The organism is Streptomyces sp. NA04227 (genome assembly GCF_013364195.1).
Lineage (GTDB): Bacteria > Actinomycetota > Actinomycetes > Streptomycetales > Streptomycetaceae > Streptomyces.
In genome coordinates, this window is the sequence record NZ_CP054918.1 from 7,125,966 (window position 1) to 7,183,636 (window position 57,671).

Genomic DNA, 57,671 nt, shown 5'->3' on the forward strand with positions numbered 1-57,671 from the left:
AGGGAGTTGAGACGGTCGCGCCGAGGCACACGGCCCGCGACCCGGTGCAGCAGACCGCCCTCGGAGTCGGCCGCCTGCACCACGTTCACCGGTTCCGCCCAGCCGTCGAGAGCGCGGTCGACGTCGCCGACGGTCCGTGCGGCGAGCAGCGCGGGCAGACAGCCGAAGCCGAGGTCACCGGTGATCCGGGGCGGGCACCGCAGGCTCACGGCCTCGGTGAGTACGTACCCGTCCTCCCCGGCCCCGTCTTCCCCCGCTCCGTCTTCCCCTGCTCCGTCTGCTGCTTCGGGTCCGTCTCCTGCTCCGGCGCCGGGTCGGCTTTCGGCTCCGGGCCCGTCCGCCGGCCACGTCACGGCATCGATCACCACCGGCCCGCGGTCGGTCTCGATCACCTCGATGTCGACCGGCTCGGCACCGGCGACGTACACGGTCTCCCGGTGCGCCCGGGCGGGACGCCAGCCGTCCGGTCCAAGGGCCTCGGTCCGGTGGCCGCGGCGGCGCAGGTGTTCGCGGTACAGGTCCTGGTAGTCGGCCATGGCGTTGGTGACGGACCAGGCGACCGAGCCCGTGTGCCCGAAGTGGGCGAGGCCCGGCACTCCGGGTACGGCGAAGCCGACCACGTCGTACTCGGGGCAGGCCAGGTGGATCTGCTGGTAGACGCCGGGGTCCTCGATGAAGCGGTGCGGGTCGCCCGCGAGGAGGGGGCGGCCGGAGACCGTCCGGCCGGGGGCGAGCAGCCAGCCGTTGCTGCCGGAGGTGGCGGGGCCCTCGGAGGTGAAGAGTTCCGGGTAGCGGGAGCCGAGGCGGTGGGCGACCTCGGCCCGCCACAGCTTGGAGGGGAAGCCGGAGAACAGGATGTGGGTGGAGAGCCAGACGCCGAGGGGGACCCAGCTTCCCCACGGCTCGGGACGGATCCCCGCGCGGGCGAACTCCGGTGCGCCGCCCGCTCCTTGGGCGAGCCCGGCGTTCACCCCTTCGACATAGGAATCCAGCCAGTCCGCGGTCTTAGGGTCCTGCGCCCGCAGTCGGTCGAGGCAGCGCCGCGCGGTGTCCTCCAGGCGCGCTCTGCGGGCGAACACGTCCCAGTCCTGGGCCTGTTCGCCGAGGAAGGCCGCGCTGGTGCCCTGGACGCGATGGCGCTCGACCTCGATCTGCCAGCCGCGGTCCTCGGCCGCGTTGTACCCCTGGGCGAAGGCGAGCTCCCGCGCGCTGTCCGCCTTCAGGTGCGGTATGCCCCACTCGTCCCGCACGATCGCGCTGCCCATGTGTCCCCCCGAAGTGGCCGCCGTATGGCTGGTATCGATCCGTAAGTTAGGTTAACCTAACCTAAGAAAGTTGGAGCGGGGAGGAGACAGGCATGGGGCACGGTTGGGAGGGCGCGGTCCTCAAGTTGATGCGGGGCAAGGACTTCGCCTTCACGGTGACGGGCAGCGAGCAGATCACCGAGAACTATCTGCGGCTGCACTTCATCGACGGCGGCATGCTGCGCGCCACCGGGGTGCACCCCACGATGTGGGTGCGCCTGTGGTTCCGTCACGAGGGGAAGCCGCATCAGCGGGCCTACACCCTGGTCGATCCGGACGCCGCCGCGGGCACGTTCAGCCTGGAGTTCGCCCTGCACGACGGTCCGGCGGCGAACTGGGCCCGGGCCGCGAAGGAGGGCGACCGTATCGAGGCGACGGTGCAGGGGACCGGGTTCACGGCGCCCGAACCGAGGCCCGAGCGGATGTTCGTGATCGGCGATCCGGCCTCACTGCCCGCCATCAACTCCCTGCTCGCCTCGCTGGACGGCACTCCGGCCACCATCTGGTTCGAGACGCCGGAGGACTCCGACCGCGAACTGCCGTTCCGCGTCGACCCCGTTCAGCACGAGCTGCATCACGTGGAACGCAAGGACGACGGCGCCCACCTGGTCAGCACCGTCAAGGCGGCCCTGCCCTCGCTCCTGGCGGACCCCGCGAACGCGTATGTCTGGATCGCCTGCGACGCGACCACCACGCGCACCCTCACCGGCTACGTCCGCAAGGAACTCGGCGTCCCCAAGCAGCGAGTGAACGCACTCGGCTACTGGCGCGCCGCCGCCTGAGACCCGAACCGATGCGGCGCCCCGTCCGTAAAGGGCGGGCGCCGCATCGTGTTTGTTTTGGCGGACTCGATGTTTTCCGGGCCGGTGTCACGGTTGCCAGTCATGCAAAGGAGTTTTTTGGACTTTCTCCGAGCTGGCGGAGGGCAGGTGCGAGGGTGAGAAACCTTCCGGCCGTCCTTTTCTTCCTTCGCCCTCGCGAGGAAGCGGAACTAGAGATTCAATCGTGAATGCTTGAGGGATCGCCGGTGCCGTACGTACGCTCCCGTGTGGACGATTCAGCAAGCTGGAACTGGCACAAATTTCGCTCAGCGGAGGCTCTGGAGGGGACGCGCGGGCATGGGGTCTTTCTTTATTTCGCCTCCGGTGAGACTTCCCGGAAGGTGTCACGATGGAATTCGCCATACTAGGATCTCTGCGTGTTACTGAGCAAGGGGCGTCGTATGCGCCAACGGCCCCGAAACAGCGGCAGCTACTCGCGCTGCTGATCATGAGGGTCAATCAAGTGGTGTCCTGCGATCAGTGCATCGACGAACTCTGGGGCGGCGTTCCGCCGAACAGTGCCCTTCCGACGCTGCACTCGTACGTCCTGCAGTTACGTCGTCGCCTCAGACACGCGCCGAGCGCGTCCGCTCCCCAGGATGCCCGCCGCATTCTGGAGACCAGGGGTGGCGGGTACTCGCTGGTCGCGGGGGACGAGCAGTTGGACCTCAAGAGTTTCCTCCGGCTCGCGCGTGAGGGGCGGGCGGCGCTGCATCACAACGACGCGCTGGCCTCGGACAAGCTCTCCGAGGCGCTGGACCTCTGGCACGGCCCGGGCCTGTCCGACGTACCGCACGGCCCCCTGCTGCGAAACCACGTACTCGCCCTCGAAGAGGAACGGGTCACCTTGCAGCAACAGCGCATCGGCGCCGACCTGCGCCTTGGCCGGCATCACCAACTTCTAGGTGAACTACGCGGGTTGAGCGCCGAGCACGTGACCCAGGAAGGGCTGCACGCACAGTTCGTGCTGGCCCTCTACCGGTCGGGCCGCCGTACCCAGGCGCTGGCCGTGCTGCACGGACTGCGACAGGTCATGCGCAATGACTTCGGTCTGGATCTCTCGCCGCGGATGCACCGCCTGCACCAGGCGGTGCTCGCCTGCGACCCGTCCATCAGCGTCCTCGCGCAGACGGACGCCGTCCTTGTCAGTGAGGTGGGCCGGACCGACCTGGGACCCAGGACCGCGGACGCGGCCGCCGTGTAGCTCGTTCACTCTCCCGTGCGCTCTCACCTCCTCGGCGCGCGGAGAACCCGACAACGGTGGCTGATTTCCCACCAGAATGACTGGCCGGTCAATAGCGGTTGCAGTGTTTGAACACCAATGGTTACGGCGCGTGCGTGCGCGATTGATACCCCCGGTGCTGCCCCGGCAGTGCCGGGGGTTGTTTTTTGTGAGACGGCCTGGTGTTCCGATAGAGGATCTCTGATGAGCCTTTGACTCACCGAATCGGCGCGGAACAGGATGACGTCACCTCAGGGCAGAACCTGCTGCGCTGTCTGGTCCTTGAATGCCCGTTCGGCGATACCGGGCATTCGTTATCGGGGAGCCGCACGATTCAGCACTCGATTCAGCACTCGCTTCAGCAGTTGATTCAGTACTCGCTTCAGCGCTCAATTCGGCGCGCGATTCGGCACTTGAGCTCGTCCATGAGCATCGGAGAGGTCGACCAATGACGGCAGCCTTACCGCACAGAGCCCCGCTCACCGCGCATCAGGACACGTTCGTACTCGACAACATGCCGACGTTGTCGGAGCAGCCCGAATTCCGCTACACCCTGCCCGAACTCCAGTACCCGGAGCGGGTCAACTGCGTCACGTCCTTCGTCGACCGCTGGGCGGCCGAGGGCGACGCCGCCGCGCGCACCGCCGTCCTGTCCTCGGACGGCACCACCTGGTCCTACCGGGACCTGGGTGAGGCGGTCTCCCGTATCGCCCATGTGCTCACCGACGACTTGGGTCTGGTCCCCGGCAACCGGGTCATGCTGCGCGGCACCAACAGCCCGGTACTCGCGGCGGCTTGGCTGGCCGTGATCAGGGCCGGCGGTGTGGTCATCACCTCGCTGCCGCTGCTGCGGGCGAAGGAGATCACGTACGTCCTCGACAAGGCGAACGTCGACCTGATCCTGTGCGAGGAGGCACTCGCCGAGGAGCTGAACCTGGCGCTGAAGGACCGTCCGGTGGCGGAACAACCGCGGCTGATGTTCTACGGGGGTGCGCCGGGCGCCGGTCTCCAGGCGGCGATGGCCCGCAAGCCGACGTCCTTCGCACCCGTCGACACGGTCCGCACCGACCCGTGTCTGATCGCCTTCACCTCCGGGACCACGAGCGTGCCCAAGGCCACCGTGCACACCCACCGGGACGTGCTGGCGATCTGCAACACCTTCCCGCGCCGGATGCTCGACGTCCGCGAGAGCGACCGGTTCATCGGCTCGCCGCTGCTCGGATTCACCTACGGTCTCGGCGGGCTGCTCCTGTTCCCGCTGTACTACGGGGCTTCGACGGTGCTGCTGCACCACGGATCGCCGAAGATCATGGCGGGCGCCATCGCGGAACACGGTGCCACCATCTGCTTCAGCGGCCCCACCGCGTACCGCATGATCGCGGCCGACGTTCCCGACGCGGACCTGTCCTCGCTGCGTGCCTGTGTCTCCGCGGGGGAGGCGCTGCCGGTGGCCACCCGTGCGATGTGGCGCGAGAAGACGGGCATCGACCTGATCGACGGCATCGGCGCCACCGAGCTGCTGCACATCTTCCTCACCATGCCGGGCTCGGAGGCCCGGGAGCGCCCCGGTGCTCTGGGCCGCCCGTTGCCCGGATACCAGGCCGTGGTCCTCGGCGAGGACGGCGAGCCCGTACCGCCCGGACACGTGGGACGCCTCGCGGTGAAGGGCCCGACCGGTTGCCGCTACCTCGCCGACGAGCGGCAGCGGGACTGGGTCAAGGACGGCTGGAACCTCACCGGCGACTCGGGCTGGACCGACGAGGACGGTTACTTCCACTACCACGCGCGCTCCGACGACATGATCGTCTCCGCGGGCTACAACATCTCGCCGGTCGAGGTCGAGGACGCGCTGCTCGCCCACCACGGTGTGCGGGACTGCGCGGCGATCGGGGTGCCCGACGAGGAACGCGGCGCGATCGTCAAGGCGTTCGTGGTCCTGGCCGAGGGCTTCACCCCCGGCGACGAAACGGCCCGCGAGTTGCAGCGGTTCGTGAAGGACCACATCGCGCCCTACAAGTACCCGCGGGCCATCGAGTTCCGCACCGAACTGCCGCGCGGGGACACCGGAAAGCTCCGCCGTTTCGTACTGCGTGAATCCGAGGAAGAGCAGAGGAGTGTGATGCCCCATGTCACCAAATGAGCCTTCACCGAATGAGTATTCACCAGATGAGGCGTCTTCGGGCCCACCGTCGTCGACCGATGGTCCGGCGAGTCGACCGCCGCTCGGTGAACCGCCGTCGGGGCCCTACTCCGTGGATCGGCTGATTCGGTTCCAGCACTGCGACCCGGCGGGAATCGTCTTCTACCCGCAGTACCTGTTCATGCTCAACGAGGTGCTCGAGGACTGGTTCGAGGAGCACCTCGGAATCGACTACGCGGGAATGTTCACCACGCGCCGGATCGGTATTCCCACCATCCGGCTGGAGTGCGACTTCGTGGGTCCGAGCCGGGTCGGTGACCGGGTGCGTTTCTCCCTGGATCTGCGTCGCATCGGAAAGTCCTCGTTCGAACTCCACTACCTGTGCGCGGGGGTGGAGAAGAGCGATGTGCGCGTGCGCATGCGCGCGGTGCTCGTCTTCATGTCCCTGACCTCGCACACCTCCGTGCCGGTCCCCGAGGACATCCGCGCCGCGATGGAGCGGTGCCTGAACCCCGCCACCGACCCGTCCGCCGACGGTGCCCGATGACCAAGGAGAACGCGACTGTGACCACCCGACTCCTCGGCAACGAACAGCTCGGTGCCGGCAACGCCTTCCCCTTGGCCTGCGCCGACGAGGAGCTCGCGCGGAGCGTGGTGCTCGAACTCGACCGGTCCTACACCGACCACGAGGGCAGGCTCCACGACTCCCTGACGCTGCCCCAGCTCGACCGGATCACCGATGCCCTCGCCGCCGGGTACTGGCGGGACGGAATCCGGCCCAAGGACCCCGTCGCCGTCTTCCTCGAGGAGAGCGTGCGCTACCTCGTCCACTACGTGGCGCTGAACAAGATCGGTGCGATACCCGTCCTGCTCAACAGCCTGATGCCGTCCGACCTCGGGCAGAAGTTCATCACCCGCGTCGGCGCCGTCGCGGTGGTCTCGGACCGTACCCGTATCCCCACCGGCTTCGAGGGGCCGCGGTTCTACGAGAACGACCCGTTCGGCGAAGGGGAGTTCCGGCGCTTCGTGCACACGGAGAACGACCCCGTCCTCATCGCGCACACCTCCGGCACCACGGGTGTCCCGAAGGCCGTCCAGTTCAACCACGGGGGCTTCTTCTTCGGCATCCGTCAGCAGATCGGGGCGGACCTCGGCGAGCGCATCCTCTCCGTACTGCCGCAGAGCCACGGCTCGGCCATCTCCGTACTGATGTCGGCAGTGGTGCGCGGCAGCAAGGTGCTGCTCGCCACCCAGCGCGGCGCGAGTGCGCTCGCCGACTCCATCGAGCGGTTCCGCCCCAACCTGGTCGCCGCGTTCCCCAAGACCTTCGTCGACCTGTGCCGACTCGACCTGGACGCCAGGGACTTCGACTCGGTGGCCCGCTGGATGTGCACCGGGGACGCCAACCACGAGCAGCACATCCGCAAACTGGTCCGCCAGGGTACGCACATCGACCGCGAGGGCAGGAAGCAGAGCGGCTCGCTGTTCATCGACAACTTCGGCTCCTCCGAGTTCGGCTTCGCGATGTTCCGTACGATCCACACCCCGACCAGCAACCGCTACGGACGCTGTATCGGCCGCCCCTTCGGCTGGATCGACGTCGAGCTCTTCGACGACAACGACGAGCCCGTCGGCCCCCGTACCGTCGGCCGCCTCGCCCTCAAGTCCCCGACCGTGACCTCCGGTTACTGGAACAACACCCTGCTCAGCGAGAAGAACAGGGTGCGCGGCTACTGGCTGACCGGTGACGTCGCCTACCGGGACGAGGACGGCCTCTACTACCACATGGACCGCACCGTCGACTACATCACCACCGGGGACGGCGCCGTCTACAGCGCCCAGTGCGAGGAACTGATCCTCGCTCGCTTCCCCGAGGTCTTCGACTGCTCCCTGGTGGCCGTCGCCCAGGCGTCCGAGGGCACCGAGGCACCGCTGGTGCTCACCGCGGACCTCGCCGAGCAGGCCGTGGACACCGAGGACCTGCTGCAGCGGATCAACGAGGCTCTCGGTGAGAAGGGCCTGCCGAAGATCCGGACCATCCGGACCGAAGGTTTGGGCGAGCACGTCGGCCTCACCGGCAAGTCCCTCAAACGCACCATGCGCGACGCCCTGGCCGACCAGGTCTGAGCCCGGCAACTTTGGACAGTGGGGGGAAAGTTGAAGTCGCTGACGAGCACTGGGCACGTCGGGCTCGATCCGCGTGGTGCGACGTCGCGGTGGCGTACCGCCGCGGGCGTCGAGGTGAGGCGCGAGACACGGCAGTGGGAGACCGACGCCGCCACCGCCCGACGGGAACTGGAACTGGCCCTCGACGAGCGGCGCGGCATGCTGCGGATGCGGGGTGCCGGACGGGCCGTGGGCTATGTCGACCCGCCGCTGGAAGTGAGCGTCCGCGGTCGGCTGCTGACCGTGCGTGCCCTCAACGCACGCGGCCGGGTGCTGCTGCCCGCGTTGCGCCCGGCGCTGGAGAAGTCCCTGCTGCGGGTGGTCTGTTCGGTCGAGGAGGTGCGGGGGCAGGCGCCGCCGCCCGGGGAGGACTTCGCCGAGGAGGACCGCACTCGGCACGCGGGCGTCTTCACGGCACTGCGCGGGCTCGTCGCGGCGCTCGCCACCCGCGAGGACACGCTCCTTGGCCTGTACGGCGCCTTCGGCTACGACCTCATCTTCCAGATGGAGCAGATCGAAACGCACCAGCGCCGAGGCCCGGACGACCGCGATCTGGTGCTCCATCTGCCCGACGAGATCCTGGAGTTCGACCTCGTCGGCGGCCGAGCGCTGCGCCACCGCTACGAGTTCCGAACCCAGGACGAGGACACCGAGGGGCTGCCGCGCGAGGGCGAGGCGCTGCCCTTCGTCCCAGGCACCCCCGACTCCGCACGCGACCACGCGCCGGGGGAGTATGCCGAGGTGGTGCGGCGGGCCATGCCGCACTTCACCGCCGGTGACCTCTTCGAGGTGGTGCCGGGCCAGTCCTTCAGACGGGCCTGCGCCGAAGCGCCGTCCACGGTCTTTCGCCGCCTGTGGGAGACCAACCCCGCTCCGTACAGCCTGCTGATGAACCTCGGCGAGGGCGAGTATCTGGTCGGAGCCTCGCCGGAGATGTTCGTACGGGTACGCGGCGACGGTGCGCCCGGCGCCGAACGCCTGATGGTGCAGACCTCCCCGATCAGCGGCACCATCGCCCGGGGCCGGGACGCGCTGGAGGACGCCGCCCACATCCGCCGGCTCCTGGACTCCGTCAAGGAGGAGTCCGAACTCACCATGTGCACCGACGTCGACCGCAACGACAAGGCGCGGGTGTGCGTTCCGGGCAGCGTGCGGATCACCGGGCGACGGCAGATCGAGCTGTACTCCGCACTGATCCACACGGTGGACCGGGTGGAGGGCGAGATCGCACCGGGCCGGGACGCGCTGGACGGTTTCCTGGCCCATCTGTGGGCCGTCACCGTCACGGGTGCGCCCAAGATCGCCGCGGTGGAGTTCCTGGAGCGCGCGGAGCGCTCGCCGCGACGCTGGTACGGCGGCGCCGTCGGCAGCATCGGCTTCGACGGCGGTCTCGACACGGTGCTGACCCTGCGCACCATCCAGCTGCGCGACGGAGTGGCCACGGTACGTGCGGGCGCGACACTGCTGCACGACTCGGTCCCCGAGGCCGAGGAGGCCGAGACCGAACTCAAGGCCAAGGCCCTGCTACGGGTCCTCGACCCGCAGCGACCTCCGCTCCCCGAGCTCTCGGCTCCGGTCGAGCGAAGGGACCCCGACGAGCAAGGGGTGCCCCATGGGGCACCGCTCGCTCCCCGGCGTGTGGGCGAAGGACTGCGCATCCTGCTCGTCGACCACCGCGACTCCTTCGTCAACTGCCTCGCGGACTATCTGCGGCAGACCGGTGCCTCGGTGGGCACCTACCGCAGCGGGCGGCATCTGCCGGTCATCGAGCGGGAACGTCCCGATCTGCTCGTCCTGTCACCGGGGCCCGGCCGCCCCGCCGACTTCGCGCTGCACGAGACGCTGGACCTCGCCGAGAAGTGCGAACTGCCCGTCTTCGGCGTGTGTTTGGGGCTGCAGGGTCTGGTGGAGTACTTCGGTGGTGACCTCGGCGTCATGAAGGAGCCGATGCACGGCAAGCCCTCCCGGGTGCACGTCACCGACGAAAGCTCCGCGCTGCTCACCGGGCTGCCGAGAACCTTCGAGGTCGGCCGCTACCACTCGCTGTACGCCAGACCCGAGGCGCTGCCCGAGCAGCTGCGGGTCACCCTGATCACCGACGACGGCATCCCGATGGCCGTGGAGCACACCGAACGCCCGCTGGCCGCCGTGCAGTTCCACCCCGAGTCCCTGCTGACCCTGGCCGGGGCGGTCGGGCAGACCGTGATCGACAACGCGGTCTCCGCCCTCGCCCGCCGTCCCGGGACGACCCGTGGAGAGCCGTCGTGCCCGGTTCGGACTCGCTGAGCGCACCGGGCACCGCCGCCCGTTCCGGGCCCGCGCCGTCCGGGGGATCCGGGGCCACCGGATCCCCCGGGGCCGCGCCGCGCGGGCAGCGGCGGCGCGCGGTCCTGGCGCTGATGTGTATCTGCGCGATCGTCATCCAGTCGCTCGTCGCCGCGATCAACCTCGCGATCGCGGCGATCTCGGCGAGCGGCCTGAAGCCGAGCTCCACCGAGATGCTGTGGATCGTCGACGCGTATGTCATCGTCTTCGCCAGCCTGCTCATCCCGGCCGGGGCACTCGGTGACCGCTGCGGTCGCAAGGGCGTACTGCTCACCGGCGTCGGCGTGTTCGGCGTCGGCGCACTGATCAGCGCCCTGGCCACCGACGTGCCCGTACTCATCGCGGGCCGCGGCCTGGCCGGTGCGGGCGCGGCGCTGGCGATGCCCGCCTCGCTCTCGCTGCTCGTGCACGCCACACCGGCCGAGCGACGGCCCTCGGCGATCGCCAGTTGGAGCGCCTCGGTCGCCCTGGGTGGCATCGTCGGCAACGCGGGCGGCGCCGTCGTCCTCCAGACGCTGCCCTGGCAGGGCCTGTTCTGGTGCTACGTGCCCGCGAGTGCGCTGCTGCTCGTCGTGGTCGCCCTCCTCGCACCCCGGCCACCACGCGGTACGGCCGCACTGGACCTCGTCGGCACGCTGCTGCTCGTATCCGGCCTGGTGCTGCTGCTGTTCGGCATCATCGAGGGCCCCGAGCGCGGCTGGGACTCACCCGTGGTCCTGGTCGCCCTCGCCGCGACGGCCGCCCTGCTCACCGTGTTCATCCGCTACGAACTGCGCGCCGCGCACCCGCTCCTGGACCCCAGGCTGCTCAAACTGCCCGCGGTGCGGGCCGGTTCCCTCGGTGTCGCGGCCGCCTTCTTCGGCATGTTCGCGCTGTTCTTCGTCAACGCGCAGTTCCTCCAGTACGTGAAGGGCTACTCGCCACTGCGCGCCGGTTTCGCGATCGTCCCCATGGCCGTGGGGATGGGCATCGTCACCCAGGCCAGTGTGGGCTGGGCGCGGCGCTTCGGATCGCGGGCCGTCGTCGGCACCGGGCTGCTGCTCCTGGTGGCCGGTCTGCTGCTGCTCTCGACCGCGACCGGAGAAACCTCCTATCCCGTGTACACCACCTACCTCATGCTGCTGGGGCTGGGCTCGGGCCTCACCATGCCTCCCCTCTCCGCGGGTCTGCTCGCCGCGCTGCCCGGACCCCGCGCCGGGATGGGCTCGGGACTCAACGCCGCCGCCCGCGAGTTGGGCGCCGCGCTGGGCATCGCCTGTGTCGGCACCGTGCTCAGCGCACAGTTCACCGACCGGCTGCCGGGGGCCCTCGCCGGTCACGACCACTCCGCCTCCCAGGCTCTGCGGGCGGCGGCAGCGGGCGGCGACCGGCTGCACACCGCGGCGCTGGACAGCTTCACCCGCGCCGTGGCGGTCGGCTACCAGGTCACCGCGGCAGTGCTCTTCGTCCTCTCCCTGCTGGTGCTCTTCTGGCATCCGGCGGGGGCGTCAACCGGCGTACGTGGTGAGGCGGTTGGGCCGGAAGGCCACGGTGGGCGGGACAGTCCGGGTGGCTGACGTCGTCGTACGGCCTCGGTGCGTGCACCGTATGTCTGCGGGCACATGCCGAAAGGCCAGGCACTGAACAGGTGCCTGGCCTTCGGTCGTTCACAGTGTCTGGTTACGAACTCCGGTTCCGCCTAAGGGTGTTCAGCCGCTGAAGCAGAAGGCGCGTCCGCTGAAGTCCCAGCATTGGATCTGCTTGCTGGTGGTGGCCGTGTTGCCTGCCTTGTCGGTCACGGACAGTTCAGCGGTGTAGTTCTTCTGGCCTGCCGGGTAGGAGTGCGTGGCCTTCACTCCGGTGCCGGTCTTTCCGTCGCCGAACTTCCAGGCGTACGAGGCGATGTCGTTGTCCGTGTCGCGGGACTGCGAGGCGTCGAAGTCACAGGCCTCGTACCAGCAGGAGACGGAGAACGCGGGGGCGGGCGGCTGGCCGGTGGGGGTGCCCGCCTGGACGGTGTGGGTGACGGTGCCCTTCTTACCGGCGTCGTCGGTCACGGTGAGAGTGACCTCGTAGGAACCGGCCTTCTGGTACGTGTGCGTGGGGGTGGCGCCTGTGCCTTCGGTGCTGTCGCCGAAGTTCCAAGCGTAGGAGGCGATCTGTCCGTCGCCGTCCTTGGAGGCAGAGGCGTCGAAGCTGCAACTCGGCTCGGTGGTCGAGCAGTTCGGAGTGAAGGCAGCGGTGGGTGTGCCGGGGTCGGCGGGCGTGCCGAGCTTGGTCACGTCCAGGAACTTGTTCGGCGAACCCGAACCGGGGTTGGTGACGACTCCGGACCGGGCGGCGGCGACTACCGCGTCCGTGGCCTCCGTTGCCGAGGCTCCGGGGTGGGATTCCAGGTACAGGGCCAGGGCCCCGGCGCCGTGCGGCGACGCCATGGAGGTGCCGCTCATGTTCGCGTTGCCCGTGTCGGACTGGTGGCTCGCGGAGGTGATGTTGCCGCCGGGGCCGAACAGGTCGATGCAGCGGCCGTAGTTGGAGAAGCTGGAGCGGCCGCCGTTCTGGTCGGTCGAGCCCAGGGTCAGGGCCTCCGGTGTGTCACCGGGGGAGGTGCCGCACGCGTCGGTGCCGCTGTTCCCCGCCGCGACGGCCGCCGGGATGCCCGCTTCGACGGCGCGCTTGGTGGCGTCCCGCAGACCTTGTGGGTCGGCGCCCGCGCCGCCGGAGGTCAGGCTCATGTTGATGACGGCGGGCTTCTTCGCGTTCTTCACCACCCAGTCCAGGCCCGCGATGGTGTCGCTGTCGGGGCCGTTGCCCGAGCAGTCAAGGACCCGCACGGCGACCAGGTTCGCCTTCTTGGCGACGCCGTACTCCTTGCCCCCGACAGTGCCCGCCACATGGGTGCCGTGCCCACTGCAGTCGGCGGCGTCGCTGTCGTCGTCGATGAAGTCGTAGCCGGAGGAGGCCCGGCCCTCGAAGGTCCGGTGCGAGAAGCGGGTGCCGGTGTCGATGACATAGGCCGTGACTCCGCTGCCGGTGCCTGGGTAGGTGTACGTCTTGTCCTGGGCACCGTCCACCGCGTCCAGACCCCAGGACGGCGGACTGGGCTGGGTCCCGCCCTCGGCGGCGTGCACCATGAGCGACTGCTGCACGTACTCCACCGCAGGGTCGGCGGCGAGCCGGGCCGCCTGCCGCTCGGACATCTTCGCGGCGAATCCGCGCAGCACGGCGCTGTAGACATGCTCGCCCGTGCCGCCGTATCGGTCGAGCAACTCACGTGCCTGGCCCGCGACTTGGTCTTCGGCGGCGAGAGCGGGGGAGGTGCTTCCCTTGAGGGAGACGATGTACTCGCCCTCGATGGCACCGGGGGCACCCGCGTTGATCACGGCGCCCTCGCTCGCCTCGGCCGGACCGCCGCTCGCCGTCACCAACGCCGCGGTGGCGGCGAGGGCGGTGAGAGAGGCGGACAGCAGGCGACGGGTGTGGTGACGGTTGTTCATCGGCGGCCTTCCGTCGGATGGCGACGCCACGGTGGCATCGCCGCGGTGGTGGCGTTCTCGGGGTCGGTTCGTCCAGGTGGGCGAACCAGGGGAAAAGGGAGGGAAGTTGAGGGCGGCTCGGACACCGTGGGAGAGGGTGCGGGCGGGAGGGAGCCGGGTCGCCCGCCCGCACCTGTCCGGGTTCAGCCGCTGAAGCAGAAGGCGCGTCCGCTGAAGTCCCAGCACTGGATCTGCTTGCTGGTGGTGGCGGTGTTGCCGCCCTTGTCGGTTACCGACAATTCGGCCGTGTAGTTCTTCTGGCCTGCCGGGTAGGAGTGGGCGCTCTTCACACCCGTGCCGGTCTTTCCGTCGCCGAACTTCCAGGCGTACGAGGCGATGTCGTTGTCCGTGTCGCGGGACTGCGAGGCGTCGAAGTCACAGGCCTCGTACCAGCACGAGACCGAGAACGCGGGCGTCGGCGGCTCGCCCGACGGCTCCTCGACACCGGCGTGGACGGTGTGGGTGACCGTGCCCTTCTTCCCGGCGTCATCGGTGACAGTCAGGGTCACCTCGTAGGAACCGGCCTTCTGGTACGTGTGCGAGGGAGTGGCGCCCTTGCCTTCGGTGCTGTCGCCGAAGTTCCAGGCGTAGGAGGCGATCTGGCCGTCGCCGTCCTTGGAGGCGGTGGCGTCGAAGCTGCAACTCGGCTCGGTGGTCGAGCAGTTCGGGGTGAAGGCGGCGGTCGGGGCACCGCTGTCGGGCAGTTGGGTCTTGACCCAGTCACCCATCTCGTTGGTCAGCCGTCCCCAGGCGCCGTAGCTGTTGCAGCCGGTGCGCACCCAGGAGGCCACCCCGATGACCACGCCGTCCACCACGAGCGGGCCGCCCGAGTCGCCCTGACAGATGCCGTCGTGGCCGTCGGCGTACCCGGCGCAGACCATGTAGGCACCGTTGAAGCTGCCGAAGGAACCGCAGGTGTTCTGCCCGTCGACCACGGGCAACGAGGCCTTCTTCACATGGGCGTTGGTGTTCTCGCCGTCGCTCACCCGGCCGTAGCCGATCGCGGTTCCGGTCTTGCCGGGCTGGGACAGCTCGCTGTCGGCCGAGGTGGCGAACTTCGCGTACTGGCCGTCCTTGACCGGGATGTCCTGCTTGGTCTGGACGACGGCCACGTCGTAACCGGTCTGCCAGCCGTTCGGGGACTGGTACTTGGGGTGCTGGGTGTACGACTCGACCTCGATCTTCGTGCCGCCCTCGGGCTTGGTCAGGTCGTCGGCGCCGTAGTAGAAGGACTTGGTGCCATCGCCGTCCTTGCAGTGCGCGGCGATCAGGATGGTGCGCGGCCCGATCACCGAACCGGTGCACGTCTGCCCGAGCGGGCGCGGCCCGCCCTCACGCAGCGCGGCGACGATGTACGGGTACTCGGCGACCGTGGTCTGCTCGCCGCCGATGATCTGCGCGTGCGGCCCCTCCGGCACCTGGAGCGTGTCCGTCGGATTGACCGCGTCGGTTTCGGGGCCGGGCGTAGCCGTCTGGGCCCCGGCCGTCGCCAGTGGCGCGCTCAGCAGCACCGTCGACGCCAGGACGGCGATCCCGCCGAGCCACTTGCCCGCCTTTCCCGCCCGGCGCACTCCTGTTTCACCGCGGTCGCTTCGCGCCGTTCCACCGGGTGCCGCGCCGCGTTCTCGTCCGTCACTTCGTCGTCTCATGGCCTGCCTTCCTCTTCCGGGTGAGGGCCTGGACGGCAGGCGCTTTCCGCCAGTTCGGGCCGGGACCCGAGAGGTGGGGTGGGGCGGCGGTGGGGTGGGGGCGCCTGGTGCCAGGGGAGTCGCTCGGACGTTAGAAGGGCCACGGGGGCCGAACAATCCGCGATGCGATCCGTAGTGCTACTCAAGATTTGCGGTGGCGCGTGCGGGGATTCCTCGAGTGGGCCACTACGGGCGGTCCGGCGCCGAGGGACGAGTTCCGGCCAGGGCGCGCTCCTCGGGCGGTGGTGCCGCTGCGCGATGTCTTGCCCGTGACCGCACCTCCAAGTACGTTCACACGTCAATCGCCACAAGGGCGTGGTGACATCGTGCCGCGGGCGGGATCAGGCGTTCCGTACGGCTGGGAGCCACAGATGACCACTTCCCTCCTCCGCCGCTCGGGAGCCCCGGTTCTGGTGGGCCGCGAAACGGAACTGCGCAGACTCGTCGAGGCCATGGGCCGGACCCCTTCGGTCACCTTCGTCGAAGGTGAGGCGGGGATCGGCAAGACCCGGCTGATCCACGAGGCGCTGGACCAGCCCGAGGTGCGGGGCCGCCGCATTCTGACCGGAGTCTGCCTTCCGCTGCGCGAACCCTTCCCGTACGGGCCGGTCTTCGACCTGCTGCGCCGTGTGGAGGGGCGCGTACCCCAGGGCCTCAACCCGGTGTGCGGGGCGCTGCGCCCCTATCTGCCCGAGCTCGCCGGTGCCCTGCCGCCCGCCCCCGAGCCCCTGACCGACCACCGCGCCGACCGGCACCGGCTGTTCCGCGCGGTGCGCACGCTGCTCGGCTCTCTCGGCGACGCCGTGGTGGTCGTCGAGGACCTGCACTGGGCGGACGACGGGACCCGGGACCTGGTCCGCTTCCTGGCCGACGATCCACCGGCGGGCACGGCCGCGGTCCTCAGCTACCGCCGCGAGGACCTGCCCGGCGGCGGCCTCCCGCTCGGCCGCGCCTACCGCAACGCCCCAGGTACCACCGCCCTGTTGCTGCCGCTGCGGCCCCTGGACGTGTCCGCCGTACGCACCCTGACCGCCGCCATCACCGGCGACCGGCAGGTCCCGGTCGCACTCGCCACCGAACTGCACGCCCGCACCGCCGGGATCCCCTTCGTCGTCGAGGAGATGGTGCGCGCGCTCGACGGTGCCGGCACCAGGACCGCCGACGGCAGCGCACCCGAGACACTCGACGCGCTGGAGGTGCCCGCCCTGCTCCGGGACGCCATGGCCGACCGGATGACCGGGCTGAGCCCGCACGCCGTGGCCGTGGTCCACGCCGCGGCGGTGCTGCGCATCCCGGCGGGCCAGGAACTCCTCGTCCAGGCCGTCGGCGGCGACCCGTCCGAGGCGGAGCGCGGAATCCTGGAGGCACTGCGCGCGGGTGTGCTCTACGACTGCGGCGACGACCGCTACGGCTTCCGGCACACCCTCGCCCAGCAGGCCGTCTACAGCGCACTGCCCGGCGTGGACCGCCGCCGTCTGCACCGCGGCGTCATCGCGGCCCTGTCCGCCGCCGACCGGCCGCCCACCGTCCAACTCGCCTACCACGCGCAGCAGTCCGGCGACGCCGACGCCTGGCTGCGCTACGGCGGCGCGGCAGCCAGACAGGCGGGCGAGATGGGCGACACCGCCACCGCGGTGGAACTCCTGGAGGCCCTGCTCTCCGACCCGCGGCTGCCCACGCACGACCGCGCGGCCCTGGCCACCGAACTCAGCCGCGTCGCCGTGATCGGGCTCGCCCACCGCCGCGCCGTCGCCCTGCTCCGGCGGGTCATCCGGGACGGCGGGCTGCCGGACGCGGTACGCGGCGAGATCCGGCTCAACCTCGGTCTGCTGCTGAGCAATCAGGCGGGCGCCCACGACGAGGGCCGGGCGGTCACCACCACCGCGGTCGGCGAGCTCCAGGCCCGCCCGGCGCTCGCGGCGCGCGCCATGTCCGTCCTCGCCATGCCCAACTGGGGCGAGGACCCCTACGCGGTCCACCACGACTGGATCCAGCGCGCCGAGCGGCTGGTCGCCGACGAACAGGACCTCGCCCTGCGGCTCGCGGTACGCGGCAACCACCTGGCCCTGCGCATGTCCAGGGGCGAGCCCTCGGCCCGCACCGAGGCCGAGACCGTGCTCGCCACCGGCCGGTCGACACCCGAGCGGCTCCAGATCGCCCGGCTCTGCGGCAACCTCGCCGAAGCGGCCACCTGGCTCGGCCACTTCGAGGAGGCCGAACAGTTCCGGGTACGCGGCCAGCGGCTCGCCGAGGAGTGCGGGGCGCCCTTCCTGCAGGGCGTCATCGACGGCACCGCCCTGCGGCTCCAGTGCCACACGGGCCACTGGACGGGTCTGGCCGACCGGGCCCGGGAGGTCCTGGACATGGTCGAGGACGTCTCCGGGATCGCGGCGGACGCCCACCTCGTCCTCGGCCTGCTCGCCGTCGCCCGAGGCGAGTGGGAGGAAGCCGCGACCGAACTGGGCGCCGCCGCGCTCGACGACCCCGCCAACGCCCCGGCCCCGATACTGGCCGCCGCCTCCGGCGCGCTCGTACGGGTGCACACCGCGCGCGGCGAGACCGACGCCGCCTGCGCCGAGTCCGAGCGCGCCCTGGACCGGCTGCGCCGCAAGGACATCTGGGTCTGGGGCGCGGCCCTGGTACCCGCGGCGGTGGCGGCCTACGTACGGGACGGCCAGGACGCGCGGGCCGCCGCCGTACTCGCCGAGTTCACCGACGGCATCGCGCAGGCGGACGCTCCCCAGGCCGCGGCCGCACAGCGGGCGGCACGCGGCACCGTGGAGGCCGCGGCCGGACGGCACGAGGAGGCGGCCCTCTCGTTCGAGGGGGCCCGGAGCCGCTACGCCGCACTGCCCCACCCCTACGCCGCGGCCCGCGCCCACGAGGCCCGGCTGAGATCCCTCATCGCCGCGGGCGACACGGACGCCGCCGCCGAACTCGCCCCGCTCGCCGAGCAGTTCACCGCACTCGGGGCCACCAGGGACGCCGCGCGCTGCCGACGTGTACTGCGTGGCAACGGTGTCATGACACCGTCCCGCCGCGGCCGACGCGGATACGGCAGCCAACTCTCCCCGCGTGAAACGGAAGTGGCCCGCCTCGTCGCCCTCGGCCGCACCAACCGCGAGATCGCCGCCGTCCTGTTCCTGTCGCCCCGCACCGTCGAGCAGCACGTGGCCAAGGTCCTGCGCAAACTCGGCGCCTCCTCCCGCGAGCAGATCGCCGGACGGGAGGATCTCTCCGGACCTCCGCAGGACGCCTGACACGTGTTGCCCGACGCCCTCGCCGCGACGGCTGAACGGCCTTGGCGAAGACCGGAGTTCACAGCCCGGCACTGTGAACGACCGAAGGCCAGGCACCTGTTGGGTACCTGGCCTTTCGTTGTCCGCCCGCGGATCTACGGGGTACGTACCGAGGTCGTACGGCGACGTCAGCCGAGCGGGTTGACGGTGTCGCGCAGGGCGGCCAGCGCGGGCGCGTACATGCGGGCCTTGATGGTGCCGATGGTGTCGCCCACCCTGTTCACCTGGGCCTGGGCGAGCTCGATGGCCGTCGAGCGGACGGCGTCCTCGGCGACGGCCTGGTCGACGATGCCGGCGGCAGCGGCGTCCTCGCCACCGAAGCGGCGGGCGACGACCATGGCCTCGTGAGCGGTCTGCGGGCTCAGTCGGCCCTGGATCAGGGCGGACATCCCGGGCGTGAAGGGGATGTTGATGTCCGCCTCGGGCAGGCACCAGTAGCCGCGGTCGGCACGCATGACGCGGAAGTCGTGGGCCAGGGAGAACATCGCACCGGCGGCGAAGGCGTGGCCCTGGAGCGCGGCCACGGTGATCACCGGAAGCGACAGCGTCCGAGCCAGCAGCTGGTGGACGGAGACCACGTACTCGTGGTGCTGGTCGGCGTTGGCGAACAGCCAGTCCAGGTCGAGGCCGTTGGAGAAGAACTTGCCGGTCGCGGCGGTGACCAGGGCGCGGGGGCCCTCCGCCTTCTCCACCTCGTCCAGGGCTGCGTCGACCGCGGCGATCCAGTCGGGGTGGAAGCGGTTCTCGGTGTCCCCGATGTCCAGGACGAAGACGTTGTCGTGGCGCTCGAGCGTGGGCATATCGGCTCCCTGAAGGTGGGTGTGGGCGGGGTGAGTTGGGACTGGGTGGGTCGGCATGGGGGCTGGTCCGGTCACTGTCGAAGGGCGGTGTCCGGCGGGCTCCGCAGTGCGTGGATCAGCAGGTCGTGGATCTCGGCGGCGGCCGACTCCAGTGCGGCGGGGCTCTGTTCGGCGCGGCACATGACCACCGCGCCCTCGACCGAGGCGATGATGAAGGAGGCCAGCCGCCTGCCTCGTTCTTCGGGCAGGCCGTGCCGGGTGAGCATGACCGCCAGTGCCTCCTGCCAGCGGGCGAACACCACGCCCGCCGAGCGGCTCAGGTGCGGGGCCTCGTCGTTGGTCTCCACGGCCACGGCGACGATCGGGCACCCGGCCCGGAAATCGCTCGCCACGAGCTGCTCGCGCCAGAGCGCGAAGAACGTGTCGACCGCCCCCACCGGATCGTCGGCCTGTGCGGCGGCGTCGATCAGCCCGGCGATCAGGTCACCGGCGAACGCCACCGCCTCGTCGATCAACTGGGCGCGCCCACCGGGGAAATGGTGGTAGACCGAGCCCCGCGGGGCGCCGCTGTGCGCCAGTACCCGGTCGATGCTCGTCCCGGTGGCGCCGTACTCCCGCAGCAGCGCCGCGGCGCTGAGGACCATCCGCTCACGGCTGTCGCTCTTGCGCGGGCTCATGGGGCCACCGGCCCGCCGGTGGTGCGGTGTGCGGACACAGGGCCGCCGATCGCGCGCCGGTGCATGCCGAACACCGCCCTTCCTCGGCTCCGGGACGAGACGTCCTCAGCGGGTACTGGGGTACTGGTGAGTAACTTATGGCGCTCCGCATAGAACCTGCAAGGGGGTGCGGGTCGGTGTTCCTCACACGGCACGGGAGGTGGCGACGGGTGGCACTGCCTGCCGTTGCCGTCGTGGCACCCGTGGCATGGCCGAAGGCCGACACCTGGTGGGGTGTCGGCCTTCGGTGTGTGGCTGTGTCGCTTGGTGCCGTGCCGTGCCGTGCCGTGCCGTGCCGTGCCGTGTGGCTGTGGTGGCGTGGTGTCGGTGTGCCTTAGTAGGCGCTGTCGACGTTGTCCATGGAGCCGTATTTGTCGGCGGCGTAGTTGGCGGCGGCGGTGATGTTGGCGACGGGGTCGTAGATGTTCTTGGGGGTGCCTTCGACGTGGTAGGCCTCGAAGGTCGGGGGGATGACCTGGAGGAGTCCCTTGGAGGGGATTCCGTTCTGGGCGTTGATGTCCCAGTCGTTGATGGCCTTGGGGTTGCCGGAGGATTCGCGGAGGATGTTGCGGTGGAGGCCTTCGTAGGAGCCGGGTATTCCCTTTTCCTTCATGATGGCGAGGGATTCGCGGATCCAGCCGTCGAGGTTGTTGGCGTAGGTGCGGTGGGTGGAGCGGTTGGCGGCCTGCTTCTTGCCTCGTTCGGCCTTGGCCTTGGCGGCGGCCTTCTTGGCCTTCTCAGCCTTCTCGGCCTTTTCCTTCTTGGCGGCGGCGGCCTTCTTCTGTGCGGCGTCCTTCTTGGCGTCGTCGGTCTTGACGCCGAGCTTTTCGGCGACGCTGTTGATCTTCTGGTCGTCGGTGGCGTGGGGGCCGGTGGTGCTGGTGTGGGTGTCGACGGTCTTGGTGGTGGCGACCTTGGTGCTGGCGGCGGGGGCGGCGTCGGTGGTGGTGTTGCCGCCGGTGGTGGTGAGGCCGAGGGTGAGGGCTGCGGCGCCGAGGGTGGCGAGGCCGGTCATGGTGTACTTCTGGGCCGTGGAGAGGTCCCGGGCGTAGGCGGTGGTGGCCGTGGTGGCCTGGCGTGCCTTGTCCTGGGTGTAGGTGGTGGCCTTGGTGAAGTGCTTTCCGAGACCGTGAATCGTCGTGTTCTTGGGCATGGGGGTGACCTCTTCTGTGGTGCGGAGGAGGTCGCTCTCAGTCCGGGGGACGGTTCCGGCGTAAACGGCCTGGGGTGTTTTCCCAGTGGCGCCGAGCGACGTGAACCAGTTTTAGGGGCGGGTTTTGTGGTTGGCAAAGGTGTGAGCTACGAAGGTGTTTAGTGGGGACTGGGGTGGTCGAAAGTCCCGGGACTGTCCTGGGTGCTCGGTGGTTTTGGGGGGTGTGGCCACTAGGTGGGTTCGTACGTGACGTGGGTTATATGTCGGGGCTCACATTCGGGCCCTTGACCCCTCACTTTCCGTTCCCCGAATTTCGCACGCAGTGAAGAAAATCCGGGGCCGTGGGAGAAACGAAGAGGGAGGGCCGCCGAGGCGTGCGCTCGCTGGGCGGGGGATAAGCGCTCGCGAGGCCGAGAGGGCTTCTGGAACGCTCGGCCCATGACCGGTATCCGTTCGTTCGAAGAGCTCGTTGCCGAGGGCGAGGCCGCCCCCACCGAAGGCTGGGACTTCTCCTGGTTCGAGGGCCGGGCGACCGAGGAGCGGCCCTCATGGGGCTATCAGCGGTCCATGGGGGCGCGGATGGCCGGGGCGCACGCCGCGCTGGACATCCAGACCGGTGGCGGCGAGGTGCTTGCCGGGGTGCCCGAACGGCCGCCGCTGTGTGTGGCGACGGAGTCGTGGCCCCCCAATGTCGCCAAGGCCACGGCGCTGCTGCATCCCCTGGGCACCGTGGTGGTCGCCGCCCCGGACGAGCCGCCGCTGCCCTTCGCGGACGGCGCCTTCGACCTGGTGGTCAGCAGGCACCCCGTCACGCCGTACTTCGCCGAGATCGCCCGTGTCCTACGGCCCGGTGGTACCTACTTCGCTCAGCATGTCGGCCCGGCGAGTGCCTTCGAACTCGTGGAGTACTTCCTCGGTCCGCAGCCGGAGGAGGCACGAAACGGCCGCGACCCCGGCCGGGAGCGGGCACTGGCCGAGGCCGCGGGGCTGGAGATCGTCGATCTGCGCACGGAGCGGCTGCGGATGGAGTTCCACGGCATCGGGGCGGTCGTGCACTTCCTGCGCAAGGTGATCTGGATGGTGCCGGGCTTCACGGTGGCCGCCCACCGGCCCCGCCTCCGGGAACTCCACGAGGAGATCCTCGCCCGCGGCCCCTTTGTGGCCCACAGCACACGCACCCTGTTCGAGGCGAGGAAGCCCACCGCGTGAGCCGGTCCGGTCAGTCCCGCCCCCGCCCCGTCCAGAGGGCGCGCGCGGCGCTCACCCCGAGCCCAGGCCGTACACGCGGGTCGCGGTCGCCCCGAACACCGCGTCCCGCTCGGTGGAGCTGAGGCCGGCGGTGAGTTCGCGGGCGGAGGCCAGGACCTCCCCGTAGGACGCGGCAAGAGTGCACACCGGCCAGTCGGAGCCGAACATCAGACGGTCGGGGCCGAATTCGGTGAGGGCGGTTTCCACGTACGGGCGCAGGTCCGCCGTGGTCCAGGACGTCCAGTCGGCCTCGGTCACCAGGCCGGAGAGCTTGGCCGTGGTGTTCGGCAGGCTCGCGAGGCGGCAGAGGTCCGCGGCCCAGGGGGCGTGGGTTCCCGCGGCTACCGGGGGTTTGCCCAAGTGGTCGAGGACGAAGAGCAGTTCGGGTACGGCGAGTGCCGCGTCGACGGCGGCGGGCAGCTGGCGCGGAAGGATCACCAGGTCGTGGACGAGTCCGGCGGCGGCCACCGCGCGCAGCCCGCGCAGTACGTCGGGGCGCAGCAGCCAGCGCGGGTCGGGCTCGCCCTGCACCTGGTGGCGAATGCCTACCAGGCGGTCACCGCCGGGGAGTTCGCGCAGAGCGGCGAGGCGGTCCTCGATCGCGGGGTCGGTGAGGTCGGTCCAGCCGACCACACCGGCCACCGGGGCGGCGCCCGCCGGAGGGTGGGCGGCGAGGTGGAGGAGTTCCGGGGTCTCGGCGGCCACGGTCACGGTCTGGACGACGACCGTGGCCTCGACCTCGGCCCCGGCGGCGGTGGTGTCGGCCGCCAGGTCGCGGAGGGTGAAGTCCCGTCGCAGCGGGGCCAGTTCGGCTCCGGTGATCCAGCCCTGGTCCCGGACGCCGAGGTCCCAGACGTGGTGGTGTGCGTCGATGAGGGGCACTTGCGTCACAGCTCCCAGACCTGCGGCAGGCCCGCCGAGGATCCCTCGGCGGAGTAGTCGTGCACGACGTCGAGCAGCTCGGCCATCCGCGCCTGCCAGGCGACGTTGACCGGCAGCCCCTCCAGTTCGGCGAGCAGCCGTGCGTAGTCCTCGCAGTCGATCACGTGGAACAGGTCGGTGCCGCTGCGCCAGATGGTCCAGGAGCGGGCCCCGGCGGCCCGGATGGCCTCGGTGAGTTCCGCGGGCACCTCCCGGTGGGCCTGTTCGTACTCGGCGACGCGGTCCGCTCTGACCTTGGTGTGCAGTGCCACTCTCATGTCGCGCCGTCCTCTCCGGTGATGACGACCACGTCCAGGTGCCGGGGCCCGTGGACGCCCTCGATGCGGTTCAGTTCGATGTCGCTCGTGGCCGAGGGCCCCGAGACGAAGGTGAGCGGCCGGTACGGGTCGAGCAGCCGCAGTGCCTGCGGCACGTCACCGGCGATCCGCGCGGCCTCGACCACGCACAGATGGTGGTCGGGCAGCAGCGTCAGGACACGGCGGCCCTGGCCCGGGCCGCCGTCCAGCACCAGGGTGCCGGTCTCGGCGATGGCTGTCGCGGCGGTACTGAGCACCGCGTCGGCGCCGTCCAACTCCGCGACGGAGAGCGGGGGTTGGTCGCGCAGCCAGGTCAACTCACCTGTCGGGAGCCACTCCTGGGGAAAGCCCTCCGGCAACACGACGCGGTGCGCCCCGCGTTCGGAGAGCAGGCGGCCGACCACGTGGGGTGCCTCCGCCGCCGTACAGGTCTCGATCCGGGCCCGGTAGTCCGCCACCCGCTCGGCGAACAGGGCGACGAGATCGCCCCGGGCATGGCTGTCCCGGTAGGCGCGCGGCACCTCGACGTCCTCGGGACGTTCGTCGCCCGGCACCTCGGCCAGGGCACCGCGCACCCGGCGCAGAATCGTCTCGCGCGAGCTCATCGCTCCTCCTCGTCCGTGCCGCCTTCGGTCCGCTCCCACCAGGCGCGGAAGGACTCCCTGGGCGGCACCGGGGCGTCGCGGGCGTCCGACCAGCCGGACAGCGGGCCGGGCAGCCTGCTCACCGTGTCGCCGAGGAACCGTCCGCCCAGGCCCGCCGCCTTCTGTGCCGCCGCCAGCCGCCCGGGCGTGGCGAACACGGCCGCCGCGGCCTTCATCACCAGGGCCTCGGCCGAGGGCACCTTGCGCCGGGCCCGTCGCGACTCCACCGCCTGCGCACGCAGGTGCGTGAGCACCTCGGGGATATCGATCTTCACCGGGCAGGCGTCGTAGCAGGCGCCGCAGAGCGTCGAGGCGAACGGCAGTGAGGCGGCGTTCTCCACGCCGACGAGCTGCGGGGTCAGTACGGCACCGATCGGTCCCGGGTAGACCGAGCCGTACGCGTGCCCGCCGGTGCGCTCGTACACCGGGCAGACGTTCAGGCAGGCCGAGCAGCGGATGCAGGCCAGGGCCTGGCGGCCGGTCGCGTCGGCGAGGGTGGCGGTGCGGCCGTTGTCAAGCAGCACCAGATGGAACGTGCTCGGCCCGTCGCCCTCGGTGGTGCCCGTCCACAGCGAGGTGTAGGGGTTCATCCGCTCGCCGGTGGAGGAGCGCGGCAGCAGCTGGAGGAAGATCTCCAGGTCGGAGAAGGCGGGGACGACCTTCTCGATGCCCATCACGGTGATCAGGGTCTCGGGCAGGGTCAGGCACATCCGGCCGTTGCCCTCGGACTCCACCACCGCGACCGTGCCGGTGTCCGCCGACGCGAAGTTCGCCCCGGACACGGCCACCTTGGCGCGCAGGAACTTCTCCCGCAGGTGCAGCCGGGCCGCCTCGGCGAGGGCCGCCGGGTCGTCGGTGAGGTCCTCGGGCGCAGGGCGTCCGTAACGGCCCATGGCAGCGGTGAAGATCTCCCGGATCTCGGCGCGGTTGCGGTGGATGGCCGGGACCAGGATGTGCGAGGGCCGGTCGTCGGCGAGCTGCACGATCAGCTCGGCCAGGTCGGTCTCGTAGGCGTCGATGCCCGCCTCGGCGAGGGCCTCGTTGAGGCCGATCTCCTGGGTGGCCATCGACTTGACCTTGACCACCTCGCGCTCGCCGGTCTCGCGCACCAGGCGGGTGACGATCCGGTTGGCCTCCTCGGCGTCGGCGGCCCAGTGCACCTGGCCGCCCGCGCGCACCACGGAGGCCTCCAACTGCTCCAGGTAGTGGTCGAGATGGCGCAGCGTGCGCCGCTTGACGGCCTCGCCCGCGGTCCGCAGCTCCTCCCAGTCGTCGAGCTCGCCGGTGACGGCGAGGCGGCGCTCGCGGATCGTGCCGGTGGCACGGCGCAGATTGCTCCGCAACTGTTCGTCCCGGAGCAGCGGCTTCGCCGCCTCGGGGAACGAGGGCGAGCCGAGCCAGACCACGTTGGTCCGCTGATGGGCCCGTTGAGAGGTCACCGGTCCTCCTCGGTCGAGGCGAGGATCTCCGCGAGATGGACGCTGCGCACGCCGCTGCTCAGCCGCGTGAGTCCGCCGCCGATGTGCATCAGACACGAGTTGTCGGCGGCCGAAAGTACCTCGGCGCCGGTCTCGCGTACACAGGTCATCTTGTCGGCGAGCATCGCCGTGGACGTGGCGGCGTTCTTCAGGGCGAAGGTGCCGCCGAACCCGCAGCAGGACTCCGCCTCGGGCAGCTCCACCAGGTCGATGCCGCGCACCTCGCGCAGCAGCCGCAACGGCCGGTCGCCGGAGCGCAGTCCGCGCAGCGAGTGGCAGGTGGGGTGGTAGGTGACACGGTGCGGGTAGTACGCGCCCACGTCGGTCACCTTCAGTTCGTCGACCAGGAACTCCGACAGCTCGTGCACGCGCGGCACCACCGCGTCGACGGCCTCGCGCAGCGCGTTGTCGCCGTACTGCCGTGCCACCACCGGGAATTCGTGCCGCACCATCCCGACACAGGACGGCGAGGGGGCGACCACGGCCTCGTAGCCGCCGAAGACCTCGGTGAAGCGCCGCAGCATCGGCACGATCTCGGGCCGGTAGCCGGTGTTGAAGTGCATCTGGCCGCAACAGGTCTGCGCCGGAGGGAAGTCGACCTCGTGGCCGAGCCGCCGCAGCAGCCGTACCACCGCCTTGCCGGTCTGCGGGTAGACCGTGTCGTTGAAACAGGTGAGGAACAACGCGATGCGCATCCGTTCAACTCCTCGTCGGTACCGGGACGCCGGGATCCAGTTGGCCACGCTCGCGCAGTTCCGCCCAGAGCGCCTCGGGTGTGTCCGCGTCCAGCATCGCCGCCGCGTCCTGGGCCTCGGCGGCGTCGCGGGCCCCGGTCAGCACGCTGACGACGGCCGGGTGGCCGAGCGGGAAGCGCAGCGCTGCGGCCCGCAGCGGTACCCCGTGCCGGGCGCAGGTGCGCTGCAACTCCTGTGCGCGCGCCAGGAGTTCGGCGGGCGCCTCGGTGTAGTCGAAGGTGGCGCCCGGGCGCGGGTCGGCGAGCAGGCCGGAGTTGTAGACCCCGCCGGCCACCACCGCGGTGCCCTTCTCCTCGGCCAGCGGCAGGAGTTCGGCAAGGCCGTCCTGGTCGAGCAGGGTGTACCGCCCGGCGAGCAGCACCACGTCGAGCGCGCACTCGAGGAGGAAACGGGCGGGCAGCGCGCTCTGGTTCATGCCGAGGCCGATGGCGCCGACCACCCCCTCGTCGCGCAGCCGCACCAGCTCCGGGTAGGCCTCGCCGAGCGCCTGATCGGCGTGGTCGTCCGGGTCGTGCAGATACGCGATGTCGATCCGGTCCAGGCCGAGCCGCCCGAGCGACTCCTCCACCGACCGCCGTACGCCCGCGGCGCTGAAGTCCCAGCGCCGCTCGTGCGTGGCCGGTACCGCGAAACCGTGTGCGAGGTCGTCGCCTTCGGCCCCGGGCCGGGGCTCCAGGATGCGGCCGACCTTGGTCGAGACAGTGAACGCGTCGCGCGGCTTGTCCCGCAGGGCCGCCCCGAGGCGACGCTCGGACAGGCCGAGTCCGTAGTGCGGCGCGGTGTCGAAGTAGCGGATCCCGGCCCGCCAGGCGGCGTCCACCGCACCGGCGGCCTGCTCCTCGCTCACCGGCCGGTACAGGTTCCCCAACGCCGCGGCGCCGAAGGACAGTTCGGTGACGTGTACGGCGGTGGTGCCGATCCTGGTGCTTCGCATGCTCACGAGTGTGCCCTCGGGCGCAGCCGCAGTCCGGCCATGCCGCCGTCCACCGCGAGTGCGGTGCCGGTCACCGAGCCCGCGGCCGGTCCCGCGAGATAGGCGATGGCGGCGGCGACCTCCTCGGCGCTGACCAGACGGCCGGTGGGCTGACGGCCGTTGAGCGCCGCGCGCTCGGCCGCCGGGTCGTCGGCGGCGTCCAGGAGGCGGCCCACCCACGGGGTGTCCACGGTCCCGGGGTTGACGCAGTTCACCCGGATTCCCTCGCGTATGTGGTCGGCCGCCATGGCGAGGGTCAGCGAGAGTACGGCGCCCTTGCTCGCCGAGTACAGGGCGCGCTGCGGCAGCCCTGCGGTGGCCGCGATGGAGCAGGTGTTGACGATGGCGGCCCGCTCCGAGCGCCGCAGCAGCGGCAGCGCGGCCCGGCTGGTGCGGACGATGCCGAGCACGTTCACGTCGAGCACCCGGTGCCACTGTTCGTCGGGGTTGTCCTCGATGGTGCCCGCGGCCCCGATGCCCGCGTTGTTCACCAGGATGTCGAGGCCGCCGAGAGCCTCCCCGGCCGCGGCGACGGCCCTGCGTACGGAGGAGTCGTCGCTCAGGTCGGCGGTGAAGCCGAGTTCGGCGTCCGCGGGGTCGACGTCGAGCACGGCGACGCGTGCCCCGCGCCCGGCGAGTGCCCGCACCGTGGCCCGGCCGATTCCGGAGCCGCCGCCGGTCACGAGGGCCCGCAGGCCCTGGAGTTCCGTCATGCCTGTGTCGGTCCTTTCGGGAGTGCGTCCGCGGTCCAGAACTCGCCGTCCGGGAAGCGGTAGGCCGTAATGGACTCCTCGTGCATCTGGGCCGAGAAGCCGGGCGCGAGCGGGGCGGTGTAGTGGCCCGCCTCGATCGTCACGGGTACGAGGAAGTGTTCGTGCAGATGGTCGACGAACTCGATCACCCGGTCCTCGGTGGTGCCGGACAGGGCGAGGTAGTCGAACATCGAGAGATGCTGGACCAGTTCGCACAGGCCGACCCCGCCCGCGTGCGGGCAGACCGGAACACCGAACCGGGCGGCGAGCAGCAGGATCGCCAGGTTCTCGTTCACGCCGCCGACCCGCGCCGAGTCGAGCTGGAGGACGTCGATCGCCCCGGCCTGGAGCAGCTGCTTGAACACGATGCGGTTCTGTACGTGCTCGCCGGTCGCCACCTTGATCGGGGCCACCGCGCGGCGCACGGTCGCGTGCCCGAGGACGTCGTCGGGGCTGGTGGGCTCCTCGATCCAGTACGGGTCGAACTCGCTGAGCGCCTTGGTCCACTCGATGGCCTCGGTCACGCTCCACCGCTGGTTCGCGTCCAGTGCCATCCGGATGTCCGGGCCGATGGTCTCCCGGGCGACCCGGCAGCGGCGGATGTCGTCCGAGAGGTCCGCGCCGACCTTGAGCTTGATCTGGGTGAAGCCGTCGGCCAGCGCCTCACGGGCCAGCCGGGCCAGCTTCTCGTCGCTGTAGCCGAGCCAGCCCGGCGAGGTGGTGTAGGCCGGATAGCCGCGCTCGCGCAGCAGCGCCTCTCGTTCGGCGCGGCCCTCGCGGCCCCTGCGCAGCAGCTCCAGTGCCTCGGCCTCGGTCAGCGCGTCCGTGAGATAGCGGAAGTCGACCTGGGAGACCAGCCATTCGGGCTCGGCGTCGGCGAGCAGCAGCCACAACGGCTTGCCCGCGCGCTTGGCCGCGAGGTCCCAGACCGCGTTGACCACGGCTCCTATGGCCATGTGCATCACGCCCTTCTCGGGGCCGAGCCAGCGCAGCTGACTGTCCCCGATCAGGTCGCGGTTGAGGGTGCCGGGGTCGGCGCAGAGCGCCTCGACGTCCCGGCCGACCACGTGCTCGCGCAGTGCGTTGATGGCGGCGACCTGGACGTCGTTGCCCCGGCCGATGGTGAACGTGAAGCCGTGCCCCTCCGGGCCGTCGGGGTCGTCGGTGCGCAGAACAACATAGGCCGCCGAGTAGTCGGGGTCCGGGTTCATGGCGTCCGAGCCGTCGAGCTCCCGCGAGGTGGGGAACCGGATGTCGTACGTGTCGAGTGCGGTGATCCGCGCGGTCACGGAGTTCTCCTGTGTTCTCTTCAGGCCGGGGTGAAGGTCTGCCGCTGACGGCCGAGGCCGTCGATGGCGAGTTCGACCCGGTCGCCGGGGCGCAGGTAGGGAGTGCCGGGCAGTCCGAGCGCGACCCCGGCGGGGGTGCCCGTGTTGATGACGTCTCCGGGGCGCAGCACCATGTACTGGCTGAGATACCAGAGCACGTGGTCGATTCCGAAGATCATGTTCCGGGTGTTGCCGTCCTGGCGCTGTTCGCCGTTGACCCACAGCCGCAGGCCGAGGGCGCCGGGGTCGTGGATCTCGTCCGGCGTCACCAGCCAGGGCCCGAGCGGGTTGAAGGTCTCGCACGACTTGCCGAGGTCCCACTGGCCGGAGAACTCCAGCTGGTACTCGCGTTCCGAGACGTCGTTGCTGATCGCGTAACCGGCGATCACCTCGCGCGCCGCGGCCGGGCTCGGGAGGTAGCGGGCGGTGCGTCCGACCACCACCGCGAGTTCCACCTCCCAGTCGGTCTTGACCGAGCCGCGCGGGATCAGGACGGTGTCCTCGGGGCCCACGACGGTGCCGGGGTCCTTCATGAAGACCACGGGAGAGGTCGGGATCGGCGCCCCGGTCTCCTCGGCGTGGTCCCGGTAGTTGAGGCCGATGCAGACGACCTTGCCGGGCCGGGCGACGGGTGCTCCGATCCGGGGCTGGCCCGGTTCCAGCTCCGGCAGCGAGTCCCCGGCCAGTGCGGCTCGTACGCGCTGGGGGCCGTCACCGGCGAGGAAGGCGCCGTCGATGTCGTCGGTGAGCGCGGACAGGTCGCGCAGACGGCCTCCGGGGTCCAGTACGGCCGGGCGCTCCCGGCCGGGCGGACCCACTCGAAGCAGTTTCATCCCGGCTCCTTAGACATCCGATGTTTCGTGGGAATGCCCGGACTCTATGGCTGTTCCCGCGAGCTGGCAAGGAGGAGGCACCGAGTTGTGTGCCTCGTACATCCCAAGTGGCCTGATGTGGTGGCTCGTTCTGTGACTCCAGGTGCCTGTGCTGTGGCTCTCTTGGGGGGTGGAGTGCCCTGGCAGGGTGGGTGCGCGGTGTTTGTCGAATCGTTCCCAGCGTCCCTATTGCCAGAACGGGCGAGGTGACCGTAACGTCCTCGACCAAGTGAGACATCCGATGACTCGGTTGAGCGGTCACGCTCCCGAGGGCGCGGATCCTCCGAGTCGCCTTCTACCTGTCACGCCACCCATCGAGAGGACCCAGGGACGATGAAGCCTCGCCACGCTCGCGCCCTCGCCGCGGTCACCGGAGCGATGCTCCTGGCCGCGGCCACCACCGCCTGTAACCGGGACGGGAACGACGGCGACAAGCCGTCCATCGGAATCGATCTCCCCCGCGCGGACTCGGATTTCTGGAACGCCTACGCCGAGTACATCAAGTCGGACATCAAGGCGGGTGACCTCAACACCCTGCCGATCAGCAACTCGCAGAACGACGTCACCAAGCTGATCAGCAACGTCCAGGTGATGGAGCAGACCGGCGCCAAGGCCGTCGTCATGGCCCCGCAGGACACCGGCGCGATCGCCAGCACCCTGGACCGCCTTGCCGGCAAGGACATCCCCGTGGTCAGCGTGGACACCCGCCCCGACAAGGGCGACGTCTACATGGTGGTGCGCGCCGACAACAAGGCGTACGGCACCAAGTCCTGCGAATACCTGGGCAAGCAGCTCGGCGGCAAGGGCAAGGTCGCCGAGTTCCAGGGCGACCTGACCTCCATCAACGGCCGGGAACGCTCCGAGGCGTTCGCCTCCTGCATGAAGAAGAAGTTCCCGAAGATCAAGGTCTACGAGCTGCCCACGAACTGGGACGGCGCGGTCGCCTCCAGCAAGCTGCAGACCCTGCTCTCCCAGCACCCCGACCTGAACGGCATCTACATGCAGGCGGGCGGCGTCTTCCTGCAGCCGACGCTCTCCCTGCTCCGCCAGAAGGGCCTGCTCGAGCCCCCGGGCGACAAGAAGCACATCACGATCATCTCCAACGACGGCATCCCGCAGGAGTTCGACGCCATCCGCAAGGGCGAGATCGACGCGACCATCTCCCAGCCCGCGGACCTCTACTCCAAGTACGCGCTCTTCTACGCCCAAGCCGCCGCCGACGGCAAGACGTTCAAGCCCGGGCCGACCGACCACGGCTCGAACATCATCAAGATCCCCAACGGCCTGGAGGACCAACTCCCCGCCCCGCTGGTCACCAAGGCGAACGTGGACGACAAGGAGCTGTGGGGCAACGCCATCGACAGCAAGAAGTGAGGGACGGCGCCCCCGCCGCCGTGGCAGGGGGCCCGCCGCTCATCCCCGCGCCGTAACCCCCGTAAGCGCACCCCGGACCCGTGACGGGCGCGCACCCCGCACACCCGACAGAAAGGACGCCCCGTCATGCCGGACACGACGACCGCCCCGGCGGCGCCCGTGGTCGAGGCGGCCGGAATCTCCAAGCGATTCGGCGCCACCGTCGCCCTGAGCGACGCGAAGATCACCATCGCGCCGGGCGAGTCCCACGCCCTGGTCGGCCGCAACGGAGCCGGGAAGTCGACCCTGGTCTCCATCCTCACCGGTCTGCAGCGACCGGACACCGGCACCCTGAGCTTCTCCGGCGCGCCCGCGCCCGCGCACGGCGACACCGACGCCTGGCGGTCCAAGGTCGCCTGCGTCTACCAGAAGTCCATGGTCGTCGGCGAGCTGACGGTGGCCGAGAACCTCTTCCTGCACCGGCAGAGCGCCCACTCCCTGCGCCCGATCCGCTGGCGCGAGCTGCGGGCGCGGGCGGCGAAACTCCTCGCCGAGTACAGCGTGGACGTCGACCCCGACCGCAAGGTCAAGGAACTCACCGTAGAGCAGCGGCAGTTCGTGGAGATCGCCCGGGCGCTGTCCTTCGGCGCGCGGTTCATCATCCTCGACGAGCCCACCGCACGCCTCGACGCCCGCGGCATCGAGCGCCTCTTCACCCGGCTCCGCGACCTCCAGCGGCAGGGCGTCGCCTTCCTGTTCATCTCGCACCACCTCCAGGAGGTGTACGAGCTGTGCACGCAGGTGACCGTCTACCGCGACGCACGGCACGTACTGACCGCGCCGGTGGCCGGGCTCGGGCACGACGCACTGGTCGAGGCGATGACGGGGGAGAGCGCCACCGCCCCCGCGCCGGGCCGCCCGGCGCAGCCGCTGCCCGCCGACGCCCCCGAGGTGCTGCGGGTGAGCCGACTGGGCCTGGACGAACACTTCTCGGACGTCTCGTTGTCGGTGCGCGCGGGCGAGGTCGTCGGCCTCGCGGGCGCGGCGGCGAGCGGTTGCGTACAGCTCGGCGAGACCGTCGCCGGACTGCACCGGCCGACCGAGGGCGCCGTCGAAGTGTCGGGGCGCCCGGTCAAGGGCGGTGACGTGCCCGCCTCCATCCGGGCCGGTGTCGGCTTCGTCCCCGAGGACCGGCATCTGCAAGGGCTGGTGCCCGACCGCAGTGTGGCCGAGAACGCCACCCTCGCCGTCAACGACCAGCTCGGCCCCTTCGGCCTGGTACTGCCCTCGCGCACCCGGGCCTTCGCGGGCCGCATGATCGCCGAGCTGGACGTCAAGACCCCGGACGCCGCCACCCCCGTCTCGGCACTCTCCGGCGGCAACCAGCAGAAGGTCGTGGTGGCCCGCGCGCTCGCCACCGACCCACGGGTACTGATCGCCGTACGCCCCACCAACGGGGTGGACGTCAAGTCCAAGGAGTTCCTGCTGCGCCGTATCCGGCAGGTGGCCGAGGAGGGGCGCTGCGCGGTGATCATCTCCGACGAACTGGACGACCTGCGCGGCTGCGACCGCGTGGTGACGATGTTCCACGGCCGGGTGGGGCCCGAGTTCCCCCGGGGCTGGAGCGATGACCAACTGGTCGCCGCCATGGAGGGCATGGGCGGACCGGACGAGCACACTCAGGAAGGAAAGGCACAGGATGTCCGTCACGACTGACCTCACCGCGCCCCAGCGCGACCCGGACGTCAAGGGGGACGGCGGGGGAAGGCCCCGGTTCAGCATCAAGCAGTACCGCGACCTGTCCCTGGTCCCGGTCCTGTTCGTGCTCGGCCTCATCGGCTTCATCGTCTCGCCGGCCTTTCTCACCTCCCGCAACCTGCTCGGTGTGGCCCAGCAGTCGACCGAGCTGAGCCTGCTGGTGCTCGCCACGGCGATGATCCTCATCGTCGGGCGGATGGACCTCTCACTGGAGTCCACCATCGGCCTCGCGCCGGTGGTCGCGGTCTGGCTGGTCCTGCCGGACACCGGCCGGTTCGCCGGTCTCGGCCTGCTGCCCACCTGGACCGCCGTACCGCTCTGTCTGCTCGTCGGCGCCCTGATCGGGGCCTTCAACGGCTTCCTGATCCTGAAGCTGCGACTCAACGGCTTCATCGTCACGCTCGGGGCTCTCGTCCTGCTGCGCGGACTCCAAGTGGCCCTGTCCAAGGGCAAGTCGATCACCGAGGTGCCCACCTCGTTCCAGTACCTCGGCAGCACCGAGTGGTTCGGCATGGCTGCCTCGATCTGGATCTGCCTGCTGCTGTTCGCCGTCGGCGGCTGTGCGCTCGCCTGGCTGCGGCACGGCCGTGCCCTCTACGCGATCGGCGGCAACGCCGAGGCGGCACGGGCGGCGGGCATCAAGGTCGACCGGCTCACCTGGGTCGTCCTGATCGCCGGCAGCATGCTGGCTGCCTTCGCGGGCGTCCTGTACACCGGCCACTACGGTTCGATCTCCGCGAGCCAGGGCGACGGCTGGATCTTCCAGGTCTTCGCGGCCACCGTGATCGGCGGCGTGAGTCTGGCCGGTGGCCGCGGCACGATCTTCGGCGCGCTGACCGGTGTGCTCACCCTCCAACTCGTGGTCAACGTCATGACCTTGGCGGGAGTGCCGCCGCTGTGGAACCAGTTCCTCAACGGCGCCATCATCATCGTGGCCCTGATCATCTCCCGCTTCGCCGCGGGCGAGAAGCAGGAATAGGCGCACGGGAGCAGTACGCCGGGGCCCGGCCGCACACCCGCGGCCGGGCCGCCGTCGTCGTATCACTCCGACCGTCCCAGGCGTACCGCCCCGCCCCCTCGCATCGCGTTCGGCGGGTGGCGGACGCCTGACTATGCTGAGCGGACTCAGCTCCAAGGAGGCAAGGGTGCCGGTCACCGACGAGGCGATCGAGAAGATCAAGGGAATGATCGTCAGCGGTGAGCTGCGTCCCGGTATGCGGCTCCCCAAGGAAGCCGATCTCGCCGAGCGGCTCGGTCTGTCCCGCAACTCGCTGCGCGAGGCCGTCAAGGCGCTCTCGCTGATTCGCGTACTGGACGTCCGCCAAGGCGACGGTACGTATGTGACGAGCCTGGAGCCGAGGCTGCTGCTCGACGCGCTCGGCTTCGTCGTGGACTTCCACCAGGACGACACCGTCCTGGAGTTCCTCGAAGTGCGCCGGATACTGGAGCCGCAGGCCGCCGCCATGGCCGCCCGGGTGATGTCCGACGAGCAGATCGGCGAGCTGCGGGAGATCCTGGACAGCCTTCCGGCGCAGGCGAGCCTCGACGAACTCATCGCCAACGACCTGGAGTTCCACCGCAAGATGGCGTTCGGGTCCGGCAATACGGTGCTCTGCTCGCTGCTCGACGGACTCAACGGCCCCACCACCCGGGCCCGGGTCTGGCGCGGCCTCACCGAGGAGGGCGCGGTCGCCCGTACCGTCGAACAGCACCGCGCCATCTGCGACGCCATCGCCGCGCGCCGCCCCGACCTCGCACAGGCCTGGGCGACCGTGCACATCGCCGGGGTCGAGCAGTGGCTGCGCGACATGCTCGGCTCGGCGGACTCGGCGCTGCCGCCGGAGGGCTGAGGGCAATACGGCGCCCGGGGCGCCGCCTCCTACCGCGCGGCCCCGGACAACCTCACAGCGCGGTCCCGAAGTTCTGCGTCCACAGCGGCCCGCTCGGGGCCTGCCGCAGGCCGACGCCGATCTCCTTGAAGTCGCAGTTGAGGATGTTCGCGCGGTGGCCCGAGCTGTTCATCCAGCCCTCCATGACCTGGGCGGGGGTCTGCTGCCCTGCGGCGATGTTCTCGCCGTACGTGCTCCAGCGGTAACCGGCGGCCGTGATGCGGTCGCCCGGGTCGCCGCCGTCCGGGTCGGTGTGCGAGAAGAAGTCGCGGTCGGCCATGTCGTCCGAGTGCCCCTGGGCCGCGCTCTGGAGCTTCGGGTTGGCGGTGACCGGGCCGCAGCCGTTCTTGGCGCGCTCGTTGTTGACCAGCTGGGTGACCTGGGCGATCGCGGAGCCGCCTCCCGTGTCCGCCTTCGGTGTGGCCTTCTGCGGAGTCGCGGTCGTCCTGCTCGGAGTCGGCTTCGGCTTGGGCGAGGACGGCTTGGGCTTCGGCTTTTCGCTGCGCGAGGGCGAGGCGGAGGGGGACGGGCTGCGGCTGGGCGTCGGACTGGGTGCGGCCGAGGTGGACACCGGGGCCTTCACCGGTTCCGTTCGCGCCTCGTGGCTGTCGTCCTCGGAGTCGCGGTTGATCGAGTAGATCACGCCGCCGACGGCGAGCAGCAGGACGACCGTGGCGCCCGCCGTCACCGCGTGGGTGCCGCGCTTGCGGCGGTGCCGGCCCGCCCGGCCCAGCGCGCTTCCGGCGCCGTGGTCCGCGCCGCCGCCGGTGGCCGCGTGGTGACCGGTGCTCCCGGCTCCGCCACCGACGCCCGGATCCGGGAGGGGGCCGCCGGACAGCGGGTCGGATATCGCTCCGCCGTGGCCCGCGCCGCCGGGTATGCCGGTCGCGGCGGCCGCGGCCGAGCCGTGGAACATCTGCAGGTACGCGGCCAGCGCGGCGCTGAGCGGGACCAGGGCGAGGCCCACCAGAAGGCGTTCGGCCACCACGAGGCCCGCACCCTGCTCGGAGCAGAGCGGGCAGTCGCGTACATGCCGTGCGAGCCGCTTGCGCCACAGCGCGGACGGCTGCCCGTCCCAGGACTCGGTCACCTGCGCGAGCCCGGGGCACGGCGGATTCGTGGCCAGTGCCCGTATCACCGCGCGCGCCGTCTCCAGCTGCGCCTTCATCCGCTGTACGCGTACGGCGGTGTGCTGGGCGGACAGCCCCATGGCGGCCGCGACGTCGGCCCGGCTGAGCTGCCCGGAGACCTCCAGCCACCACAGCGAGAGCAGTGCGTTGTCGTCGGAGTCGAGCCACCGGGTCGCCTCGGCCGTCTCCCGGCGCTGCCCGGACAGACCGAGGCGCAGGATGGTCAGGTCGACGAAGTCCGCACCGGGGTCCGCGATCTCCTGCGCCTCGTTGAGGGGCCCGGTGTTCTGCTCGACGGGATGCGTCTGCCAGTACCGGCGCATCTCGTTCATGGCGATGGCGAGCAGCCAGGACCGGAAGCTGGCCGGGTCGCGCAGCGAGCCGAGGGCGCCGAGGGCGCGCAGCATCGTCTCCTGCACGACGTCGTCGACGTCGGCATGACCGTGCAGCGCACGGCCCACGACGTTGTACAGCAGGGGCAGATACGCGCTCACCAGCTCGTCCTGAGCCCGTACGTCCCCGGTCTGCGCAGCCCGCACCAGGGCAACGGGCTCGAATTCGTTGCTCATGGCCTCGTTCCACTCGCTCTCGTCGTCGACTTCGGTGGCCTACACCTAGGGAGACCGCCGGAGCGTACGCGCATAACAGAAAACCGTCTCCTCTCCGGAAGACGGTTGTCGGGGCGCTGCGGTGCCGGTACGGAGGGAGTGCGTGCGGCGGGCGGTGGCCCCGGGCCGTCAGGCTCCGTGACCTGCGGCAGCCGTTGCCTGCTCCGGTTCGCTGGGTGCTTCGGGTGCTTCGGGTGCCTCGGGGACCGTAGCCGTGGGTGTGGGTGTGGGTGTGGGTGCGGGGGAGTGGGTGGCCTGGATGTCGGGGGCGCTCAGCGGGACCGTCGGGTCGAGTTCCACACCGTGCCGCCGCAGGACACCTTCGAGCAGCGACCAGATGTATCCGATGAGCTGCTCCGCGATCTCCTCGCGCGGCATGCTCTTGTCGATCACCCACCACTCGGTGGTGTTCTGCACCATGCCGACGATGGCGTGGGCCATGGGCGCGGCCGCGGTGTCGTCGACACCGAAGGCGAAGAGGTACTCGTCGAAGGCGTGGGTCAGCGTCGCGGCGATGATCGTCTTACCGGCCTCGACGCCGCTGGCCTGCTCGGCGGGACCGGGCGGCTGGGTGCGCCGGATGAACCAGTACAGATTGGGCTGTTCCTCCATCAACGAGAGGTAGCCCTCGACCGCGCCCCGGATGCGGTCCACGGGAGAGGCGCTGTCGTCCAGCGCGGGCGCGAGCCGCGTCACCAGGAGGTGGGTGCCCCGGGCGTGGACGGCCTCCTGGAGTCCGGCCTTGTCCGCGAAGTGGCGGTACAGGACCGGCTTGGTGACACCGGCCTCCCGTGCCACCTGCTCGACCCGGAGCTCGGGACCGTGCTCGGCGAGGGCGCGCAGCGCGGCGTCGACGAACTCCTCACGGCGCGCCGCTTTGTGGCCTCGCCACCGCTCCCTGCGCCCGTCCGTACTCCGCCCGGACTGTCCGCTCTCCACTCCCACACACCTCACACTACAGGGGACGGAATGTAAGCGTTACTTGAGGTAATAGTAAAACCGGGCGCAACAGGACGAGCGGCACCCCAGGGATCACACTGAGGTGAGGGAAGGGGAAGGGCGACGGAGAGCGAGACAGCGAGATGGCGGGGGCCGAGAAAAGCGGGGGAATGGGCGAAGCAGAGCGCACGCAGTTGACCCAGCGGACGGCCGTGAGGCGGGTGACGCTCGTGGACGCGGAGAGCGACACGGACCTGGGCCCGGGCATGGACCTGGGCGGGGAAGATGCCCCCTTCGGACCCGACTGCCTGCTCTGGGACCTGGCCGGGGACATCCGCAACGTGCTCTCGCTCCAGGCGGCCTTCGTGCTCCAGGTCGCCCACCCGGGCGTCGGCGCCGGAGTCGACCAGCACTCCGTGTTCCGTACCGACCCGTGGGGCAGGGCGGCCCGGTCCCTGCACTCGGTCCAGTTGTGGGTGTACGGGGGTTCCCGCGCGGCCGAGGAGGGGCGCCGACTGCGTGCCCTGCACCGCACGGTCACCGGTACCGACGCCCGGGGCCGTCCGTACCGTGCGCTCGACCCCGCGCTCTACGCCTGGGTGCACGCCACCGCGTTCCCGGTCTTCCTCAGGTCCTGTGCCTACCTCGACCGGCCGCTGGACGAGGCAGGTACCCGCCGCCTCTACGCGGAACACCTGCGCCTCGGCCGTGTGCTCGGCCTCGATACGGCGGACATGCCACCGACACCCGAGGCGTACTGGGTCTACTTCGCCGAGGTCGTCCGGGAGGAGCTCGAACTCACCGTGGTGGCACAGGAGTTGCTGGACCCGGCCCGACCGGTGCCGCCGCCGGACGGGGCCCCGGCGGCGGTGCGGCTGCTGTGGCCGGTACTGTTCCCGCCGCTGTCGAGGCTGCGTGTCCTGTTCACCGTCGGCCTGCTGCCACCGGCCGCGCGCGAGGCGCTCGGGCTGCGCTGGACGGACGCCGACGAGCGAAGGCTGCGCCGCCGCGCCGCCCTGGTACGGCTGATCGTCCCGCACCTGCCCGAACGGCTCCGCTTCCTCCCCCTCGCCCGCCGGGCCCGCCGCGCGGCACGCACACCGGGGCCGGCGGGCGGCCGCCACCACAGCCCGCACGAGCGTCGGCACCGGGGCGAGTACGGCTGACCGGCACGGGGCTGCAGGGATGCTCGGCACCGAGCCCCGTACGGCTACTCTGCGCCGCATGACCCCGAGGCCCCAGCCGAAGAGCGCCGGTCCGGCGCCGCAGGTGCTGTCCGTCCGTGCGCTGAACCGGGCCACGCTCGCCCGCCAACTGCTCCTCGAACCGGCCCGGATGTCCGCCGAGGACGCCCTGGTCCACCTCGTCGGCCTCCAGGCGCAGAACGTGAAGCCGCCGTACTTCGCCCTGGCGGCGCGGCTCGCGGACTTCGCGCCCGAGGAGCTCTCGGAGTTGATGGACCGGCGCGCGGCCGTCCGCATCGTCACCATGCGCTCGACGATCCACACCCACACCGCGGACGACTGTCTGCGTCTGATGCCCTTCGTCCAGCCCGCCCGCGACCGTGAGATCACCCATTTCCGCAAGGGGTTGGCGGGAGTCGACCTCGCGGTCCTCGCCCGCCTGGCCCGCGAACTGGTGGAGGCGGAGCCCCGCACCATGGCCGAGCTGCGGGCGGCGCTCGCCCCCGAGTGGCCCGAGGCCGATCCGCAGGCGCTCGCGGTCGCCGCGCGCTGCACCCTGCCGCTCGTCCAGGTGACCCCGCGCGGACTGTGGGGACGCGGCGGTCAGGTCGCGCTCACCACGGCCGAGAGCTGGCTGGGCCGCGAGGCCGGAACGGCTCTCGACGCCCCCGCGACGGTCCGCCGCTACCTCGCCGCCTTCGGCCCCGCCTCCGTCAAGGACATGCAGACCTGGGCCGGACGCACCCGCCTCAAGGACGCCTTCGACGCACTGCGCCCGGACCTGCTGACCTTCCGCGACGAGAACGGCACCGAGCTCTTCGACCTCCCCGAAGCGCCCCGCCCCGACCCCGGCACCCCCGCACCGCCCCGCTTCCTGCCCGAGTACGACAACCTGCTCCTCTCGCACGCCGACCGCACCCGTGTGGTCCCGCCCGCCCACCGGGGCCGGACCTGGACCGGCAACCAGCCCCACCGCAGCCTGCTGCTCGACGGATTCCTCGCCGGTCTGTGGCACCTCGAAGAGACCGGCGGTTCCGCGCTCCTGACCGTGGAACTCTTCGCGGAGGCCACCCGGCGGGAACGCCGGGACATCGAGGCCGAGGGGCTGCGCACGCTCGACCGACTCGGCGGCGCCCGCGACCGGGAGATCCGCTTCGCTCCCGTGGCGCCCTGAACCCGCGCCGGGGCACCGACTCGCCCGTCCGCCCGGCCCGTGTTTGGGTAAACCGAGGGGGGATGTGCCGACGGACCCGACCAGGAGAACGGAAGTACGCCCGTGCCCGCTCCCCAGGAGAAGACCGCCCCGCCCGCGCGCTACGACGATCTGCGCGCCCTGTTCATCAACTGCACCCTCAAACGGTCGCCCGAGCGGAGCAACACCCAGGGCCTGGTCGACATCAGCCGCCGCATCATGGAGCGCAACTCCGTCCAGGTCGACGAGTTCCGCGCCGTCGACCACGACATCGCCGTCGGCGTACGCCCCGACATGACCGAGTACGGGGCCGCCAGCGACGAGTGGCCCGCCCTCTTCGAGCGGGTCGCCGCGGCGGACATCCTGATCCTGGCCGGACCGATCTGGCTCGGCGACAACAGCTCGGTCACCAAGCGCGTCGTCGAGCGCCTCTACGGGATCTCCGGCGTGCTCAACGACCGTGGCCAGTACGCGTATTACGGCAAGGTCGGCGGCTGCCTGATCACCGGCAACGAGGACGGCCTCAAGCACTGCGCGATGAACCTCCTCTACAGCCTCCAGCACATCGGCTACACGATCCCGCCGCAGGCCGACGCGGGCTGGATCGGCGAGGCGGGCCCCGGCCCCAACTACCTGGACGAGGGCTCGGGCGGCCCCGAGAACGACTTCACCAACCGCAACACCACCTTCATGACCTGGAACCTCCTCCATCTGGCCCGGCTCCTGAAGGACGCGGGCGGCATCCCCGCGTACGGCAACCAGCGCTCGGAATGGGACGCGGGCTGCCGCTTCGACTTCGACAACCCCGAACACCGCTGAGCGTGAGCCGTCGGCCCGGTCCGTAGTGATCTACGGCGTGCGTGAGGCTCGACGCGGTCCGTGCCCCTTGCCAGACTTGCCCCGTCCAGCGGGGCGGTACCGGTGGCGGGACACGGGTTGTGAGGAGAGCGCATGGAAGCGTTGGTGGACGGGCCGGGGACGTCGGCGGCGGGGCTCAGCTATGCGCACGGCACCGATGCCACCACCCTGATCGGGGACACGATCGGGGCGAACCTCGCCCGCACCGCGGCCGCCCACCCGGACCGCGAGGCACTTGTCGACGTGCCCTCGGGACGCCGCTGGACCTACGCCGAACTCGACGCCGCTGTCTCGGAGTTGGCGCGCGGTCTGCTCGCACGGGGCGTGGCCAAGGGGGAGCGGGTCGGCATCTGGGCGGTCAACTGTCCGGAGTGGGTGCTCGTCCAGTACGCGACGGCCCGCATCGGCGCCGTCATGGTCAACATCAACCCCGCCTACCGTGCCCACGAGTTGGAGTTCGTCCTCAACCAGGCCGGGATCCGCCTGCTCGTCGCCTCGACCGGGCACAAGACGAGCGACTACCGGGCCCTCGTCGAGCAAGTACGGGGCGCGTGCCCGCAGTTGCGCGAGACCGTCTTCCTCGGCGAGCCGAGCTGGACCGCGCTGACCGAAGCGGGTGCCACCGTCGAACCGGCCGAACTCGCCGCCCATGCGGCCGAGTTGAGCTGTGACGACCCGATCAACATCCAGTACACCTCGGGCACCACCGGCTTCCCCAAGGGCGCCACCCTCTCGCACCACAACATCCTCAACAACGGCTACTGGGTGGCCGAGACGCTCGGTTACACCGAGCGGGACCGGGTGTGCGTACCGGTGCCCTTCTACCACTGCTTCGGCATGGTGATGGGAAACCTGGCCGCCACCTCGCACGGCGCCTGCATCGTGATCCCCGCGCCCTCCTTCGAACCGGCGGCGACCCTCGCCGCGGTCGCCCAGGAGCGCTGCACCTCGCTCTACGGGGTGCCGACCATGTTCATCGCCGAACTGAACCTCCCCGACTTCGCCGCGTACGACCTCTCCTCGCTGCGCACCGGCATCATGGCCGGATCGCCCTGCCCGGTGGAGGTCATGAAGCGCGTCGTCGCCGAGATGAACATGGCCGAGGTGTCCATCTGTTACGGCATGACGGAGACCTCGCCCGTCTCCTGTCAGACCCGGCGCGACGACGACCTCGAACGCCGCACCGGCACGGTCGGCCGCGTTCTGCCGCACCTGGAGGTCAAGGTGGTCGACCCGGTCTCCGGGGTGACCCTGCCGCACGGCGAGGCCGGGGAACTGTGCACCCGTGGCTACAGCGTGATGCTCGGCTACTGGAACGAGCCGGAGAAGACGGCCGAGGCGATCGACGCGGGGCGCTGGATGCACACCGGCGACCTCGCGGTGATGCGCGAGGACGGCTACCTCCAGATCGTCGGCCGCATCAAGGACATGATCATCCGGGGCGGCGAGAACATCTACCCGAGGGAGATCGAGGAGTTCCTGCACGGGCACCCGAAGATCGCCGACGTACAGGTGGTGGGCGTACCGCACGAGAAGTACGGCGAGGAGGTCCTTGCCTGCGTCATCCTGCACGACGCCGAACAGCCCCTGGATCTGGACGAGTTGCGCGCGTACTGCCACGAACGCCTCGCCCACTACAAGATCCCGTCCCGGCTGCGGATCATGGACGACTTCCCGATGACGGTCAGCGGCAAGGTCCGCAAGGTGGAGCTGCGGGAGGGGTACGGGGCCTGAGGGTCGACCGCCGACCACTGGCCACTGGCCGGCCCGTCGCGTGCGGGCCGGGGGCCGGGCGCGCGTCCGTCCGTTACTGTCGCCCGCAGCGGCCGGGACCGTCCCGGCCCGGGAACGGACCGCGGGGGACACCGTGCGACTGAGCCTGGAGTTCACCACCGAGCCCTTCGACCTGGACGAGACGCCCGGCCACGCCCTCGCCACGCGCGCCGTGCTCGCCTCGGCAGGCCTCGACTCGGTGGAAGTAGGACCCTTCGGCAACTCGGCCGAGGGCGGGCAGGAGGCCGTGCTCGCGGCCGTGGACGCGGTCCTGCGCGCGGGCCTCGCGGCGGGCGCCACCCGCGTCTCGCTCCAGGTCAACCTCCTTGCGGGGGAGGGGACATGAGCGGGGCGGCCGACAAGGGGACGGCCCCGGACGACGACCCGTTCACGGCCGCGCTCCGGCCGCTGGTGGACGCCGTGGGCGGCGAGATCCTCGCACCGGCCGAGGCCGCTCCCGGGGACGTGATGCTGCACTGGGAGGGACACGAAGCCCTCGCCGTACGGCTCCCGCAGCTCGCCGAGTCCCTGGACCGCATCCTCACCGCTCTGGAGCGTCAGTACGGCGAGCCGCTCGCCGCACTCGACCGCCGGACGAAGCAGGAGATCGTCCGCGGCCTCGAAGCGCGCGGGGCGTTCACGGTACGGCACGGGGTCGAGCGGGCGGCGCGGGCACTGGGGGTCAGCCGGTTCACGGTTTACAACTACTTGAACCGGCAGAGCGCCGCTCCGGAGAGCGCCGTCCCGGAGCGTGCCGCAGTGGAGGACGGCGAGGTGTAGCGCACCCGCCGCACCGCGATTTCAACAAACTGTTGACGCGGGTCGGCCGTGCGGGCTTAGCTGGCAGTGAGGAGCAGCGCGCCCGGCACCGGCCCGTGGAGGCAGCGTGAGTTCAGGTTCGACTCCCGGTCTCGACCGTTTCAACGCCCTGCCCGAGGAGCGGGCCGAGACACTGCTGCGCAACGTCTGTGCCTCCCGCGCCTGGGTACACGGACTGCTCGCGCGCCGTCCCTACGCCTCGCTCGGTGAACTCCTTGCCGCCTCCGACGAGTTCACGGCCGCGCTCCAGGCGCGCGACCTCGGCGAGGCGCTCGCCGCGCATCCGCCGATCGGTCGCCCCACGGCGGGCGACGCCCGCTCCGCCCGGGAGCAGCGCGGGGCGGCATCGGCCTCCGAGCAGCTCAGGGCCGAGCTCCTGGCACTCAACCTGCGCTACCAGGAACGGTTCGGACAGGTGTTCCTGATCTGCGCCACCGGACTCGACGGCCGCACGATGCGCGACGCCCTGCGCACCCGCCTCGGCAACACGCCGGAACGCGAACGCGCGCTCGTCCGCACCGAACTCGGCAAGATCAACCGGATCCGGCTGTACGAGCTGGCCGAGGCTCAGCCGAAGCCTCAGTCCGCCCTCGAACCAGGTGCCGGGTCCGCGTCCGAGCCCAAGAGCCGATCCGCGTCCGAGGCCCAAGGAGAGTGACCGCAGTGCCCGCGCCGACCGAGTCCGACGAGCCGACCGAGTCCGACGAGCCGACCACGCCCGCCGCGGGGGCGGGGGCCACGGCTGCCACCGTGTCCACACACGTCCTCGACACCGCGGCCGGACACCCGGCCGCGGGTATCGGGGTAAACCTCAACGCCCGTGCGGCGAGCGGCACTTGGGCATCGGTCGGGTCCTCGCGTACGGACCCCGACGGCCGGTGCCGCGACCTGCCGCCGCTTCCTACGGGGACCACCGCGGCCCGCCTCGACTTCGACACCGGCCCGGCCGCCCCGGTGGCCCGGGGCTTCTTCCCCGAGGTGGCCGTCACCTTCACCGTCTCGCCGGGCGAGCACCACCACGTACCGCTGCTGCTCAGCCCGTACGGCTACACGGTGTACCGGGGGAGCTGACCCACCACCCGTACCCGACAACCCGCAGGCGGGCCCGAACCGACCGAAGGAGACGTCGTGAACGAGGCGAACGAGGTGAACGAACCGAACGGGGCAGAGCGTCCGCGTCCGGTGCTCCTTGGACAGAACCAGTACGGCAAGGCGGAGTGCCGGGTGGTGCGGGTGACCCGCGAGGGCGGGCGGCACCGGCTCAAGGATCTGAACGTCTCGGTCTCGCTGTCCGGGGACATGGACGAGGTCCACCTCAGCGGCGCCAACGCGCGCGTGCTGCCGACCGACACCATGAAGAACACGGTGTTCGCCTTCGCCAAGGAGTACGGGATCGCGGGTGTGGAGGAGTTCGCCGTGCGGCTGGCGCGGCACTTCGTGCGGTCGCAGGAGGCGATCGGGCGGGCGGAGGTCAGGATCGAGCAGTACGCGTGGGAGCGGCTTGCCGACGGAGACGGCCGGGAGTTCGCCCACTCCTTCGCCCGCAAGGGGCAGGAGACCCGGCTGACCCGGGTCACCTGCGAGGGGGAGCGCTGGGAGGTGGTCTCCGGGCTCAAGGACCTCGTCCTGATGAACACCACCGACTCGGAGTTCCGCGGTTTCGCGACGGACCCCTACACCACCCTCACCGAGACCGGCGACCGCGTCCTGGCCACCGAGGTCTTCGCGCGCTGGCGGTTCCACTGGACCGGGGGCGGTGACCCGGTGCCGGACTGGGAGTCCTCGTACCCGGCCGTCCGGAGCTGTCTGCTCGAGGCCTTCGCGGGCACCTACTCGCACTCGCTGCAGCAGACGCTCTACGCGATGGGCTCGCAGGTGATAGCCGTGCGCCCGGAGGTCGACGAGATACGCCTGTCGCTGCCGAACAAGCACCACTTCCTCGTGGACCTCGCGCCGTTCGGCCTCGACAACGAGAGCGGCGACGACCGGGTCTACCTCGCCGCCGACCGGCCGTACGGCCTGATCGAGGCAACCGTGTTGCGCGAGGGCCGCGAGGCCCGTATCCCCACCGTTCCCGCCGGACAGCCGCAGGCCTGAGAGCGGGCCGTACTCAACAAGGAGGCCCACGCCGTGCAGCAGGGGCAGAGCGTCGAGCGTCTGGTCATCGAGAACTGTGCCGTCGCCACCGTCGACGCGCACGACACCGAGTACGCCGACGGGCATGTGGTCGTCGCGGGCGAGCGGATCGAGGCGGTGGGGGCGGGGGCGGCGCCCCATGTGGCGGGGCCGGTGCGGCGCGTCGACGCGCGCGGGCATCTCGTCACGCCGGGCCTTATCAACACGCACCACCACTTCTACCAGTGGCTCACCCGCGGCCTGGCCACGAACCACCCTCTCTTCGACTGGCTGCGGGCGCTCTACCCGGTCTGGGCCCGGATCGACGAGCCGATGGTGGACACGGCGGCGCGCGCCTCACTGGCGATGATGGCGCGCGGTGGGGTGACCACCGCCGCCGATCACCACTACGTCTTCCCGCGCGGCGCGGGCGACCTCGCGGGCGCCGTGGTGCGCGCCGCGCAGGACACCGGCGTGCGCCTCACGCTCGCGCGCGGCTCGATGGACCGCGGCGTCTCGCAGGGTGGGCTGCCGCCGGACTTCGCGGTGGAGAGCCTGGACGAGGCGCTCGCCGCGACCGAGGCGGCCATCGACCGCTACCACGACGCCTCGCCCGGCGCGATGACCCAGATCGCCGTCGCGCCCTGCTCGCCGTTCTCGGTGAGTACCGAACTCATGCGGCAGGGCGCGGAGTTGGCCCGCCGCAAAGGGGTGCGGCTGCACACACACGGTTCCGAGACGGCCGAGGAGGAGAAGTTCTGCCACGAGCTGTTCGGCATGGGGCCCACGGACTACTTCGCCGACACCGGGTGGCTGGGCGAGGACGTGTGGATGGCGCACTGCGTCCATATGACCGACGCCGACCTGGCCGCCTTCGCCCGTACCGGCACCGGCGTCGCCCACTGCCCCTCGTCCAACGCCCGTCTGGCGGCCGGGATCGCGCGGGTGACCGACATGCTGGGCGCCGGGATCCCGGTGGGCCTCGGCGTGGACGGGACCGCGTCGAACGAGTCGGGCGAACTGCACACCGAACTGCGCAACGCCCTGCTCGTGAACCGCCTCGGACCGCACCGCGAGGCGGCACTGAACACCCGTCAGGCACTGCGCCTCGCCACCGTCGGCGGGGCGAGGGTGCTCGGCCGCGACCGCGAACTCGGCTCCCTGGAACCGGGCAAGCTCGCCGACCTCGTGCTCTGGCGGATGGACACCCTCGCGCACTCGTCCATCGCCGATCCGGTCGCCGCCCTGGTCCTGGGCGCTCCGGCGCCCGTCACCCTGGCGCTGGTCGGTGGGCGGCCGGTCGTCGAGGACGGGCGGCTGCGGCATGTCGACGAGGCGGCGGTGGCCCGCGCGGCGCGTGCGGAGGCGCGGCGGCTGGGGGAGTTGGCGGGGGCGGGCGGCTGAGCGGTGGAGCCGAGGCGCGGCGGACCCGCGCTCACGCACTTCCCTCCCCGCCCCCGTTGCGCGGAGCGTGGGCACCGGCCCCGGTGTGAGTGGGCCGCAGGGGTTCTACAGGCCGAGGACGGCCGGTTCCTTGGCCACGGCGCGCAGTGCCTGGGCCGGGTCGTCGACCAGCTTGCGGGCCGAGAGGTCGAGGATGCCGCCGACCACGTCGAACTCGGCGGAGAGGGTGCCGTCCTTCTTGGTGATGCGCTGCTCCAGCTTGAAGGTCTTGCCGCCGCCCCAGACGAACAGACAGCTGACGTCGACCTCGTCACCGGCGTACAGCTCGCGGCGGTAGCGGATGGTCGTCTCCAGGACGACGGGCCCGATACCGTTCGCGACCAGGTCCTTCTGCCGGATCCCGGCCGCTTCGAGCAGAGCCCAGCGGGCGTGCTCGGAGTACTGGAGGTAGACGGCCTGGTTCAGGTGGCCCTGGGTGTCGGTCTCGTATCCGCGGACGGTGATGGGGACGGTGAACGGCTGTGCCACGACGTGCCTTTCGCTGTAACGAGCTGAGCGGCTGCTCAGCACAGTGAAACTCGCGGCGCCCGCCCGGCATTCCCTGATCCCCGCCACTTCGGCGGTGGTGCTCGGTACTCGGGCCATGCCCCCTCCGCACTCCTCCTCCGTACTCCTGCCCTTCGGACGAACGGCGGGTCCGTACGGAGACGAACGAGGCTCAGGTGCGCCGCGGCGAGGCCAGGACGAAACGGTTGCCGGGCCGCGCTCCGGTGTACTGCCCGGTCTGCCAGCCCGCCTCCGCCAACGACTGGGCGCAGGCGCCCAGTTCGGTCTCCGAGTACGCGTGGACCGCGACCGCCTCGGGCTGTGCGGTGTCGGTGACGCGGTAGCCCGCGCCCGCCGCCGAGGCGGGGCGGTGGCCCGCGGCCTCCAGGGCGAGCGCGGCAGCGGATATGAGATGCGTACGCTCCCAGCCGCACGGACGGTCCGATGCCCCGTCCGGGTTGGTCATCCGCCGCAGTTCGAGCAGTCCCTGCCAGGCACTGCGTACCTCGTGCCGCCGCCCGGGCCCGTCGGCGGGCGCGTCCGGATCGCCCGGGCGCGACGTGAACACCTCCGCGGCCGGGGGTGGTCCGGGCTCGGGCCTCTCCGTCGGTACGGGCTCCCGTGCGGGGCCGCTCCCGGAGGCCGGCGCGACCGGTGCGGGCGCGGTCTCCGCCTCCCGCAGACGCTGCCCGGCCGGGGTCAGATAGCAGTCGTGCGGCGGACGCGGATGCCGGAAGGCGAGGCAGAGCCGGACCAGGGCGGCGAGCTGGTTCTCGGTCCCCTTGAGGCGGCCGGTACCCGGATCCGCGGCGACGACGACACGCAACTGCGCCGCGGTCGGCGTTCTCGCCATGGCTCCCACTCCCTCCGTGCTCCGTCTCGGCTCGCTCGGTGTCCCAACTCGGGCATCCGGCGCATGCGATGTATTCGACGTATCCCAAGGCTAGGAGACGGGTCTGACATCTCGCGGCCACCGGACCCACCGGACGAAGCCGTGCGCCGGAGAGGAGTCCCCTACAACCCCGGCCGGAGGTTCCACTCCGCGACGACCGGGCGGCCGCGTTCCGTGCCGAGTCGCCCCAAGGTGGCGGTAGCGAGCTGGAACAGGCCGCCCGCGGCGGGCGGCAGACCGAGCCTGCGGGCCGTCAGTACGCGCAGGAGGTGGCCGTGGGCGACGAGCACCACGTCGCCCTCCGTCTCGCTGAGCATCGCGTCGGCCCTGGCCAGGACGCGGTCCGCGCGGAGGCCGACCTGCTCCGGGGTCTCGCCGGGGTGCTCGGGCGGTCCCTCGGGCACGCCGTCGCGGAACAGGAACCAGCCGGGCCGGGTGGTGTGGATCTCGGCGGTCGTGATGCCCTCGTAGGCGCCGTAGTCCCATTCGGTGAGGTCCTCGTCGAGGATCGGCTCGCCGAGCCCGGCGAGCTCCGCGGTCTCGCGGGCGCGCAGGCGCGGGCTGCACAGCACCGCGGCGATGCGGCGCGAGGTGATCAGCGGGCCCACCGCGCGGGCCTGGGCCCGTCCGTTCTCGGTGAGGGCGAGATCGGTCCAACTGGTGTGCTGCCCCGTACGGGACCACTCCGTCTCGCCGTGCCGCACGAGGAGAAGGTCGCCCATGTTTCTGTCCCGTTCTGTTCGGTGCTCGTTGCTTCGGCTGGTACGTTGCCCCGCTTCGCGGACCCGCGTACCTCGGCACCGAGCCTGCCACCACGTGTGGCGCGGCCCTCACCCGCCCCGCCCGGGAGGGCCCGCGACCGCCCTACTGCCGATTACTGCCGGTAGCTGCCGAGGAAGCGCCCGATCCGCCCGATGGCCGCGTCCAGGTCGTCCGCGTGCGGCAGGGTCAGGATGCGGAAGTGGTCGGGGCGGGGCCAGTTGAAGCCGGTGCCCTGGACGACCTGGATCTTCTCGCGGAGCAGCAGGTCGAGTACGAAGCGCTCGTCGTCGTGGATGGCGTGCACCTTCGGGTCGAGCCGCGGGAAGGCGTAGAGCGCGCCCTTGGGTTTCACGCAGCTCACGCCGGGGATCTCGTTCAGCCGTTGCCAGGCCCGCTCGCGCTGGTGGTGGAGCCTGCCGCCGGGGGCGGTCAGCTCATGGATCGACTGACGCCCGCCGAGTGCGGCCTGGATCGCGTACTGGGCGGGGGCGTTGGGGCACAGCCGCATGGAGGCCAGCATGGTCAGGCCCTCCAGATAGTTGCGGGCGTGCTCCTTGGGGCCGGTGACCACCAGCCAGCCGGAGCGGAAGCCCGCCACCCGGTACGTCTTCGACAGGCCGCTGAAGGTCAGGACCACCACGTCGTCGGCGAGGGCGGCGGCACAGTGGTGTACGGCGTCGTCGTAGAGGATCTGGTCGTAGATCTCGTCGGCGAAGACCATCAGGCGGTGGCGGCGGGCGAGGTCGAGGATGCCCTCGACGATCTCCTTCGGATAGACCGCGCCGGTCGGGTTGTTGGGGTTGATGAGGACGACCGCGCGGGTGCGGTCGGTGACCTTGGACTCCATGTCCGCGAGGTCGGGGTACCAGTCGGAGTCCTCGTCGCAGAGGTAGTGCACCGGCCTGCCGCCGGACAGGGTGGTGACCGCGGTCCACAGCGGGAAGTCCGGGGCGGGGATGAGGACTTCGTCGCCGTCCTCCAGGAGAGCCTGTACGGCCATCGACACGAGTTCGGAGACGCCGTTGCCGAGGTAGACGTCGTCGACGTCCACCTCGAGGCCGAGCGCCTGGTAGCGCTGGGCGACCGCGCGGCGGGCCGGGAGGATGCCCCGCGAGTCGGTGTAGCCGTGCGCCTTGGGGAGCATCCGGATCATGTCCTGGACGATCTCCTCCGGCGCCTCGAAGCCGAACTGGGCCGGGTTGCCGGTGTTCAGGCGCAGCACGCTGTGACCGGCCTCCTCCAGGGCGTTGGCCTGCTCGATGACGGGGCCGCGGATCTCGTAACAGACCTCGCTCAGCTTGCTCGACTGCCGGAACTCCATGTTCTGGCCCCTCCCTGATCGTTGAGACCATCGTTGCGTCACTTGGTTTTACCAAGTTCAAGCTTGGAAAGTCCAACAACCTGTCTAGACTGCCTCGCATGCCACGACCCACGCGTCAGCAAGGACGCCGCAGTTACGACCAGTTCTGTGCCGCCGCCCGTGCGCTGGACGCCGTCGGCGACCGCTGGAGTCTGCTGATCGTGCGCGAACTGCTCGCGGGGCCGCGCCGTTACACCGACCTGCACGCCGACCTGCCGGGCGTCAGCACCGACGTGCTCGCCGCCCGCCTCAAGGACCTGGAGCGCGAGCAGCTCGCCACCCGTCGCCGCCTCCCGCCGCCCGCCTCCGCCTACGTCTACGAACTCACCGACCGAGGACGGGAGTTGCTGCCCGTACTGCGGGCCCTGGGGCAGTGGGGCGCGCGCGCCCTGGAGGAGCGGCGCCCCACCGACGCGGTACGCGCCCACTGGTTCGCGCTCCCGCTCCTCGACCGGCTGGCCCCGCTCGGCGGGGCCGGGGTGCTCGAAGTGGAGCTCGACGAGGGCGTGTTCCATCTGCGACTCGGCGAGGACACCGAAGCCGCCTACGGGGACGGACGGGCCGAGCGCCACGACGTCCGGCTGGTCCTCGACGCGGCGACCTGCCTCGCGCTCGGCCGCGGCGAGACGACGGTGGGTAGGGCCGTACGGGAGGGCCGCGCAGAACTAACTGGCGAGGGGCCCTTGGTGACGGTGCTGCATGCGAGTTGACGTGCGCCCTGTGCGAACTGGCGTGCGCCGTAAGGGAATTGAGGCGCGCTGCCGACGCCGCATGTGACGCGGTGACAGAACAGTGACACTCGGGGCCACAACTGACGCCCCGCCCCGCCGGTCTCCTCATCGGGTGCTGGGAGCACCCACTTCGTCACCCGTCCGGTTCGACCCCGTACCGGACCACGAGACCACTGGGGGATCCACCATGAAGCACACGCGCAGGGCCGCGGCCGTCACCGCTCTCGCCGCCGCCGGGATGGTCGGGGCGACCGCCCTCGCCTCGCCCGCGTCCGCGGCCACGCAGGGCGTGCTGAACGTGCCCTACAACGGTGCCTGCGGTGCCGGGTACAGCGTCATCGACTCCGCCGACGTCGAGACGCTCGGCACCGCGTACCTGACCTGGAACGAACGGACCGGCGAGAACTGTGTGGTGACCCTCCGCACCAAGCCGGGTACGGCCGTCTACATGCAGGCGAAGGTCTACCAGAGCGCCCACACCGAGGTGAGCGCCTCGGACTCGGGCGCCTACAAGAGCTACGCCGGACCTGTCTACATCCCGGCCCGCGGCGAGTGCGTCACCTGGCGTGCCCAGATCGACGACACGTACATCGTCAACGAGGGCCACTGCGGCTGACCGCACACTGCCGAACCGACCGGCCGCACATGTTCTCCGGGTACGGGCCCGCACCCGGAGAACGTGTCTGCTCTCAGATTCCGAAGGCTGCGGCCTGGCTGCGTGCCTGGTCCAGCTCGGTCGTCCACTTCGCCGGATCGACCTCGACGAGCCGTTCGGCGACCCGCACTCGGCTGCGCATCTCGGCCTGGCCCGCGGTCGAGTCGCCGTCGGCGGCCTTATGGAGGTGCGCCAAGTTGTACAGCGCGCCGGTCAGTTCATGCCAGTCCCAGTACTCATTGGGCGTGAAGTCGGCGAGTTGCTCGTAGTCGACCGGCGATGTGGTGCCCGGCTGACGCAACCCGGCGAGTGTTTCGTAGACACGCAGTCCCTTCTGCGCGAAGTTCAACGCGACTGCTGCGTCCAGTCCCGTCTGGCGGTAATAGATCAGCTCCCACAGGGCCGAGGCGAGGAAGGGCCGGTACTTCGCCGAGTCGGCCTGGGTGAGGCGTTCGTAGACCTGGATGCGCTTGACTGTCCATGCTGCCGCGGCCGTACGGTCTCCGGCCTCCCAGGCGATGGCCTCCAGGTTGTAGAGGGCGCCGGTCAGGTCGTGCCAGTCCCAGTACTCGTTGGGCGTGAAGTCGGCGAGTTTCTCGTAGTCGACTGGTGCTGTGGTACCCGGCTGACGCAAACCCGCGAGGGTTTCATAGGCACGCAGTCCCTTCTGGGCGAAGGTCGATGCGGCCGCCGCGTCCAGTCCTGTCCGGCGGTAATAGATCAGCTCCCACAATGCCGAGGCGTGGAAGGGCCGGTACTTCACCGGATCGGCCTGGGTGAGGCGTTCGTAGACTTGGATGCGTTTGATCGCCCATGCCGCTGCCGCCGTACGGTCTCCGGCTTCCCAGGCGACGGCTTCCAGGTTGTAGAGGGCACCGGTCAGGTCGTGCCAGTCCCAGTACTCGTTGGGTGTGAAGTCGGTGAGTTGTTCGTAGTTCACCGGTGTTGTGGTGCCCGGCTCACGCAATCCGGCGAGGGTTTCGTGGGCGCGTAGTCCTTCCTGGGCGAATCGCGACGCGGCGGCCGTGTCCAGCCCCGTACGCCGGTAATAGATCAGCTCCCACAGGGCCGAAGCGTGGAAGGGCCGGTACTTCACGGCATCGACCTCCACCAAGCGTTCGTAGACTTGGATGCGTTTGATCGCCCATGCCGATGCCGCCGTACGGTCTCCGGCCTCCCAGGCGACGGCTTCCAGGTTGTAGAGGGCGCCGGTCAGGTCGTGCCAGTCCCAATACTGATTGGGTGTGAAGTCGGCGAGTTGCTCGTAGTTCACCGGTGTTGTGGTGCCCGGCTCACGCAACTCGGCGAGGGTTTCGTGGACGCGTAGTCCTTCCTGCGCGAAGTTCAACGCGGCTGCTGCGTCCAGTCCTGTCCGGCGGTAATAGATCAGCTCCCACAACGCCGAGGCGTGGAAAGGCCGGTACTTCACCGCATCAACCTGGGTCAGGCGTTCGTAGACCTGGATGCGCTTGATCGCCCATGCAGCCGCAGCTGCACGGTCTCCGGCCTCCCAGGCAACAACCTCCAGGTTGTAGAGGGCGCCGGTCAGGTCGTGCCAGTCCCAGTATTCGTTGGGCGTGAAGGTGCCGAGTTGCTCATAGTCGACCGGAGCTGTGGTGTCGGGCTGACGGAGCCCAGCGAGCGTTTCGTAGACGCGTAGCCCTTCTTGAGCGAAGGTCGACGCGGCTGCCGCGTCCAGCCCTGTCCGGCGGTAGTAGATCAGCTCCCACAGGGCCGAGGCGAGGAAGGGCCGGTACTTGACCGCGTCAACCTGGGTGAGGCGTTCGTAGACTTGGATGCGTTTGACCGCCCACGCTGCCGCGGCCGCACGATCCTCAGCCTCCCAGGCAACAACCTCCAGGTTGTAGAGGGCGCCGGTCAGGTCGTGCCAGTCCCAGTACTCGTTGGGCGTGAAGGTGGCGAGTTGCTCATAGTCGACCGGAGTTGCGGTACCCGGCTGGCGCAAACCAGCCAGTGTTTCGTAGACACGCAACCCTTCCTGCGCGAAGGTCGACGCAGCCGCCGCATCCAGCCCCGTCCGGCGGTAATAGATCAACTCCCACAACGCCGAGGCGAGGAAAGGTCGATACTTCACCGCATCAACCTGGGTCAGACGCTCATACACCCGGATCCGCTTGACCGCCCACCCCGCCGCAGCCGCACGATCCCCGGCCTCCCAAGCGACAACCTCCAGGTTGTACAGAGCACCGGTCAAGTCATGCCAGTCCCAATACTCATTGGGCATGGAACCAGCAAGTTCCGCGTAGTCGACCGGTGTTGTGGTACTCGGCTGACGCAATCCCGCGAGGATTTCGTAGGCGCGTAGCCCTTGCTGGGCAAAGCTCAACGCGGCGGTTGCGTCCAGCCCCGTACGCCGGTAATAGATCAGCTCCCACAACGCCGAGGCGAGGAAGGGCCGATACTTCACCGCATCAACCTGAGTGAGACGTTCGTACACCCGGATCCGCTTGACCGCCCACGCCGCTGCGGCCGCACGATCCCCGGCGTCCCAGGCAACAACCTCCAGGTTGTACAGAGCACCGGTCAAGTCATGCCAATCCCAGTACTCGTTGGGGGTGAAACCGGCGAGCTGCTCGTAGTCCACCGGGGTCGAGGAGCCGGCCGTGCGCAGACCCGCCAGTACCTCGAACTCGCGGGCACCACGCTCAGCCAGGCGCAGCGCCTGATCGGAAGGCAAGCGGCGGTGGCGGGCGTAGAGGAGGTCGAAGATGGCCTGGGCCAGGCTCGCGCGGTAGTTCTTGTTGCCGGGGTCCGCGTCGATGAGCTTCTGGTAGACGGCGATTCGGTCGGTGAGGGCGACCGTGGCGTGCTTGGTGTCGCCGGACTGCTCAAGGGAGCTGGCCAGCGTCCGGAGTGCGTCGGCTCGGTCCAGCCAAGGCTGCGGACAGGCCTTTGTGTTGTCCTTGATGTTCGGCTTCTCGCGATCCCGGAAGTCGAGGATTGTCTCGGTGTCGCATGCGGGCTGGCGGATGTGGATCAATCCGTCGTGTCCTGCCCCTGGCGAGTTCATGGCCTGCCCGCTGGCCAGCGGGAGTTGGCCGAGGTCGGTGTGCAGGTCGGTGGGTGTGGTGATGCGCGCACGATATTTGTCGCCGGTGGGCTGGAAGCGGATCGAGTAGGTCCGGTCGAAGTCGGGCGCGTTGAACTCGTAGACGTCTCCGACGGATCCGAACTGCTGAGAAAGGTGCTGGTTGCGTGCGAGGACGGTGTCCTTGAAGGTCTGGAAGCTCATCGGCGGTGCGCCTTGCTCGTCGGCTTCGCGTGCGTACACGAAACCCAGCGTGCAGCCGCTGAGCGGGGCGATGACGCGATAGGCCGCGAGGTAGAAGCCGAACTTGCGAGGAGGGGTGTTGAGGTCACTGAAGAACCACGGACCCGCGACGTCGAATGTGCCGTCACCGGAAAGCTGGATGTGCAGAAAATCGTCGTCGATGTCTTTCCAGGCCAGGAAAAGCAGGCCATTGAGAGAGGCGAGCGCCGGTGCCGCATCGGTTTCGTGCGGGAGGACCTTTTTGTCGGCGAGGCCCTCGATGCCGAACCCGCCGGCCGTGTTGCCGAACAGGACGACCTTCGCCACGTTGACATCGTCGTTGCCGACCCCCGCCCACGACATGAACAGTCTTCCGCCGTGCGAGACGAGGCTGGGGCTGTGTTCGCTCTCGTCGGTGAAGGTCTTGGTGCCGGTGAAGGTGACGCCCTCGTCCTGTGAGAAGGCGAGGTTGAGTGACTCGTTTCCGGATCCGCGCCAGCCGAGGAAGAGCCGGCCGTTGTGCGAGGCGAGCGCGGGCGCGGCATCACTGGTGGCGCCGAGTACGGTCTTGACCTCGACTTCGATCCGGTATGCGCCGGCGGTGTTGCCGACGAGGGCGAGCCTTGCGACGTTGATCTTGTCGTTGCCGCGGCCCACCCATGCGAGGTAGAGCTTCCCGGCGTGTGTGGCCAGACATGGGTTCAGATAGGTCGAATCGGCAAGCCGCGGTGTTGCCCGGTAGGTGTTTCCACCGTCGTCGGAGAAGTAGATGTTGATCTGGTTGTCGGAGTCCCGCCACGCCAGGTAAACGCGGCCGTTGAGGGCTGTCAGTGCGGGGGAAACGGCACTGGCGGCCGGGCTCCGTAGGTCCTCGACCCCCTCGACGCCGTCGATGTCGAGAACGTCCGTGTACTGGACCTTGGCGATGTTTATCAGTCCGGGTGGATAACCTTTGCGCGCCCAGGCCATATGGAGTCTGTCGCCATTCACGGCAAGGACGGGATTGGCGAATGTCTCGTGCTCGGTGATCGCCTTGTACCCGGCCGGGCGCAGGTTCGTGCCGGCCATGATCCGCACATGGACGCCGTTGTTCACCGCGGTGGTGTGGTGTCTGTCGGGATCTTCGGGATCGTCGGCGTACGGGTCGACGGCCGGATCCGGATGCGGCTGGAATCGGACCAGGTCGTGAAACTTGAGGTCCGCTCCCGTGGGGATCAGGGTGGTGGCCTGTGCACGGGACGTCTGTTCCCATGCGTCTTTGAACAGATCGACTTCATCTCTGCCGTAGCCGCTGTTCAGAAACATTCCGCCGGCCGACATCAGGAACGACGGCGATTTGTAGTAGATCTCCAGGCCGCCATCGGCATCCTCCCCCGCTGCCACGAGTTGCGGGCGTTTTCCGTGCTGGAACCGCTGCAGGGAGGGAGGGTTGCCGACACCCATCGCCCAGATGTACGCGGCCGGTGGCGGGCGGTAGGAGGAGGTGCCGCCGATCACGGCGGTGAACTGGTCGATGAAGCCGGCGTGGAACAGTACAGGTTTCCCGTCGGGTCCGGTGTTACCGGTGCAGGCCATGAAGTAGCCGGATATCTGATCCCCCCGCTGGGCGAAGATGTCGTTGTACTCGTTGTTCTGGTGGTTGATCTGCTCCTGGTGGCGCCGGAACGGAGCGACTCTTCGGCAACGACTGCTGGAGATGGCGCACTTCACCATGACGTAGTCGAGGATCACCTGCGCGCCCGTACGAATGTCGATGTCGTCGGCGAACTCGTACAGATTGAGCAGCGCGTGGATCGAATGTCGCGCGTAGGGGCGGGCGCTGAATTCGAGGAAGTCGTGTTCCGCGATCACCTGCAGCGTCTTCAAGAGCCACTTGTGGAGACCGTTCGACTTGTTGTCGTACACGTCACCGGCGGTTTGGTGTTTGAGCTGGTTGATCAGGTATCTGCTGGACTCGATCATCAGCAGATGGTTCTCGGTTTCCGGGTAGATGAC

General features: G+C 70.3%; 47 protein-coding genes (2 of these 47 cut by a window edge). 25 read left to right on the top strand and 22 right to left on the bottom strand.

All coding sequences use genetic code 11. The annotated features are described in order from the left end of the window. Positions 1-1,265, bottom strand: partial view of a GNAT family N-acetyltransferase gene (locus HUT18_RS30080; RefSeq protein ID WP_176103681.1) — the start only. 1,777 nt of this gene lie to the left of the window's left edge; 1,265 of the gene's 3,042 nt are visible here — the first part of the coding sequence; it begins with the start codon at positions 1,263-1,265; the stop codon falls past the left edge of the window. Positions 1,266-1,357: 92 nt separating this feature from the next. Here HUT18_RS30080 and HUT18_RS30085 point away from each other — a divergent pair, with 92 nt between their 5' ends. From HUT18_RS30085 to HUT18_RS30115, 7 genes are all read left to right on the top strand, one after another. Next, the gene (locus HUT18_RS30085; protein ID WP_176103682.1) at positions 1,358-2,086 is read left to right on the top strand and encodes a siderophore-interacting protein; all 729 of its coding nucleotides are present in this window, start codon (positions 1,358-1,360) and stop codon (positions 2,084-2,086) included. 388 nt (positions 2,087-2,474) lie between these two features. Further along, positions 2,475-3,329 (top strand): AfsR/SARP family transcriptional regulator, encoded by an 855-nt coding sequence (locus tag HUT18_RS30090; RefSeq protein ID WP_303246565.1) that lies wholly within the window; start codon positions 2,475-2,477, stop codon positions 3,327-3,329. Between the two features lie 466 nt (positions 3,330-3,795). Then, entirely contained in the window at positions 3,796-5,487 is a 1,692-nt protein-coding gene (locus HUT18_RS30095; RefSeq protein ID WP_176103684.1) for an AMP-binding protein, read from the top strand. Positions 5,488-5,599: 112 nt separating this feature from the next. Next, positions 5,600-6,034 carry a thioesterase family protein gene (locus HUT18_RS30100; RefSeq protein ID WP_217710525.1) on the top strand — a complete coding sequence of 145 codons (435 nt, stop codon included), beginning with the start codon at positions 5,600-5,602 and terminating at the stop codon, positions 6,032-6,034. A gap of 17 nt (positions 6,035-6,051) precedes the next feature. Further along, the gene (locus tag HUT18_RS30105; RefSeq protein ID WP_176103686.1) at positions 6,052-7,614 is read left to right on the top strand and encodes a class I adenylate-forming enzyme family protein; all 1,563 of its coding nucleotides are present in this window, start codon (positions 6,052-6,054) and stop codon (positions 7,612-7,614) included. An 18-nt stretch (positions 7,615-7,632) separates the two neighbouring features. Next, the gene (locus HUT18_RS30110) at positions 7,633-9,939 is read left to right on the top strand and encodes an anthranilate synthase component I (protein ID WP_303246566.1); all 2,307 of its coding nucleotides are present in this window, start codon (positions 7,633-7,635) and stop codon (positions 9,937-9,939) included. Then, positions 9,918-11,534, top strand: coding sequence for an MFS transporter (locus HUT18_RS30115; RefSeq protein ID WP_254878875.1), 1,617 nt, complete (start codon positions 9,918-9,920; stop codon positions 11,532-11,534). Before HUT18_RS30110 ends, HUT18_RS30115 begins: the two co-directional genes overlap by 22 nt. Positions 11,535-11,666: 132 nt before the next feature. Here the strand turns inward: HUT18_RS30115 and HUT18_RS30120 are convergent, their stop codons facing one another. Both HUT18_RS30120 and HUT18_RS30125 read right to left on the bottom strand, forming a co-directional pair. After that, positions 11,667-13,454, bottom strand: a complete 1,788-nt coding sequence (locus HUT18_RS30120) for a PKD domain-containing protein (RefSeq protein ID WP_176103687.1) — start codon at positions 13,452-13,454, stop codon at positions 11,667-11,669. A gap of 182 nt (positions 13,455-13,636) precedes the next feature. Beyond that, a complete protein-coding gene (locus HUT18_RS30125) occupies positions 13,637-15,142 on the bottom strand; it encodes a trypsin-like serine protease (protein ID WP_176103688.1) in 1,506 nt (501 codons plus the stop codon). A gap of 410 nt (positions 15,143-15,552) precedes the next feature. Between HUT18_RS30125 and HUT18_RS30130 the strand changes: the two genes are divergently transcribed. Next, positions 15,553-18,441, top strand: coding sequence for an AAA family ATPase (locus HUT18_RS30130; protein ID WP_176103689.1), 2,889 nt, complete (start codon positions 15,553-15,555; stop codon positions 18,439-18,441). A gap of 167 nt (positions 18,442-18,608) precedes the next feature. Here the strand turns inward: HUT18_RS30130 and HUT18_RS30135 are convergent, their stop codons facing one another. The 3 genes from HUT18_RS30135 to HUT18_RS30145 all read right to left on the bottom strand — a co-directional run bounded on the left by HUT18_RS30135 (position 18,609) and on the right by HUT18_RS30145 (position 21,011). Further along, a complete protein-coding gene (locus HUT18_RS30135) occupies positions 18,609-19,280 on the bottom strand; it encodes an enoyl-CoA hydratase-related protein (RefSeq protein WP_176103690.1) in 672 nt (223 codons plus the stop codon). A gap of 71 nt (positions 19,281-19,351) precedes the next feature. Next, a complete protein-coding gene (locus HUT18_RS30140; RefSeq protein WP_254878876.1) occupies positions 19,352-19,957 on the bottom strand; it encodes a TetR/AcrR family transcriptional regulator in 606 nt (201 codons plus the stop codon). Between the two features lie 373 nt (positions 19,958-20,330). Beyond that, positions 20,331-21,011, bottom strand: coding sequence for a transglycosylase SLT domain-containing protein (locus tag HUT18_RS30145; RefSeq protein WP_176104891.1), 681 nt, complete (start codon positions 21,009-21,011; stop codon positions 20,331-20,333). Positions 21,012-21,587: 576 nt separating this feature from the next. On the opposite strand from HUT18_RS30145, the gene HUT18_RS30150 reads away from it, so the two are divergent. Beyond that, positions 21,588-22,358, top strand: coding sequence for a class I SAM-dependent methyltransferase (locus tag HUT18_RS30150; protein WP_176103691.1), 771 nt, complete (start codon positions 21,588-21,590; stop codon positions 22,356-22,358). 51 nt (positions 22,359-22,409) lie between these two features. Here HUT18_RS30150 and HUT18_RS30155 read toward each other — a convergent pair whose 3' ends face one another. The 9 genes from HUT18_RS30155 to HUT18_RS30195 are packed head-to-tail and all read right to left on the bottom strand — an operon-like array spanning position 22,410 to position 30,398. After that, entirely contained in the window at positions 22,410-23,288 is an 879-nt protein-coding gene (locus HUT18_RS30155) for an amidohydrolase (RefSeq protein WP_176103692.1), read from the bottom strand. Next, on the bottom strand, positions 23,285-23,596 hold the full coding sequence (locus HUT18_RS30160; protein WP_176103693.1) for an L-rhamnose mutarotase: 312 nt from the start codon (positions 23,594-23,596) through the stop codon (positions 23,285-23,287). Before HUT18_RS30160 ends, HUT18_RS30155 begins: the two co-directional genes overlap by 4 nt. Then, a complete protein-coding gene (locus HUT18_RS30165; RefSeq protein ID WP_176103694.1) occupies positions 23,593-24,240 on the bottom strand; it encodes a lactate utilization protein C in 648 nt (215 codons plus the stop codon). The genes HUT18_RS30160 and HUT18_RS30165 overlap by 4 nt, the downstream gene beginning before the upstream one ends. Then, on the bottom strand, positions 24,237-25,718 hold the full coding sequence (locus HUT18_RS30170; RefSeq protein ID WP_176103695.1) for a LutB/LldF family L-lactate oxidation iron-sulfur protein: 1,482 nt from the start codon (positions 25,716-25,718) through the stop codon (positions 24,237-24,239). The genes HUT18_RS30165 and HUT18_RS30170 overlap by 4 nt, the downstream gene beginning before the upstream one ends. Beyond that, positions 25,715-26,452 carry a (Fe-S)-binding protein gene (locus HUT18_RS30175; RefSeq protein ID WP_176103696.1) on the bottom strand — a complete coding sequence of 246 codons (738 nt, stop codon included), beginning with the start codon at positions 26,450-26,452 and terminating at the stop codon, positions 25,715-25,717. Before HUT18_RS30175 ends, HUT18_RS30170 begins: the two co-directional genes overlap by 4 nt. A gap of 4 nt (positions 26,453-26,456) precedes the next feature. Next, the gene (locus tag HUT18_RS30180) at positions 26,457-27,446 is read right to left on the bottom strand and encodes an aldo/keto reductase (RefSeq protein WP_176103697.1); all 990 of its coding nucleotides are present in this window, start codon (positions 27,444-27,446) and stop codon (positions 26,457-26,459) included. A gap of 2 nt (positions 27,447-27,448) precedes the next feature. Then, positions 27,449-28,198: an SDR family NAD(P)-dependent oxidoreductase gene (locus HUT18_RS30185; protein ID WP_176103698.1), complete on the bottom strand. Its 750-nt coding sequence runs from the start codon at positions 28,196-28,198 to the stop codon at positions 27,449-27,451. After that, on the bottom strand, positions 28,195-29,526 hold the full coding sequence (locus HUT18_RS30190) for an L-fuconate dehydratase (protein ID WP_176103699.1): 1,332 nt from the start codon (positions 29,524-29,526) through the stop codon (positions 28,195-28,197). The genes HUT18_RS30185 and HUT18_RS30190 overlap by 4 nt, the downstream gene beginning before the upstream one ends. A gap of 20 nt (positions 29,527-29,546) precedes the next feature. Then, positions 29,547-30,398, bottom strand: coding sequence for a fumarylacetoacetate hydrolase family protein (locus HUT18_RS30195; RefSeq protein ID WP_176103700.1), 852 nt, complete (start codon positions 30,396-30,398; stop codon positions 29,547-29,549). Positions 30,399-30,770: 372 nt separating this feature from the next. Between HUT18_RS30195 and HUT18_RS30200 the strand changes: the two genes are divergently transcribed. From HUT18_RS30200 to HUT18_RS30215, 4 genes are all read left to right on the top strand, one after another. Further along, entirely contained in the window at positions 30,771-31,811 is a 1,041-nt protein-coding gene (locus HUT18_RS30200) for a sugar ABC transporter substrate-binding protein (RefSeq protein ID WP_176103701.1), read from the top strand. A 126-nt stretch (positions 31,812-31,937) separates the two neighbouring features. Further along, positions 31,938-33,506 carry a sugar ABC transporter ATP-binding protein gene (locus HUT18_RS30205; protein ID WP_176103702.1) on the top strand — a complete coding sequence of 523 codons (1,569 nt, stop codon included), beginning with the start codon at positions 31,938-31,940 and terminating at the stop codon, positions 33,504-33,506. Next, positions 33,490-34,527 carry an ABC transporter permease gene (locus tag HUT18_RS30210; RefSeq protein WP_176103703.1) on the top strand — a complete coding sequence of 346 codons (1,038 nt, stop codon included), beginning with the start codon at positions 33,490-33,492 and terminating at the stop codon, positions 34,525-34,527. Before HUT18_RS30205 ends, HUT18_RS30210 begins: the two co-directional genes overlap by 17 nt. A 166-nt stretch (positions 34,528-34,693) precedes the next feature. Next, a complete protein-coding gene (locus HUT18_RS30215; protein WP_176103704.1) occupies positions 34,694-35,398 on the top strand; it encodes a FadR/GntR family transcriptional regulator in 705 nt (234 codons plus the stop codon). Between the two features lie 52 nt (positions 35,399-35,450). Here the strand turns inward: HUT18_RS30215 and HUT18_RS30220 are convergent, their stop codons facing one another. Both HUT18_RS30220 and HUT18_RS30225 read right to left on the bottom strand, forming a co-directional pair. Next, a complete protein-coding gene (locus HUT18_RS30220) occupies positions 35,451-37,136 on the bottom strand; it encodes a sigma-70 family RNA polymerase sigma factor (protein ID WP_176103705.1) in 1,686 nt (561 codons plus the stop codon). Between the two features lie 168 nt (positions 37,137-37,304). Further along, positions 37,305-38,114: a TetR/AcrR family transcriptional regulator gene (locus tag HUT18_RS30225; protein WP_254878877.1), complete on the bottom strand. Its 810-nt coding sequence runs from the start codon at positions 38,112-38,114 to the stop codon at positions 37,305-37,307. A gap of 266 nt (positions 38,115-38,380) precedes the next feature. On the opposite strand from HUT18_RS30225, the gene HUT18_RS30230 reads away from it, so the two are divergent. The 10 genes from HUT18_RS30230 to HUT18_RS30275 all read left to right on the top strand — a co-directional run bounded on the left by HUT18_RS30230 (position 38,381) and on the right by HUT18_RS30275 (position 47,459). Beyond that, positions 38,381-39,280, top strand: a complete 900-nt coding sequence (locus tag HUT18_RS30230) for an oxygenase MpaB family protein (RefSeq protein WP_176104892.1) — start codon at positions 38,381-38,383, stop codon at positions 39,278-39,280. Between the two features lie 58 nt (positions 39,281-39,338). Then, positions 39,339-40,472 carry a winged helix DNA-binding domain-containing protein gene (locus HUT18_RS30235; protein WP_176103707.1) on the top strand — a complete coding sequence of 378 codons (1,134 nt, stop codon included), beginning with the start codon at positions 39,339-39,341 and terminating at the stop codon, positions 40,470-40,472. Between the two features lie 102 nt (positions 40,473-40,574). Next, positions 40,575-41,309, top strand: a complete 735-nt coding sequence (locus HUT18_RS30240; RefSeq protein WP_176103708.1) for a flavodoxin family protein — start codon at positions 40,575-40,577, stop codon at positions 41,307-41,309. Between the two features lie 132 nt (positions 41,310-41,441). Continuing rightward, a complete protein-coding gene (locus tag HUT18_RS30245; protein ID WP_176103709.1) occupies positions 41,442-43,082 on the top strand; it encodes an AMP-binding protein in 1,641 nt (546 codons plus the stop codon). Between the two features lie 133 nt (positions 43,083-43,215). Beyond that, on the top strand, positions 43,216-43,467 hold the full coding sequence (locus HUT18_RS30250; RefSeq protein WP_176103710.1) for a hypothetical protein: 252 nt from the start codon (positions 43,216-43,218) through the stop codon (positions 43,465-43,467). Beyond that, positions 43,464-43,901, top strand: a complete 438-nt coding sequence (locus tag HUT18_RS30255) for a helix-turn-helix domain-containing protein (protein WP_176103711.1) — start codon at positions 43,464-43,466, stop codon at positions 43,899-43,901. Before HUT18_RS30250 ends, HUT18_RS30255 begins: the two co-directional genes overlap by 4 nt. 106 nt (positions 43,902-44,007) lie before the next feature. Continuing rightward, positions 44,008-44,598 carry a 2-oxo-4-hydroxy-4-carboxy-5-ureidoimidazoline decarboxylase gene (gene uraD / locus HUT18_RS30260; protein ID WP_176103712.1) on the top strand — a complete coding sequence of 197 codons (591 nt, stop codon included), beginning with the start codon at positions 44,008-44,010 and terminating at the stop codon, positions 44,596-44,598. A 92-nt stretch (positions 44,599-44,690) separates the two neighbouring features. Further along, positions 44,691-45,011, top strand: a complete 321-nt coding sequence (gene uraH, locus HUT18_RS30265) for a hydroxyisourate hydrolase (RefSeq protein ID WP_254879115.1) — start codon at positions 44,691-44,693, stop codon at positions 45,009-45,011. A 57-nt stretch (positions 45,012-45,068) separates the two neighbouring features. After that, positions 45,069-46,037 carry a factor-independent urate hydroxylase gene (gene pucL, locus HUT18_RS30270; protein ID WP_254878878.1) on the top strand — a complete coding sequence of 323 codons (969 nt, stop codon included), beginning with the start codon at positions 45,069-45,071 and terminating at the stop codon, positions 46,035-46,037. 33 nt (positions 46,038-46,070) lie between these two features. Further along, on the top strand, positions 46,071-47,459 hold the full coding sequence (locus tag HUT18_RS30275; protein WP_176103714.1) for an 8-oxoguanine deaminase: 1,389 nt from the start codon (positions 46,071-46,073) through the stop codon (positions 47,457-47,459). Between the two features lie 105 nt (positions 47,460-47,564). Here the strand turns inward: HUT18_RS30275 and HUT18_RS30280 are convergent, their stop codons facing one another. From HUT18_RS30280 to HUT18_RS30295, 4 genes are all read right to left on the bottom strand, one after another. Then, positions 47,565-47,987, bottom strand: a complete 423-nt coding sequence (locus HUT18_RS30280) for a thioesterase family protein (protein WP_176104894.1) — start codon at positions 47,985-47,987, stop codon at positions 47,565-47,567. 190 nt (positions 47,988-48,177) lie between these two features. Further along, positions 48,178-48,858, bottom strand: coding sequence for a hypothetical protein (locus HUT18_RS30285; protein ID WP_176103715.1), 681 nt, complete (start codon positions 48,856-48,858; stop codon positions 48,178-48,180). A 161-nt stretch (positions 48,859-49,019) separates the two neighbouring features. Further along, entirely contained in the window at positions 49,020-49,619 is a 600-nt protein-coding gene (locus tag HUT18_RS30290; protein WP_176103716.1) for a histidine phosphatase family protein, read from the bottom strand. A gap of 152 nt (positions 49,620-49,771) precedes the next feature. Then, positions 49,772-50,980, bottom strand: a complete 1,209-nt coding sequence (locus tag HUT18_RS30295; protein WP_176103717.1) for a pyridoxal phosphate-dependent aminotransferase — start codon at positions 50,978-50,980, stop codon at positions 49,772-49,774. A 98-nt stretch (positions 50,981-51,078) separates the two neighbouring features. Here HUT18_RS30295 and HUT18_RS30300 point away from each other — a divergent pair, with 98 nt between their 5' ends. Both HUT18_RS30300 and HUT18_RS30305 read left to right on the top strand, forming a co-directional pair. Beyond that, the gene (locus HUT18_RS30300) at positions 51,079-51,729 is read left to right on the top strand and encodes a helix-turn-helix domain-containing protein (RefSeq protein ID WP_176103718.1); all 651 of its coding nucleotides are present in this window, start codon (positions 51,079-51,081) and stop codon (positions 51,727-51,729) included. Positions 51,730-51,937: 208 nt separating this feature from the next. Next, positions 51,938-52,366, top strand: coding sequence for a spore-associated protein A (locus HUT18_RS30305; protein WP_176103719.1), 429 nt, complete (start codon positions 51,938-51,940; stop codon positions 52,364-52,366). A gap of 73 nt (positions 52,367-52,439) precedes the next feature. On the opposite strand, the gene HUT18_RS30310 is transcribed toward HUT18_RS30305, so the two are convergent. Beyond that, positions 52,440-57,671, bottom strand: partial view of a hypothetical protein gene (locus HUT18_RS30310; protein ID WP_176103720.1) — the 3' portion only. The gene runs 483 nt beyond the window's last position; 5,232 of the gene's 5,715 nt are visible here — the last part of the coding sequence; its start codon lies beyond the right edge, outside the window — the gene reads right to left on this strand; the stop codon is at positions 52,440-52,442.

What these genes read in the sequence shown, in the direction of transcription:
- HUT18_RS30175 (WP_176103696.1), bottom strand. Translation starts at nt 26,452, where the DNA reads ATGCGCATCGCGTTGTTCCTCACCTGTTTCAACGACACGGTCTACCCG.
- HUT18_RS30220 (WP_176103705.1), bottom strand. Translation starts at nt 37,136, where the DNA reads ATGAGCAACGAATTCGAGCCCGTTGCCCTGGTGCGGGCTGCGCAGACC.
- HUT18_RS30145 (WP_176104891.1), bottom strand. Translation starts at nt 21,011, where the DNA reads ATGACCGGCCTCGCCACCCTCGGCGCCGCAGCCCTCACCCTCGGCCTC.
- HUT18_RS30290 (WP_176103716.1), bottom strand. Translation starts at nt 49,619, where the DNA reads ATGGGCGACCTTCTCCTCGTGCGGCACGGCGAGACGGAGTGGTCCCGT.
- HUT18_RS30210 (WP_176103703.1), top strand. Translation starts at nt 33,490, where the DNA reads ATGTCCGTCACGACTGACCTCACCGCGCCCCAGCGCGACCCGGACGTC.
- HUT18_RS30195 (WP_176103700.1), bottom strand. Translation starts at nt 30,398, where the DNA reads ATGAAACTGCTTCGAGTGGGTCCGCCCGGCCGGGAGCGCCCGGCCGTA.
- HUT18_RS30140 (WP_254878876.1), bottom strand. Translation starts at nt 19,957, where the DNA reads ATGAGCCCGCGCAAGAGCGACAGCCGTGAGCGGATGGTCCTCAGCGCC.
- HUT18_RS30180 (WP_176103697.1), bottom strand. Translation starts at nt 27,446, where the DNA reads ATGCGAAGCACCAGGATCGGCACCACCGCCGTACACGTCACCGAACTG.
- HUT18_RS30130 (WP_176103689.1), top strand. Translation starts at nt 15,553, where the DNA reads ATGACCACTTCCCTCCTCCGCCGCTCGGGAGCCCCGGTTCTGGTGGGC.
- HUT18_RS30090 (WP_303246565.1), top strand. Translation starts at nt 2,475, where the DNA reads ATGGAATTCGCCATACTAGGATCTCTGCGTGTTACTGAGCAAGGGGCG.
- HUT18_RS30300 (WP_176103718.1), top strand. Translation starts at nt 51,079, where the DNA reads ATGCCACGACCCACGCGTCAGCAAGGACGCCGCAGTTACGACCAGTTC.
- HUT18_RS30185 (WP_176103698.1), bottom strand. Translation starts at nt 28,198, where the DNA reads ATGACGGAACTCCAGGGCCTGCGGGCCCTCGTGACCGGCGGCGGCTCC.
- HUT18_RS30125 (WP_176103688.1), bottom strand. Translation starts at nt 15,142, where the DNA reads ATGAGACGACGAAGTGACGGACGAGAACGCGGCGCGGCACCCGGTGGA.
- HUT18_RS30135 (WP_176103690.1), bottom strand. Translation starts at nt 19,280, where the DNA reads ATGCCCACGCTCGAGCGCCACGACAACGTCTTCGTCCTGGACATCGGG.
- HUT18_RS30150 (WP_176103691.1), top strand. Translation starts at nt 21,588, where the DNA reads ATGACCGGTATCCGTTCGTTCGAAGAGCTCGTTGCCGAGGGCGAGGCC.
- HUT18_RS30305 (WP_176103719.1), top strand. Translation starts at nt 51,938, where the DNA reads ATGAAGCACACGCGCAGGGCCGCGGCCGTCACCGCTCTCGCCGCCGCC.
- HUT18_RS30200 (WP_176103701.1), top strand. Translation starts at nt 30,771, where the DNA reads ATGAAGCCTCGCCACGCTCGCGCCCTCGCCGCGGTCACCGGAGCGATG.
- HUT18_RS30085 (WP_176103682.1), top strand. Translation starts at nt 1,358, where the DNA reads ATGGGGCACGGTTGGGAGGGCGCGGTCCTCAAGTTGATGCGGGGCAAG.
- HUT18_RS30160 (WP_176103693.1), bottom strand. Translation starts at nt 23,596, where the DNA reads ATGAGAGTGGCACTGCACACCAAGGTCAGAGCGGACCGCGTCGCCGAG.
- HUT18_RS30230 (WP_176104892.1), top strand. Translation starts at nt 38,381, where the DNA reads ATGGACCTGGGCGGGGAAGATGCCCCCTTCGGACCCGACTGCCTGCTC.
- HUT18_RS30095 (WP_176103684.1), top strand. Translation starts at nt 3,796, where the DNA reads ATGACGGCAGCCTTACCGCACAGAGCCCCGCTCACCGCGCATCAGGAC.
- HUT18_RS30295 (WP_176103717.1), bottom strand. Translation starts at nt 50,980, where the DNA reads ATGGAGTTCCGGCAGTCGAGCAAGCTGAGCGAGGTCTGTTACGAGATC.
- HUT18_RS30165 (WP_176103694.1), bottom strand. Translation starts at nt 24,240, where the DNA reads ATGAGCTCGCGCGAGACGATTCTGCGCCGGGTGCGCGGTGCCCTGGCC.
- HUT18_RS30245 (WP_176103709.1), top strand. Translation starts at nt 41,442, where the DNA reads ATGGAAGCGTTGGTGGACGGGCCGGGGACGTCGGCGGCGGGGCTCAGC.
- HUT18_RS30255 (WP_176103711.1), top strand. Translation starts at nt 43,464, where the DNA reads ATGAGCGGGGCGGCCGACAAGGGGACGGCCCCGGACGACGACCCGTTC.
- HUT18_RS30120 (WP_176103687.1), bottom strand. Translation starts at nt 13,454, where the DNA reads ATGAACAACCGTCACCACACCCGTCGCCTGCTGTCCGCCTCTCTCACC.
- HUT18_RS30205 (WP_176103702.1), top strand. Translation starts at nt 31,938, where the DNA reads ATGCCGGACACGACGACCGCCCCGGCGGCGCCCGTGGTCGAGGCGGCC.
- HUT18_RS30235 (WP_176103707.1), top strand. Translation starts at nt 39,339, where the DNA reads ATGACCCCGAGGCCCCAGCCGAAGAGCGCCGGTCCGGCGCCGCAGGTG.
- HUT18_RS30285 (WP_176103715.1), bottom strand. Translation starts at nt 48,858, where the DNA reads ATGGCGAGAACGCCGACCGCGGCGCAGTTGCGTGTCGTCGTCGCCGCG.